Raw genomic sequence first — 57,671 nt, 5'->3', positions numbered from 1 at the left:
CCGCTTCCGTCATTGGCTGGTTCAGCACTTCACTCGCCAGTTCTTCGTTGACACCCCAGTATTCGCCTAAATTTTCTGCGATTCCCCGTTTTTCCTGAGGGCTGAATTCACCAAACGAACGCCGCAGAAACACAAGCGCACGGCTGAACTGTTCCTCATCCAGAGATTGCACATAGTCAGCCAGCTGTTCCCATAAAGTCTGTCGCGCCAAAAGGGCATAGCGATTCCGTTTAGAAAGCCCTTCAAACCAGCCAGCGCCCAGATCGGCAGGAATACCGGGCGAAAGTCGGCGGGAGACCTCTCGTGCCAGTTTTTCATTATCGAGCGCATCGAGCTCCAGCAGAATCGCACAGGCATATCCGCTCAATAAAGGATTGCGATCATCACTGTCGCTGAGTCTCTGCAATTCAGCCACCCATAACTCCACATCGACCAGTTCATGAAACTCCAAAGAAACACGATTCAACTGATCCATGGCAACCACATATTTCCGAGCTGCTTCATTATCACAACTGGCGATCGAGTACAGCGAAAGCGATCCCTGCACAAACAACACTTCGATCAAGGGCAACAGGGGGGCACTGTCAAAACGACGAACATCTCCGAACTTGACGACACTGGAGAGTTCAGAGGACGCTTCCGCCACCGCATCAAAATCAGAAGTCTGTGCGGCCAGTTCCTGCAGTCGTTCGCGCGCCTGATCCATGGCAGTCATCATGCCGCACTGACAGGCAATCTTCACTGCATGCGATGCACCACGCACTGTCGTGCATTCTTCCAGCAGCGTTTTGAATTTAAATGCTGCGGCCAGCTCGATTGTTTCTCCCAATAACACCGATTCCACCAGGGAGATTTCAGATTCCGGCGTCCATTGTACCTCCCACTTCTCAGCCCAGGTTGCCGATTGTTGCCTTGCATCCACCTCGGTTCCGAAACCAATCCCCAGTAACTTTAACCGATGGAAAAAGCTGGAACGGTGCAGATCCAGATAAGCCGCCTCTTCTTTTTTCGCGCGCCGATTCTCACGTAAATCCAGGGCGATTTCCTGCCGTACTCCCGTGTGATACCTGGTCAGTTTTAAGCGGTCTAACTGATGCTGAAAATCTTCCTGGATCGAAGTCTGGCTGACTCCCGCAGGTAAGCTGCCGATTGCGGTCCCCACATCGATGCGGGCTAACGATTCGGCAATCGCTGTGCGTTCTCCCTGGCCAATCACAGTAATCGCGGCATCCCGCAAATCACAGAGCGCTGGTGCGGTCCCTTCTTTTAAAGCAGAAAGTGTTCTTGCGAGCCGAACCGCTTCAATGACTTCAGAGGTCGAACGATGCGTTCCTCCCTCGCGCAGATGCCGCACAACCATCGATAGATAACGGGCAGGCAACTGATCTAGTTCCCCGGCACACAAGGCATCCCAGAGTAATTCAAAATAGGCGGGTGCCTGATTACCGGCGCCATACCCCGATTGACTAGAGAGCCGGAAATACGAATACGGCATTAACGTCAGTTTGCTCTCCAGGCGATCCAGGCTTGCCAGTTCCTCGTCCGTCATCGCCGGGTGATCGGCAGTCAGAACCGGGGCATGATAGGCCCCTACAATGGCCACTATCTTCTGCGGGTCCACGCCTCTCGCAATGGTTTCCTGAATCTGCCTGCGCATGAACGCTTCACGAACCAGATTTTCAGCAGCGCGCTGGGACTCGTCGTGATCCAACTCACGCAACTGCTGACCAAATGCGAATGATGACTGCCGATAAGAATCGAGAGTGGTATTGTGCTCAAAATTCCGCTCCCAGTAATTCTCGTAATGACTTTCACCGGCCACGACCGCGAGCCGTTGATAGAGGGAAGGGCGGGTTGCGACGGGTTGAATGACGTTTTCTGCCGGTTCGTTTTCCTCACTGGAGTCCGGCTGTTCCTCACACTGGTCGGCATCCAACTGATCCAGCTCTGCCTGGACTCGTTTCAGTTCACGATCTTGCAAACCAAGAAAGACATCAGACGGCAGATCAATAAATTCGCAATGCTTTTTGTTTTCCTTTGCCCAGCGAATCGCCTGATACTCCGGACTGTAGCGCGCCAACGGATAAACAAACGTGCGAACTGGAACCGAATTCGAATAGGCCAGAATTCCAATCGGTAGTACGGTTCCTTTCCGAGTGATATCAGCCAGCACGGTTGCTGCATCATGCGGACCTTCAATCAGAACCACTTCCGGCTGAATCTGATCAAGGAATCGACGCAGCTGCCAGGCTCCCATCGGAGACAAATGGCGCACGCCGAATACGGGAACCATCGTTGTATGAGTTGATTCAGGCATTATGTTCCGCACAGGCATTATATAAAGGACGCCATTCAGCGCCCCGTTTTTTCATGACATTCTTCAGGTACTCGGTCCAGACGATATGGTCTTTCTCCTCGTCTTTCACAATAGCCCCCTGAAGTCCGGCTGCGATATCTTCGGCAGACAAGGCCCCAGACCCGAAATGGCCGGAAAGCGCCATGCTGTTCGCCAGTAAAGAAATCGCTTCGGCCGTGGATAGGACTCCCGAGGGGGATTTCAATTTATTTTTGCCGTCCAATGTCTCGCCGGCGCGCAGCTCACGAAAGATCGTACAGACTTTTTCTACGGCATCTTCGCTCGGCAATTCAGATTGCAGATCCAGATTGCTTGCCATTTCATTCACACGCACGCGGACAATATCAATTTCCGTTTCTAAATCAGATGGACTCGGCAGAACCACCAGATTGAAACGACGCTTGAGCGCCGCTGACATATCATTCACGCCTCGATCGCGCGTGTTGGCGGTCGCGATGACAGAAAACCCTTTTTCCGCAGCAATTTCCGTCTCCAGTTCTGGAACAGAAATCCGTTTTTCTGATAACAGGGAAATCATCGCGTCCTGCACTTCAGAAGCACAGCGGGTAATTTCTTCGAAACGCGCGAGGGCGCCTTGTTCCATCGCACGAAACACGGGGCTTTTAATCAGCGCAGTATGGCTCGGTCCATTTGCGATCAACATGGCATAGTTCCACGTATAACGAATCTGTTCTTCCGTCGTACCGGCAGTTCCCTGAACCACTTTCGTGGAATCGCCGTTAATGGCCGCGGTCAGATGCTCACTGAGCCAGCTTTTCGCCGTTCCCGGTTCCCCGATTAATAACAGTGCGCGGTCCGTCACCAGCGTGGAAATGGCGATTTCCACAAGCCTCTGGTTCCCGACATATTTGGGTGTGATCTCTTTTTTCCCCGCTGTACCACCACAAATATAGGTCAATACGCTCCGGGGCGACATCTGCCAGCCTGTTGGCTTACTGTGCTTGTCATTCTTAATCAACTCAGAAATCTCTTCTGCATATAGTACTTCGGCGGGTTGCCTGAGTACTTGCCGCCCATTTTCTTTGGACGTGCTTTTCTTGACTGCTTTCTTTGCCATGAATGCTTCCTAAGTTGATAAATGATGTTGAATTTCAGGTAGAACGTCGCCTTGAGACGGGATTACTTTTTCTTTGTCTTCAACGTGATGAGCCTTTCCAGAATTTGATCGGCCAGCGTTTCGGGTAGTTCGGGAATGATCGCTTCAATTTTCTTCACAGCGGAAGAGGAGAAAAAGGGAATTAAGCTCGAAAGGTAATACACATAATACCAGCCCTCTTTCGAAGCATGTTTCTGCAGGGTTTGAATCCAGTAATCGACGGCCTTGCCGTGTTTGGTCTCGATCATGGCCGCCAGAATCATCAAGAGATCATGATGGTGCGTCTGCCTGGCTTTTAACTCCTGTTCATACTTTTTCTCGAGATAGGCATGGATGGCTTTGTCTTTCCTGGTTGCCAACTCGGTCACACTTTCCAAATCGTCCTGTTCAACGGCGGCAGCAATCCACTTCGGATCCCATTTTACTTTCGAGCCAGATCCTTCTTTAATCGTAGGAAACCGGTAATAACTAATCGTGGATGCATAATAATCCCACGTATCCGCGTTGAAAGAAAACGTATTCTGAATGATCTCCTGTCTTTCTTTTGCAATCCCTTTAGGCTTTCCCTTAACGAGATAGTAAGACGAGAACAGCGAATAAACTTCAGCCGGCTTGCAGATCATGACGGCGGCAACAAAACTGTTTGAGAAATCTCTGCCACGAAATTCATCCCGCGATTCTATCAAACGCTTGCGTAATTTTTTTGATTTGCTGTTCAACATAATCTCTGTGAGATGTTCCAGAACATTGCTTCCAGAAACGGGAGTCCCTTTCAACTTGAGCAACTCAGCTCGCTGGTCAAATAAAGACTCGACGATCGACAGTGTTTTTATATCCGATCGTCCATACAGTGCGGTCAATAGTGTTGAAAGCTGCTGCAGTTCTTTGCCTCGTTTCGTTTTGGCTTTGCCTGTTAAAAATTCAGAACTTTGCGTCTCAATCGAGTCATGTACCAGTTTTAACAGTTGCGGGCTTTCGTTCTGACTGATGGGAGAAACGACCAGTTCGACATCCGCAGAGTTAAGGGCCTTGGTAAAAAGAGCGACTGTCGCTGCATCAGTGAAACGACTTAGCCGTTCAAATGCGACCCGCCGGACATCTTTCGAACGCGATTTAGCCTGCTCGTGCAAGTGCGGCAGATCCTCATCCGTATCCCCCAGGCAGGCCAGGGCCGCAATCTTCATTTCCTTGGAACCATTTTCGAATGCATCCAGCACAATAGGGCGTGCCAGCCCCGGATCCTGCTGATGCAACGCCTTTAAACGCCGAACGTCGCCTCCCCGTCCCTTGATGTTGATACTGTCTTTGATCAAGGGGACGATGGCGGTGCCATACTGGGGCAGTACTTTCTCAGCCACAAAATCAGCCAGTTCGGAATAAACATCGTCCAGTGCTTTGACCGCGAGATTAATAATCCGCAGGTCGTTAAAAGCTCCTTGCTGATACGCGTCGCGCACCGTTTCCAGTCGTCCGGAACCGGTCGTCATCAATGCTTCGATGAGCGGCTTCATCACCCGCGCTGAAACCTGTGTCGACTGATTTCCCAATTCGCAGGATTCGATTTCCTCTAAAGGCCCTTCCAGAACGGTTTGACCTTGCGTGTAAAGAATGGCAGAGACAAGCGATGCCAGATCGAGCAGGGCCTGTGCAGACTCTTTCTGAGTGGCGCCGATCAGTTTCTCAATCGCCTTGGCAACCTGACCGAACACAGGCGCCTTTTCGGCTGACTTTTCCAACGGGGAAATCAGTTTTTTGAGTCGAAAATCCTGAACCGCCAGATTGCTTCCTGCAATCGCCAGACGCCGGGTTTCATCATAAACCTGATTCAGCACAGCAATACTCATTGGTTCTCTCACTTATCAATCGGACAGGCACTGAGTGTAGACGGGATATCAAAACGTCAAACGAAAGATTTGGGTTTCGGTCACAATACTTAAAGGCTTGATTCTCAAGGTACGTGTATCTAAATCCTGGTGAAACCGGGCAATTAATGTCTGTTTCTGAAACATCTCCCGGGGAAGCAGCTTGAGCAAATGGCAACTCGCCGGCTCTTCTGACATTCCCATTTCCGTAAAGACAAGCCTGGTCCTGGCTTTGTCTTCAATCACCAGTTCCTCTCCCACCGTCCCGATTCGCTCGTAATTCAGCGCAACCACAGGCGACTTGTCCGCCAGCGGAGATTTCAGGTGCGATTTGATAGTCTTAATCAAACTGCCATAGTCTTGATGTGCGTGCGAGCGAACGGTCTTCAAGTCGGCTGGTGCAATCGGACGCGAACTTGATGTTTCCCAGCGAATTCGCGGGTTCATGTCGCCCGGATAGATGCAGAGCTCGGGAATTTGTGCGATCTGAAAAAAGCTATCCTCTTCCTTAATGTATTTGGCCGCTTTATAAGGGCGGTAATTCTGCGTCAGTTGAACTGCTCCGCTCCCCAGATTCATCCAGATGCCGGTCTCCACATATTCCCGCCGGGCGACGTCATCGTAAGAATGGAACGCCAGCTGAACCAACTCCGTATTCATTTCCACTAGACCGGCTGTTTTCAACTCACTTAACTGCCAGGCATGTCCCAACCAGGAGGCTATTGACGATTCTGTTTCCGGCGCCAGTTCCGGATCGTCCAACCGGTTCTGCAAATAAGAGCGACCACTCTTTATCAGCGCATTCAGTCGCGTCAGTTGATCGAGTGCTTCACTATAAACCCGCTCTCGCTGCTGCGGTGCAAGTTGAGAATCAAAATGGCCAGACTCATCGACAAACAGCTTTGTATAATTCAACAGTGCTGACTGTGCTCCCGGAAGATACGCATTCCCCAACTGCTTTGCCTGATTCTCGATCTGCCGGGCCGTTTTTGCATTCGTGTTTCCCATACCCGTTCGAATCAGATCGTGCGTGAGACTCTCCAGCAGGTTCAACCCATCCAGTTGAGCCTTGATCTTTTTTTTCAGGGCAGCTTTATTCACCTTCTTGGGTTTATTGGAAACCTCTTTTTTCTTCTCGATCCGCTTTTCCATCTTCTCGCGTTTCGAGGCGAGCTCTTCCGGCACATCCGTCACAGCAAACGTCTTACCATCGGTAAACGCATACATCAGGCCGATGCAGTGTTTACAGGGAAATTGACGGCTCGGACAGGAACACCGATAGGTCACTTTCCCTTCCTGCATAAAATCGCAGGAGCAATGATAATTCGACTTTCCACTCCCCTGGCACTCACCAAAAATGAGCGTGCCATCCTCACTCTGATTAAGGATGGGGAACCTGTTCCTGGCAACCAGCGCCCGTCCATTCTTGATCGCATTACTGTTGGGAGCTTCGGAATCTACAAAGGAGCTGTCGATGTCTACCATTTGGCTCTATTTCTCTTAAAAAGATCAAAATCATCTGCACGCCAGTAAAGTATTCATATTGAAACATATTACATCTCGTATAGTACAACGTAAACAAATCGCGTCTGACAATTTCACACAAATAGTGATCAGATTCCCCCCAGAATTAACACAATCTCAATGAAAGCCATCCCGCATCCCGACTAGGAAGAACCAGAAAAAACGGGAATACAACGACTAAGAAACCGACCGATTAAAGTCTGAACGAACACAGGTTTCATTGATCTGACCTTCCAGCCGGCAACCGAAATCATTACTGAACCCCATTTTCAACTTGCTGTCTGATCCTTTGTCAGTTACACTAAAATTAACAAAGTTACGAAATCCGATACCCTCCCTAAACGTCTTACCTGCGAAACCTGATGCACTCCGAACGTCTGACTCTTTTGTAAGAGGTATCTTGATGAGTTCTGATCAGTCCGTCTTTTGTCCCGGTCCCATGTCCCGACGCAGCTTCCTGGAAGCCGGTTATCTGGCATTAGGAGGGCTCGGATTATCAGAATTGCTCCAGCAACGGGCGCTGGCGAATGCGATCTCCGGCACCAACAACTCAAACGACGATACCGCGGTCATCTTCATCTGGCTCCTGGGCGGCCCCAGTCATATGGAAACGTATGACATGAAACCCAACGCCCCCAGCGATTATCGAGGGCAGCTCAACCCGATCGCCACCAATGCACCGGGGATTGAGATCTGTGAACTGTTGCCGCTGCATGCCCGGGTGGCGGACAAATTCTCCATCATCCGTTCGATTTCGCATGAAGACTCACAACACGCCCGCGGCTCCGTCCGGTTTCTGAGTGGCCGGAAAACCCAGAGCGTGAATCCCATTTCCGAATTTCCCACCGTGGGCCCGATCGTGGCCAAAATGCGCGAGCACCGCAGTGTCGGCGTGCCCAACTACGTCGCCAGTTCACCCCGCGCCTATGGCGGGGGCAGTGCTTACCTGGGCGAATCCGCAATGCCCTTTGTCGTCGGCGGCAACCCCGGGGCCCCCGGTTATAAGGTGCCCAATCTGTCGTTATCCAATGGACTGAAAAACCGCCTCGATGATCGCGTGGGACTTTTAAAAGCATTCGATCAAATGCGAAAAGACACCGATCTCAACGGCTCGATGGAATCTCTGGATGACATCAACCAGCAGGCGCTTAGCCTGTTGACCAGCGAAAAAGCGAGGCAGGCGTTTGATCTCACGCAAGAGAGTGACGCCACCCGCGACCGCTATGGTCGTCACAAATGGGGTCAGCGTGCGTTACTCGCGCGGCGTCTCGTCGAAGCCGGTACCAGCTTTGTCACCATGTATATGAACAACCCCGATGTCCCCGGCACACAGAAAAACCGCATCCATGCCAACTGGGACATCCACGCCATTAACGGCGACCTGTATTACGATCTGGGCGTCCGCATGCCGCCCTTTGATCGCGCCGTCTCGGCTCTGATTGAAGACATCTACGCACGCGGCCTCGATAAGAAAGTGATGCTGGTCGTCTCGGGCGAGTTCGGCCGCACACCGCGGATTACCGTTCAGCCGGGCACCAAGAGTAAAGTCATGCAACCGGGCCGCGACCATTGGCCAGGTGCGATGTCCGTTCTCGTCTCAGGAGGCGGCGCCCCCATGGGACAGGTCATCGGCTCGACCACCGCCAAAGGCGAATACGCGAAAGACAACAAGCTGGACCCCAACGATCTCCTGGCCACCGTCTACCGCTTCCTGGGAATCGACCAGAACCACGAATTCCTCGACCGCAGCGGCCGCCCCATGCCGATTCTGCCGCACGGTGCTCCGATCAGCGAGTTGATCTGACAATTGATTTTGAGCGTTTTATTTTCTTACTTTAGTTGATACGAATGCTTGCGATATAATCTCATTGTCTATCACACATCAGGAGAGTAATTCCAACATGAAGCGATTTCTTCAGCGATTGTGGAATTACCTGAATCCACCGGAGATACGTGAGGCCAAACAACGAGTCATCGAACGCGCTCAGAACACTTACACATCGTATCGTAATTTATCTGCCAGTCTGGTCAGATCCGACTCAGAGAAAATGGTGTTTCGAGTCGATTACCGAGGCCCAGTAAGAACCCGCCCGACGTCATTTCTGGTCTATGAATTTTCTTTGGAACAGGATCGCATCAGGGAACTTTGCTTCGAAGAAGCCTGCCAGTACGTATGTTCATTTTGGAGAATAGACTTCGTGGCAGCTGCTAATCTGTTCGATCCCACCGATCACCTGGCAACCGTCTACCGCTTCCTGGGAATCGAACAGAACAAAGAATCCCTCGACCACGGCGGGCCACTCCATGCCCATTCTACCACACGGGCGCCCCGATTAAAGAGTTGATCTGAGGGTACAATGTTAGCCTAATCACTTTGTATTTTATCGATTGAACACACGGCACACTCCGAACAGGTATTGACAAAAGGCCACTGTACATTAAACTTGAATATCCTACATAGCCTTGGCAATACATTAAGTCAGGTAGAGGTTAACAGTCTGATAAGTTCCGTAGAAAGATACCAATGCATATTCGAATAACTCAATTAGCAATAGTCTTCATCTGTTCTATCTTCGCAGAATCTGCAGTAGCACGACAGTTGTATGCGGTATTGGCAATCGATACTCACTCAGACCTTGGCGCTTCTGTTGCTACCGACCTGAAGAACATCAAGAAAGTATTACGAACTGGTATACCACGCAACTCACTGCAAATTATAGAACTTATTGGAAAAGACGTCAGTGAGAGAATGATCACAAACACTCTCACAAATCTAAAAATCCAGCAAGATGATGCAGTATTATTTTACTATTCTGGACATGGCGGGTTTTCTCCCGAAGAAGGTCACTTTTTGATCCTGAACAACAGCGGACGGGTTCTACGATCATCCATTGTGCAATCCATAAAGAAACCATTAACACCACGCTTTTGGGCAGTCATCACTGATTGCTGTGCATCGGTCTCAGGTGAGCCTGCTCCATCCCCGGCTGGCGCCTTCCCTGCCAATACCACTCTTTTAACACATCTTTTTTTTAATACTGATGGCCGGATTGATATCACATCATGTCGTCCTGAACAGGTTTCTATTGGAATGCCACCACCAATAGGCGGAGCTTTTACATGGTCTTTCTGTCGTGCATTAGAGCAAAATGCAAACAAGCGTCTTGACTGGAATGATGTTTTCAAAATTACTCGCGAGAAAACCGCAAGATTTTCGGAAATTAAGATGCAAAATGATTTCAAACCTCACACCTATCGTGACATTCCACAGAAAACACAAACGCCATATTCTTTTCGTAGGATGTATGGTAGAGATGTCAATGATCTTCGTCTCGGAGTAGAGCACATAAACCGCCGTATTTTAAAAGTGAAAAACGGCTCACCTGCTTCACGCAGTGGCCTTACAGCAGGAATGAAAGTCATTCGTGTTAATGGGCATGCAATAACTGATGATAACCATCTTATTACTGCTGTGAACTTCTCGCAGAAAAAAGCAACAATTGACATCGAATCAAATGGTATCGAGCAAACCTTCAATGTCGAATTGGAGAATTGAACAGCATTAACTGCTGTCAGGGAGATTTTAGTGGATAGGACTTTTAGACATAAAGCCCTGTGCTCTTAAATCGGTACATTTTGTAAATCGCACCTATAATCGATTAACAGACGTGATGCTAAAAATTTCATTTTGATTCTAGGATCCTTACTATGCGTAAATTAGTTATGCTTGATGCAGCAGGCTTATCAGATGAATATGATATCGAGCTATTGGGGACGGAGCCAATTGTTGAAGTCGAAGAGTTTGAGCATGAGATCCGTCTTTCTGTTAAGTTTCCCGCATTCTTTCTAATAGATGATAGCCACGAGGTAAAAGGAAAACGCATCCCTTTTAAACAAGTTGACATTGATGGTGTCGGATATCTGGTTGAAAGTGGTAAACCACTAATGCCATCTTTTGGACGATATGTCCAATTACCAGCTGGCTGTGGTTATGAAGTACATGTAAAGAAGTCCGAGCCGCGCGAGTTCGAAGGAATCGATGTACTGCCAGCGCAGGATGAGATTACTGATGACGCCGACACTGAACATGAATTCGAATATGATGAGTCGTTTTACAAAAAAAGCAGAAGCTATCCCAGCGAATTAGTCGAGGTCACAGGGCCGTTTGAGCTCGACGCCTATCATGCAATTTTGGTCCATATACGTCCGGCGCAGTATAAACCCAAAAAGCAAAAACTACTTTTATATCCGAATATTGTAGTAACAATTCGACTTATCGAAGGCGCTGGGGATGCGGATCTCGATGTTTATGATCGCAATCTCGAATTAGAGTCATTCGGAAACATGTTCGTGAATCCACAGCGCGACATAGAGCAGCGTCTGGAAGGGCGATGGCTGGAGCGACAGCCACCACTATCTCACCTCACCGGTCCTCAATACCTAATTATCGCACATGATGACTTTCTGCAGGCGGCGCGAAAGTTGGCAGATTGGAAGTTGCGCAAAGGGCTTATCACAAAGATTGTTCCCATATCGGATATTGGTAATTCGGTTTCACAAATCAAAGAATACGTTCGAAATCAGCGGTCAAAACCGGGGTCGAAACTGCGATATCTGTTACTACTCGGCGATGTTGACCAAATTACAACTGAGACGATCAGTGGCGGCGCCTTTGGATCTAATGCGTCGGATTATTACTACACCACTAAATTTGACCCTGCCGGGAGCACCGACCTGGTGATGCCATCCATATCAGGTGGGAGAATCCCAGCTCAATCATTGGCAGAGGCGAATGCGGTGGTGGAACAAATAATACGATACGAAAAGGCCCCCCCAGCTGACCCAGAATACTACCGGCGTATGACGTTTGCTGGTTATTTCCAAGACGACCAGCCCCAAGACGGCAGGGCAGACCGGCGGTACATGAAGACCTTGGAGAGCATTCGATCACACCTTGTCAGTCTGGGGTTTGAAATAGAACGGGTATATGTCTCTAACAATCCCAACCCTCAATACTTCCGTGACGGCACCCCCGTTCCTACAGAAGTGAAGGCTGCTCTGCTAAACGGTGCAGTCGCTACCGCAAACTTAGTAGATGCAACCACAGAAGGCCAATTGATCACAGCACATCGTGATCATGGTTTGGAATCGGGGTGGCATATGCCTCATTTCCAAACTGGTGATCTTAGTGGAGTCACAGGCACAATGCCGAGCATCTTTTACAGTGTCAACTGTCTCACAGGACGTTTTGATCTTTCGGCCTCAACAAATTCTTTCGCGGAAGCCATTATGCAGTTGCCCGGCGGTGCACCTTCTCTGATCGCTGCCACTCGTGTCTCGCATTCGTTTTTGAATGATGACTTGACTAAGGCAATTTTCGACGGGATGTGGCCTGGTGTGCTTCCCACCTTTCCGAGTTCTACGGCGGCCTATGGTGTGCGGAACAACCGACTCGGTGACCTACTCAACTATGCCAAGAGCTATCTACCCATTTGCGGCAGCGGTTCTCCCCAGTACATCAAAGATCACTTTGAAATCTATCACGTCATAGGTGACCCTACATTGGAAATCTGGAAAGATGTCCCACGATTAATTCGGCTGCGCGCATTTATCCAAGATACACACATGCACATTCAGCTGCCTATCGTCCCCAAAGGCTGTCTGATCACAATCTGGCATGGTAAGAGGCTCTTAAAAAAATTCGAGCCCTCATCCACATTGGTGAGGATTTCGCTACGGGATTTGCAAGGACGAGGGCTGCCTTGGATGGAACGTGTAGTTCAAATATGCGCAGCCGCCCCAGGAAATCGATTTAGTGCTGTAAAAGTACGAATCTGATCTGTTGCCTCGGATTGTCCCTTACGAAAATTCAGATGATCTGCCTGCCACTAATTCCGAAGACCATAGGGAAAAATTAAGGAGTCATCGACTATTGGAATCCCCCCAAAAGTTGATCCAGGGTTATGAGAGTTCGGGTTGGGTAATTAAATCAGCAGCGTGACGCTGGAGTGGAGGGAGAGAAGGAGCCGGAGGCGGATTCTCTCCTGGAACGGAAGCGGCACACTGCGACGCAAATTCGGCGGGTGTCTGACCGCCTAAAGAACTGTGTGGACGACGTTGGTTGTACATACTTCGCCACTCATCGATCACGGTCATCGCTTCAGAAATCGTCGTGAACTCTTCGCACGCTAAACATTCATCTCGAAACCGACTGTGAAAGCTCTCTACGAAACCATTCTCCCACGGACTTCCAGGCTCGATGTACGACGTTCCCACATCGATTCTCTCCAGAAACTTCCGCAAGGACTTTGAAATAAACTCCGGGCCGTTGTCGCAACGTACGAATGTCGGAACACCACGAATGGCGATCAAGTCTACCAATACCGCAATCACATCTTCACTGGTCATTTTGCGGCTCGCATTTAAGGCAATGCACTCACGAGTATGCTCGTCAATGATTGACAAAATCTTGATGGCGCGACCGTTGGTCGTACGATCAAAGATGAAATCCATTGACCAGACCTAATTCATTCGTTCTGACTTTCGACGTAGAATGCCGCCACTGGAATTCCCCAAACGCTTGCGTTTCTGTTTCTTTCTGGGCACCTTCAAGCCTTCCTGTCGCCAAAGTCTGTAAACTCTTTTGAAGTTGACCTGCCAGCCTTCACCTCGAAGCAAACGAGTGATCTGGCGATAACCAAATCGTGGGAACTCTCTAACCAACTCCAGAATTCGAGAGATCAATCGAGATTCATCTTCCTTGACCGTGGGAACGTACCGCTGTGTACTCCGAGGCTGATCAAGAACTTCACAAGCCCGACGTTCTGAGATCGAACACGTTTCTTGAACATGCTCGATGGGAGCTAAAAGGGGTCTGGACTTTTTTCCCTTATCCGACGAGCGGCAGGTGTTGAAAGTTCATCTGAGTTGGTGCTGGTGATATCTGGTAGGATTCATCTGCCAGCGGTTTGTTTCCGCACTCTGGTTGCAAACAGCGGTTGGTGCCGAGCTGCTCACTTTTTTGCAGGCCGCTCTGGTTCCATTTACTCAGTGATTTGAACTTGAATGTCGCCAGGCGGGCGGACACATGGGTCCCGCCCCTACTTTTTGGAGGATGAATTTGTGATCTGGTTTTGTGATTCGATGTGTTGGTTTCCTGCTCGCTGTGGTCGGCTTGGATTTGTCTCCGAATCTGACCGGGTTTTGAAAGTTCGATCTGTCTCTGTTTTATTTCTGATGCCCGCGCTGTTGATGAAAATTTTCTGCAGGGGCGTGAGGTGGTCAAGAGGAAAGGAGATTTTGATGTGGTGTGAACGGTGGCTGGCAGTGTGTCTCAAGAGGCGGAGAGTGGACCGGACGGTGTCGGATATGCGCCGATGTGTGTCGACCCGCATAACTTTTGGAGGATTCGATTTGAAAAATCGGTCTAATACAAGCGGTTTTTTGCAGGTGCGGTTAAAACCGGTTTCACAGATTCACCTGAACCAGCAGTGCTCACGCGCGCGACGCATAACTGCAGATAAACTATGCAACGCCGGGTTGCCGTCAAGTCAGATTTTTTCAGCAGGAGGTGCTGGATCTTCAGGAATGAACATCGAACAGGGAGACTGTGTTCTGACTGCGGAATTAGAACTGATTCAGCAGGTGTGCTCGCGAAAATACCCCCGGCTGGGCTCGAACCAGCAACCTCTGGCTTCGGAAGCCAGCACTCTATCCAATTGAGCTACGGGGGCGCAGATCGGGGTCAGAATCACATGAACAGGTTCATTTTCAGCCCGTTTCAGGCTTATTTCTGCATTCCCAGATAAGTCTATGAACTGATTTACCGTCAACAACACAATCTCACAAGGACCAGCAGCATAATTTTAGTGCCGAGTTCCAAGAGAGTCCGGCTACAGGCTTGTATTATTAACAGATCTTCATAATAAATATGCAAATTCTTAACATTTATCAATCCAAATGAACACCATCTTATGCGGCCCTGTTCGAAATCATCTGGGGCTGAGAAATAACACGGCAGGGTCTAAAAAATACCATGTTTGAAATGACGACCACCCTCATTGGAGGTCTGGGGATCTTCCTCCTGGGAATGAAATATATGTCTCAGGGGTTGCAGTCGATTGCTGGTGCCAGCCTGAGAAGTCTCATTGGAGCGGTGACGAACAATCGCATCCTGGCAATCATTGTTGGCTTTCTGGTGACCGTGCTGGTGCAGTCCAGTTCTGTGACAACAGTGATGACCGTCGGGTTCGTGAACGGCGGCTTGATGTCGCTGACGCAGGCCATCGGCGTGATCATGGGTGCGAACGTCGGCACGACCGTGACCGGTTGGATTCTGGTTCTGAAAATCGGCAAATATGGTCTGCCGATTCTGGGCGTTTCTGCCTTCGTCTACCTGTTTTCCAAAAACGAAAAGTTGCGGTATACGGCTCTGGCGGTCATGGGAGTCGGCATGGTCTTTTTCGGTTTACAGCTGATGAAAGAAGCCTGTAAATTCCTGAAAGATTTGCCGGAGTTCCAGGAATGGTTTCTTCACTTTCAGGCGAACAGCTATCTCGGCCTGTATCAGTGTATGCTCGTGGGATGTATTTTAACGATACTCGTTCAATCTTCGTCAGCGACTTTGGGGATTACGATTTCACTGGCGGTAACCGGGCTGATTCCTTTCGAGACAGCAGCGGCACTGGTACTGGGGGAAAATATCGGGACCACCGTTACCGCGTTGCTTGCCTCGCTGGGCGCGACCACCAACGCCCGCCGCGCAGCTTATTTCCACGTGCTGTTTAACATTTCCGGGGTCATCTGGATCTCAACGATTTTCTTCTGGTATGTCAAATTTATTCCCTGGTTGATCGATGTCGATGTGACCAAAGCAGTCATGGTCAACGGGGAGGCCACTTATCCCAGTTGTGTATTCGCGATTGCAGCCACACACTCCGTGTTCAATATCGTCAACACCATTGTCTTTCTGCCTTTCGCCGGGAAGATCGCGACATTACTGACTCGGATCGTGAAAGACAAACCGCAGGAAATCGCACACCTGAGAAGCCTGGATATCCGTATTCTCGAAACGCCGGTGCTGGCGATTGATCAATCGCGGGGTGAAGTCATCAGGATGGGCGTGATTTGCGATGAAATGGTTCAGATACTGAATCGGATTCTCTCTCAGGAAACACCAGCCACTGAAGATGTGGATAAGCTCTTTGAATATGAAGAAGAGCTGGATCGCATGCAGGACGAGATCACTACTTATATCACGCACCTACTGGCGATGGATCTGCCTCAGGAAGTGATTTCCAAAGGACGCTGTCAGCTGAGAATGGCAGACGAGTATGAATCGATCAGCGACTACCTGCAGCGGATTGCCAAATTCCGACTGAAGCTGAAAAAGCAGGGTAGGGTTTTTGATGAAGCTCATAATAATTCGCTGCTGGATCTGCTCAAGATGGTAGAACAACAGTTAAACCATGTGACCACGGCTTACCAGGAGGAAAACACAGACATCGTTTCGGCGACCGTCCATTCGGGAGAAGAAATCAAAAAGAAAGTCAAAACGTTACAGCGCGAACATCTGGATTACCTGTCAAAAGAGAAAGTCGACCCGTATATCAATGTTTCCTATACGTCAACGTTGAACGCACTCCGACGTGTCAGGGATCATGTCATCAACCTGGCAGAAGCACTGGCGGGCGAGAAGTAAGCGAAAAAAAACGGCTCAGTCGAGCACGCAGGCGAACTCTTTCATATTGGCATGAACCACTGGTTGTGGACAGGACCAGACGAGGAAAAACATCGCCTCGCGAATGGCACGTTCTGCGGGATGACCTTTGACAAAGCCAGCGCCTTTCACGGCCGCCAGCAAAGCCTGTGAGGCACGCAGGACTAGCGAGTTTGAACGTTCGCGAATCTTTTCGGAAATGGAACCGTTCAAAGTTCCCGCGGTGAGAGTTTCAAACATCTCATCAAAGATTCTTTGATAATCGGCCTGCAGCGGGTTGAAGATTTCCTGCAGATCAGGTCGTTTCGTGGCTTCTTCTTCCAGTTTCATAATGGCGCGACGGGCCACTCCGAGCGCGAGCGCGGAGGTGGTTAATGAGCCGGCGCCGCCCTGACCATCGGGGCGTTTCATTACTTTTTCGACGGGGCCAGCGATCAGACATTCCGCGGGAATGGTCACCTGATTCAGTTTGACGGCTCCCGTCTGCGAGCCTGTCATCGAGAGCATTTCAATCGGAGGCTGCGGTTCAACGCCAGCGAGATCGGTACTGACGAGCCCCAGGATTTGCATCGCATCTTCACAGACGCCACCGGTCACAATGTAATCTGCTTTCACGGCGCCTGTCACCCAGGGAACAAAGCCATCCAGAATCCAGCCGTTTGAAGTCTTCTCTGCAGTCACCGTCGGCTTACTGAGATGCTGACGTGAGGTGGTTAAATGTGAGATCCCCACCGTGGCAAATTTTTCCCCCGAAACCAACTCATGGAAGACTCGCGTTTTTAATTCCTGATCTTCAGACCAGTTGATTCGCTGACAGGCTGCATTGAACTGAGTCAGTACAAACGTCGTAGTTAAACAGGCTTCGGCCAGCCTGATATAGCCGTAAGTCATCTCGACTGAATTCAAGTCGGCTCCGCCAAATTCCAACGGCACATTCCAGCCCAGGACTCCTGCCTGCTTGATGGCTTCCCACGATTCCGCGGGCCAGAGATGCTCTGTATCGCCGCCTTCAGCCAGTTGGGAAATGTTCGCTATTAAAGTCTCGAACTCGTCTGTGAAGCGTGCTGGTTTATTGAACTGCGAAGAAAAATCGGACATCAGGTTTCTCATTTGAAAAGCGAAAATTGGTTTCCTCTGATAATCAGTTTATAAAAAAAGCCTCATACCCGAAAGTATGAGGCTTGTCTCGGACAGAGAAGCACTGTGAACTGCTCCTCACTCGTTACTTATTTACACTTGGAACAGCCTGTCTCACAGGCAGAGCAGACGGGGACCTGTACCAGGACTTTTCTGGCAACCTGCCGACAAACCTGGACAGGGACCTCTTTCTCAACGGTGTAAGGAACACAAACCGTATAATTCTGCTTGACAACCTTGGGAACCCGCTTACAAACGGTAATCTTGCGAGTACACGTTTTTTGCTCAGGAACACAAACCGTGTAGGTGACTTCGCGAGTTCTTTCTTCTTTCACATAAGAGCAGACTTTGACATCACAGGTTCGAGTTTCCTGCTTACAAAGTTTAACCCGATAGGTATACTCTTGCGGCACACATTTGACTTCGCAAACTTTGACTGTGCGAGTCCGTTTTTCCGGTTTGCAGAGCTGAACTTCGTATGTGTATTTTTCAGGTACACAAACGGTCTCGCAGACTTTTAGTGTGCGAGTTCGTTTTTCCGGCTTACACAGTTGCACTTCATACGTATAAGGCACCTGCTCGCACTGCTGCTGATATGAAGTATATTCCACTTTCTTCTGGACAATTTTCGGAACCCAGACCCGCTGCGTACAAACAGGAACACACGCCGTCTGACAGCAGTCGCCGCAGTTTCCACAATTATCACAGGCCGGGGCAGGGCACGCCGCTTTGATCGGACGATCTTCCCAGTGTCCTTGATCTTCACAAACCGTATGATAGCGTTTAACAGGAACACATTTCATCACAGTCCGAGTGCCCTGACGCTTTTCCGTGTAAGGAACATTCACACAATATTCCTGAACAACATCTTTCATAACCACTTTCTGGACCTGACGCGTTCCGGTTCGCTTCTCCGTGTAGGGGACGTTGACCGTGTATTCCTGCGTGACGTCTTTCCAGAATGTTTTCTTAACCTGCCGAACTCCGGTGCGTGCTTCATAGTAAGGCACATTGACAGTATAAGTCTTCTGCGATGTTTTCCAGACGGGCTTACAGGCAATATATTTTTCCATACGTGTGCGTGTTTCAGGACGCATTACCGTGAAGGTCTGAGTGACTTCCCGCGTTTCCGGAACGCGTTCATAAATTGTGATATCCCGCTGTCGAGTCTCAGTTCGGTAGGCAGTACATTTGACCTTACGAACTTCTGTTACCATTTCCGGGACCATCACAGTCCGCTCGACTGTCTGGCAAGCGGGCTTGCAGGCCATCGTCGCACACGGATTACAACCGCTCAAACAAGGTGCTGCACTCACACAACACTGCTGAGACTTGCATTTCCCAGCTTCGACTGTGGAGCCTGCCATTACGATGGCCGTCACAGCACACAGTACTCTAATCATTTGTTTCACTTTCTTCCCCCTCATCGCTGTTTTGAACTTCCTGATACGAATAAATTGAAATTTTCCGTTTTCAAATTCCCTTTAGTTTGGGAAAGTGTTGTACGAGCCTATAGGATACCATGTTAATATAGGAATTCTACGAAATATACTACTTATATCGAAAAACTAACAAATCAACGAATTTTGATCGTTAGTTAACTTGGGATCTTGTCCAATGCCAACGCCGTTCAAAACAAATCCACTGCTGTTTTTACTCATTTGCGAAATGGTCTTTTGTCCAGTTTCTACTTTTGGTGCCGATGCCCCCAAGATACAGCCCCGTATAAAAATCGTGACAGCAAAGGATGCAGAAATCAAAACGAGTGGTGGCACACTTCGGAAAGTCAATCCGGGTGAAGTCGTTCTGATTACACAAACCAATAAGGAGTGGCTCTGGATTCCTTTACTGGGTGGCTGGATCAAACAAACCGATGTCCGATCCCCCGAAGAACTGATCCAGTTTTTAAATGAGGCTTTGAAAACAGAACCGACGGCCGAACGCTATCACCTGAGAGGCATCGCCTGGCAGGCACTTAAAAACTATGACCAGGCACTCTCTGATTTTGATGCAGCGCTCCAACTAAAGACAGATAACCCACATATTTATGTGAATCGGGGAAACATCCGTCGTTTAAAAGGGGAGTATGCGAAAGCACTGACAGACTTGAACCAGGCAATTCAGCTCAATTCCTCAAGCGCCAACGCCTTTCATATTCGGGGCTTGATTTACTTTGAAAATGAACAGCCTCAAAAAGCGATCGCCGATTATAACGAAGCAATTCGACTGCAGCCCCAAATGGTCTCGGCTCTTAACGCGCGGGGTATTGTGTATCGCGACCTGAATCAATCTGATCTGGCTCTGGAGGATTTTAATCAGGCAATCAAAGCAAATAAATTCGTATCCGAAGTATTCAGCAACCGGGCTTCACTGTGGGAGCAGAAGCGAGAGTTCGAATCTGCCATCAAGGACTATCAGAGAGCCCTGGAGCTCAATCCTGTCTCAGCGACGGCACATAATGACTTAGCCTGGCTTTACACAACGTGTCCTGATACGAAGTATCGTGACTCGAAAGCAGCAGTACTCCATGCGGAACGGGCTTGCGACCTCACTCGGTCGGCTGACTGGAATATGCTCGATACTCTGGCAACGGCCTATCATGAAAACCAGCAAACGGATTTAGCAGTGAAAACCCTCGCGCAGGCAATTCAAAAAGCACCCACAGATCAAAAAAATGAATTGAAAAAGAAACTTGAGAATTTCAGGAAACTGTAAGATTCAACTCAAGTAACCTCTCTCAGGATGAGTTCAGGACACCACTTACGCAGAATTTGCTCTCATCACGGTCTCGCAGGCTCTCCTTAACATTATTTCATGAGCCATTTTCTTTTCCACATTTAAATTGCTGAAATATCCAGCCGCACAATCGATACACTTTACCCATTCTGACGCCCTGTCAACTAGGTAAACTATTCCAGAGAGAACGTTCGTGATTAAGCCAGAAATGAGTTCATTCCGATATGCAGTTCTACGGAGCATTGATGGATCGTCTCCGGTCGGTAGATGGAACTAGGACACGCGAGTAATCGCACCGCCCACCTCGATGAACTGAGCCACCGAATGATTAAGTGCTTTTATAAACTCACACTGTGCACCATGATACTTGTCACAGGATCAGGTGCATTCTGCGAGAACAGTATAGCGTCCGATGTACGCAAAACACCCCTGGTTCGCGCTATTGAACGTGCTAAGACTTCTGTGGTGAATATCCACAGTGAGAAAACGGCACGTACTGAAGATTCACTCTTCGGCTCCGGAAAAAGTCGAAAAGTCAATGGTATGGGCACGGGGATCATTGTTGATCCCAGAGGGTATATTGTCACCAATCATCACGTCATTGATGGAGTCGATTCGCTCCGCGTGACCATGATGGATGGCAGCACATACAACGCGCGGATTATCTCTTCCAACCAGAGCGAAGATCTGGCGATCATCAAAATCAATCCGACGAAGAAGCTCACTGTGATGCCGCCGGGAACCTCATCAGATTTAATGCTGGGAGAAACCGTAATCGCGGTCGGAAACGCATTTGGATACGAGCATAGCGTGACTTCAGGAATTATCAGTTCGCTGTCTCGTGATGTTGAAGTCAACGAAAAGCAATCATACAAAAATCTGATCCAGACCGATGCCAGCATCAATCCCGGTAACAGTGGCGGCCCGTTATTAAATCTGGACGGGGAAGTCGTTGGCATCAACGTGGCGATCCGAGCCGGTGCCCAACGAATCGGTTTTGCGATTCCCATTGATGACGCACGGAAAATCATCGCCGACCTGATCAGCACCGAGTTAATCGATCACACATACCACGGTATTCTGGCCAATGACATCAAACAGGGTGACAAGCAGATGCTGGTGCTCGGTAACCCCGAGAAAAACAGCCCTGCAGAAAAATCCGGACTCAAAAAAGACGACATCGTCATGAAAGCCGGTTCTGTGAATGTCGTAGACCGTGCCGACCTGGAACGTGCCTTCATGGGACACAAGCCAGGAGACACGATTGATCTTCTGATTCGCCGCGATGAGAAAACTCAGTCAGTTCAAATCACACTGGCCGACTCCACTACCGTTGCCCGCACAACACCTGTGAGTGCTCCGATTGTTCGAGCACAGAACAACGAAATCTCGAACGATCCAACGCTTGAGAAGACCTGGGAAGTACTCGGAATTCGAATTACAAAAATTACTGAGTCACAAAAGCACATGCTCAACCCACGCTATGAGGGTGGCATGCTGATTGAAGAAGTTCGACCACAAAGTCCAGCCGCCATGAACGGAATGCGAAGAGGCGATATCCTGGTGGGACTTCATATCTGGGAAACGGTAAATCTCAGTAACATTTCCTATGTGCTGAGCAACTCAAAGCTTCCCAGTTTCAACCCGCTCAAGTTTTACATTCTCCGTAAAAATGAGACTCTTTACGGACACTTGCCGTTGAACCTGACCGGTACACCTTAGATCCATCATTCAGTTTATCAAACTGATCCATCAGCCCGACACAGATCATTTTGGTATGTGTCGGGTTCTTTTAATGTATACGAAAGACTATGATATCCGGCGTCCTCTGAGACTCGCCAAAAACAAGAGTTGCCTGCTATGATATCCATCCATTATCTTATACTCCGATTCTCACATTAATCCCTGTTTTCCGTCGATACAGAGACTAACAGCATGGCATCCTCATTTCATGAATTTGACCTCATTCAATGGATTCGTGAGCAATGCCCTAGCGCAAAAGCGAATCTCATCGGCATTGGCGATGATACTGCTATTCTGCAACCACCCCTGAACAGTGAACTGTTATTTGCAACAGACATGCTGATGGAAGGCACCCATTTCACCTTCCCACCAGCGACGCCTGAACGTGCTGGCCGTAAAGCATTGGCAGTGAATATAAGCGACCTCGCCGCGATGGCCGGACAACCTCACTCAGCGCTCATCAGCCTTGCGCTACCCAAGTCCAGAGGCCCTGAATTTGCCAAAGCCATAATGCAAGGCATCATCGATCTCGCAAAAGAATTTTCAATCCAGCTGATCGGCGGCGACACAAACAGCTGGGACGGCCCACTGGTGATTAACGTTGCCATTATCGGAATCGCCCCGGCATCCAAGTCTATTAAACGTTCCGGTGCCATACCAGGCGACTGGATCTTCGTGACGGGCGAACTAGGCGGCAGCCTGACTGGCCATCATCTGAATTTTACTCCTCTCGTCTCTGAAGCCTTAATCCTGAATCAAGCGGTCGCTATCCATTCCATGGTTGATCTCAGCGATGGTCTTGCTTCTGACCTGCAACATATTCTTCGCGAATCCAACGTTGGCGCGCTTCTGGATGCGACTTCAATCCCGATCAGCAGCAGAGTCTCAGAGAACGAATCAAAACAAACGCGCCTGCAGCATGCTCTCTCTGATGGCGAAGATTTCGAACTGCTGTTTACCGTGTCTCCCGAAGATGGAAAACAGCTGCTCAGCCAAAATCCGCTCCCAACCAAAATCACACAGATCGGCGAAATCACCAGCAGACAGACCGCCTTTATTCAGCACCCCGATGGTTCGCAGACTTCACTGGAAGACTCAGGGTGGAAACACGAGCTCTAAAAAGAGCAGGGGAGAACCGGCTTAATATTCCCGACGCTGCCGTGAGGAAGGGATATTCATCGCCTTGCGATACTTTGTGACAGTTCTCCGTGCCAGATTGTATCCTTCTTTGGATAGTGCTTCGACAAGAGAATCATCGCTGAGAGGCTTATTCTTGTCTTCCGCATCGATGATCTCTTTGAGCTTCAATCGAATGATGCCCCAGGCCACGTCTTCCCCTTCAGAGGTTTTGGTCCCCCCCCCAAAGAAGCGTTTCAACGGATACAAACCACGCGGCGTCTGAATCCATTTATCATCGACAGCGCGAGACACTGTCGTCACATGTACGCCCACGACGTCAGCAATCTGCTGCATCTTCAAAGGCACAATATGCTCAGGACCGTTGTTCAGAAAATCAGTCTGAAAATCGACAATTGCCTGTGCCACCCGCTTTAAGGTACTGTGACGCTGTTCGATCGCTTCAATCAACCATTTCGCAGCATCAATTTTTTTCTTGATGTATTCCTTGGTCTGGTCGTCGGTTTTGTTTCGTAACAACTGGGCATACCGCCGGCTGATCCGCAAGGGGGGCGTGTATTCATTTTCCAGCTCAACCACATACTTTCCGTTTTCATCAAGTTTGACAAAAACATCAGGCGTCACTTTTAAAACCGGTTCCGACTCGAATCCACGTCCCGGAAACGGATCCAGATAACGTAAATAGGACATGGCGTTCTTGATCATATCGATCGAATAACCGGTTTTTCGTTGAATCACCGGCAGTCGATTCTGCCCCAGGTCTTCCAGGTGCGACGTAATCAACGTCACCAGCACGTCACGAAAGGGGGCATCGGGCTTCAACTGAAGCAGGAGGCATTCCTTCAAATCACGGGCCCCCACACCGGGGGGATCGCATTTTTGAATCAGTTGTAGAGCGGCTTCTGCCTGCTCTTGCGTAATGTGTTTGCCGTAAACCTGCACGATCTCAGGCAGGGAACTTTGCAACCGGCCATTATGATCCAGGTTCTGAATCAGATACTCGCCAAACTCTTTGATTTCGGCTGGGCAATTAAAGTAATGGAACTGTTCCAGCAAATATTCATTCAGGGTCTGCTGACGTTCCGAGATATTGGCAATCGCATCGTTACTGCGTTCCATATCGTCACTGACTCGATTAGACGATGGCTTTGTAGCAGAAGTGACATTGTCTTCCGGCCACTGCTCTGCCATCTCCAGCAAACGCTCGAAATCAGACTCGTTATTCTGCTCACTGCCAGCCACCATCTCTTTTTCATCAAGGTCAGAGCTGTTGGATTCTGCATTTGCCTGATCCCGCATTAACTCTGATTCGGTATCGGGCGTATTCTCATTATCGCTGATACGCTCCAGGCAGACGTTCTCTGCCAGCTCCTGGTCGATTCGTTCTTCCAGCGCCTGTAAGGGGAGCTGCAGAATCTCCATCGACTGGATCATTCGCGGAGCCAGCTTCATCTGCTGGCCCAGTTTCATTTGTTGTGAAATATTCAGATGCATGTATTATCCGAATCCATACTCATCTTGGTCATGTATAAAAGTGAAAACAAATGAAAATTGAGGTGTCTTAAAAACGCTGCCGTCCCTGTAGCGCATCGGACAGCATCTCTTTATTAGCAAACTCTAGCACACTTCCAGAGGCGATTCCCCGGGCTAGTCTGGTTATTTCGACATTTTCGTTTTCCAGCAGATTGGAAATATAGAGGGCAGTTCCATCCCCTTCGAGCGTCGGATTCGTAGCCATAATAATTTCGGTGACTCCCTCCTGTCTGACTCGACGCACCAGCGCGTCAATCGTAAGATTTTCAGGGCCAACCCCTTCCAGCGGAGAAATGCGACCTTGTAAAACGTGATACACGCCTTGAAAGGAACTTGTGGCTTCCAGTGAAACCACGTCGCGGGGCTGCTCTACCACACACACCAGCTTTTTATCGCGCCGGGGGTCAGAGCAAATACTACAGACTTCATTTTCCGTAAGATTGTAACAAACCGAACAGGGACGCACTGACTGCTTGACCGCCAGGATCGCATCGGCCAGGAGGCGTGCCTTAGGCTCCGGGATCGACAGAATATAATGCGCAAGCCGCTCAGCCGATTTACGACCGATACCGGGAAGCGTGGCAAACTGATCAATCAGCTGCCCCACACTGGAACCATAAGGATGAGACTGACTCTCTCTTCCACGTGACGACATAACAGTGACTCTTTAAAAACGGAAGAATGCCAGCCCTTTAGCAGCAGTCAGGTCTGGAATCTTGATACAGGGAAGTGATCCATTAAGCATTCGGATTGAATTTTGACAATGCATCTTCCAGTCCCGGAATATTCATTCCTCCCGTGATTTGCGCCATTTCTTCAGCAGCACCTTCACGGGCTTTATCCAAAGCCTGATTTGTCGCAGCGATTAGAAGATCCTCAATCATCTCCTTGTCTCCACTATCGAAAAGAGTTTGATCGATCTTGCAGTTCAAGATTTTTTGCTGGCCATTCGCTTCCACGTTGACCATCCCGCCACCGGCAGAACCTTCAAAACGAAGCTGCCCCAGTTTTTCCTGCATCTCCTGCATTTTGCCCTGCATTTCTGAAAACTGCTTCATCATGCCGGCGATATTTCCCAGTCCTTTGAACATGTCACGAATCCTCTTTTTTCTCTTCTGTTTGCATTTTCAAAACCTCGACTCGCACGCTTTGCGCATTAAACACAGAAAGTGCTTCCTGCAGAAACTCGTCTGAGTCGGGCGCTAAATCCCGTTGCTCAGCTCGTTTTTGTGCCATCGAGGGCTTGCTCGGTTTCTCTTCTGAATTGTCGGATGAAGCCGCGGGTTCCTTCACGGTGAGACGAATTTTAATTCGCTCCCCCGTCACCTTCTCCAGCGAGCGTTCCAGTTGGGATAACATTTCGGGACGTTCGCAGTACTGTTTCGCAAAATTATAGCTCTTGGAGAATTGTAAATCCAGCTGTTTCGGCCCAGAAATTGCTATTGACTCAACACCCTTCAAAGAGCTTTTTAGCGAATCTTCTGTATTTTCAACAAGTTGCGACAACAATAAACTTTCCATCCCGGCACGAAATGGAACGAGTTCTTGGGAAGGAGCAGGGCTTTCAATTGAATTTGACGCTACAACCGACTGATTTTCATTTTTTTTTTCAATTTTTTTTTGATCAGGAGTCCCGGAATCAGTGATGGGACTCGACTCAACAGCGGGGGTGAGAGCAGGGGACGCTGAAATCGCCGCCGGTTTTGCTTGAGGGGCCTGTTGCTGAGGAGGAGACGAGGCAGGAGCGACAGCAGGTAGTTTTCCGGCTGAGGAAATAAAGGCACACAACTGATCCAGATCTTCCAATAGAGAAATCCGAATTAACGCCAGTTCCACCAGTGCACGACCATGACTGGCGCGAAACATCTTATTGCGGGCTTCATTCAGAATCTGGAACGCGGCCAGGCAGGTTTGAATTCCCCACGCCTGAGCCTGCCTCTGTAAACTATCACGGTTGATTTCGGAAATGGCCAGCAGGGTGACTTCATTCGCGCCCGTGGCGACCACTGATAAATCGCGTAAATAATTCAGTAACTGATCGACGAATTCGTTGAGCTGCACTCCCGAATTCAACGCCGCATCAAACAACGACAACGCGACATCGCGTTTGCGATCGATCAAGGCATCAATTAGCTCAATCAACCGCTCATCACTGGCAGTTCCCAGAATCCGATGCACACTTTCTGCCGTCAGATGCGACTCACCAAACGAGAGCAGTTGATCAAAAATCGACTGGCTGTCCCGCATTGAACCGCCGGCGCGGCGGGCGACAAGCTGGATGGCATCGTCTGCTACACTGACTTGCTCGGCTTCGGCAATCTGCTTGAGACGATCACAGATACTGTTCTCTTCAATATAGCCAAAATCAAAGCGCTGGCAGCGGGATAAAATCGTATCCGGCAACTTATTCGGCTCAGTCGTGCAGAAGATAAACTTCACATTGGGAGGCGGCTCTTCCAGCGTCTTCAACAAGGCATTGAACGCCTCCTTGGTCAACATATGCACTTCGTCGATAATATAAATTTTATACTTCGACCGCATTGACCTCACATTCACATTCGCCCTCAGCGAACGAATATCATCAATCCCGCGGTTCGACGCACCATCGATTTCCAGCACATCGACATCACTACCTACGGAGATATTCTGGCAGACTTCACACTCGCCACAGGGAATTCCATCCTGGGAATTCGGACAGTTTAAGGCTTTCGCCAGAATGCGGGCCATCGACGTTTTGCCTACGCCTCGCGCCCCGGTAAATAAATAGGCATGCGCCACGCGATCTGCGCGAATCGCGTTTTGCAGCGCTTTAGCAACCATTTCCTGTCCCACGACTTCCGAGAAGTTTTGTGGCCGGAAGCGGCGGGCCAACACCGTGTATTGTATCGCTTTTTCAGACATGCTTGTTTTCAGACATCGAACTCAGAATGATGCAAACTATTCTCAAACGACAATCAACCGATTGCACAACCAATAACAATAAGTGACTGAGGTCCGTTTATCCAGTGAGAGAGAGGTTCCGATTTGCATCGAGATGCTCGAACGAGCCGATATAAATAAAAAGGGGCGAAATGCTGCCTCCTCGTACACCTGAGATAAACCATTGTGGGCTGCTTCGGTTAAGATCTGACCCGGTCAACGACTACCCCACCATACTCAGAGACAGCATTTCGCCCCCTGATAAAGTGCGAATCAACGCGTGAACAATGCATTATGGAGCTAATTTTCCGAGCGTCAACCCACTGCCATTTGATTTCCGGCTGTGAATCGCCGAAAATCACAAAATACTGCAATAATCCTAACCCACGCATCAGAAATCGATTATGAATCTATTCCAGACGCCCCCCCAGACCATAGCCCACGTTCAGCAGGCCATTAAAACTCGCGAACTCTCCTGTCGCGAACTCCTGGAAAACTGCTTCCATAACATCGATGAAAAAGAGTCTACTCTACAAGCCTGGGCTCACCTCGACCGTGAAGCCGCTTTCCAGCAGGCAGAGGCCCTCGACCAGGAATTACAACAGGGACGCTGGAGAGGCCCGTTACACGGCATCCCGGTTGGCATCAAAGATATCATCGATGTCAAAGGCATGCCGACCCGAGGTGGCTTGGACACTCGTGGGAAAACACCAGCATCCCGGGACGCGACCATCGTCGAAAATCTGCGTCTGGAAGGGGCCATCTTCCTTGGAAAAACCGAGACCACGCAATTAGCCTGTTTCGATCCTCCCCCCACACTGAATCCCTGGAACCAGAAACACACGCCCGGCGGCTCTTCCAGTGGGTCTGCGGCTGCTGTCGCAGCCGGCATGTGCCTGGCTGCTGTTGGAACGCAAACGGGAGGCTCAATTATCCGTCCTGCCTCGTTCTGTGGCGTCGCTGGCCTGAAACCAACCTTCGGTATGGTCGATCGCCGGGGACTGATCCTGCTTTCCCAACATCTGGATCATATCGGTCCGCTGGCGCAAACCATCGCTGATCTGGTCATCATGCTCGACGGCATGACTGATCAGGCCACCTATCTGCCGCTGTTGATTGAACCGGTCACCGACGCGCCCCGCATTGGCTGGTTGACCGATTTCTTTGAGAGCAGGGCCGATGCCGCGATGGAACAGACATTGAAAGCCGTCCGCACGAAACTGGAAACCGCCGGTGCTCCCATTAGAGACTGCCCATTGCCGACGGAATTTGAATCCATCCTCGACTACCACCTGAATCTGATGCAATATGAAATGGTACAAAATATGGGAGAAGACTACGATCAAAACAAGGAATTCTACGGTCCCGCCATCAGTCAGGTTCTTGACGCAGGCAGGGAAGTTTCCCAGGAACGTTTTGAGGCCTGCCTGGACTACCAAAGTCTGATCTCACAAGTCACACGGCGGTGCTTCGCCCGCGCGGAAATCCTGATTTCCCCCGCGACTCTGGGACCGGCCCCCGATCTCATCACAACCGGCAACCCCAGCATGAACGCCCCCTGGAGCATGACCGGCTTCCCAACGATTTCCATCCCGGTCACAGTCACAGAAACCGGCTTGCCGCTGGCGATTCAAATCACAGGCCACCCCGACAAATTCGACGATCTTTTGCTCGCCGCCCAATGGTGCGAAGACGTCTTACGGCCGGGTTATCTGGAACAGATTTCGTAATCGCATCTACGGTAATACAAACAACTAAAACCCCCGCATAAGACACTCAATAGTTCAAGGAAAGACTTCAGAATGAGTCGATCAACAGCTGCATATTCAGTCGATCTGGAAACAATCAGGAATCTTGATGTCAAAGAAGCGAAAGGATATGCACAACTTTATATCGAAGATCTTAAACTGGAAAGTGGCTTAAATCCCGATGACGAAATCCCCAGTGAAGAAGTTGAGTATTATCGAGATGACGAAGAAATCATAAAAAAAATATTCAATCTCGGCGACGGCCCTGAAGAATCTAATTGCTGCCTGATAAATCCATTTCGGTGGCTATGTAAGCTTTTTGGAACACAACTAGATGGTTTAGGAGATTCGCTAACAAGTCCGCTCACAATTGACGCACTCTGGCTCAAGTCTAGCCTCTTAGACGACTATTATAATCCTCCATTTGGTTTTCCTCCCCATGATGAAAACATAGGACACTTAACATTAGAAGAAATCAAGAAAGAACGAGAACTCATAGACGGTTGCGTTGAAGAAACTTACGAAGAGTCATGTCCTGTACCTGTAGGACGGCTCCCTCCCGAAATGCTTGAGAGAGATATAAAAGAATGGAACGAAATCGTCTTACCTGCAAGAAAGGACTATCTGGAGTGGCTTGATTTTTGTATCCGCGAAAAAACGGACCTCATCATTATCGAAACATAAAATAACAAACATCATCAGTCCTCTTCGGGATTTTTGCACTTCCTGTTACCCAAGTCCTGTTTTATTGAAGGCAACAAAAAAGCCATCACCAGCTTTCACCGGTCATGGCTTGGAAACTTAATTCAGCAGACTCACTTATTTCGTGACCACAATCCCGTTCTTTCCGGGCTCCGGATCAATTTCCGGTTCTGCATTTTGCTCAGGAATCCGATCGTTGACATCGTAGGCCATGCCGACAGCCCGTAACAGTCTGATCGACCACCAGGTAATATCAAATTCCCATTTACGGTGACCAGCGGGAGCAACCGAAGGATGCGCGTGATGATTGTTGTGCCAGCCTTCGCCGTAAGCGACGATCGCCACCCACCACAGATTCTTGGATTGGTCGGTCGTTTCATAGTTACGATAACCCCACAAATGAGTTGCGGAATTCACGAACCAGGTTGAGTTATAAACGAAGGCCATCCGGGCACACAGGCCCCAGAGCAGCATTGACCAGCCCATGTAATTACCGCCCATGGCATAACCAATTCCGTACATGGCAAAGCCGGAACCAATCAACCATAGAGGATAGGTCTTTTCGAAGAACTGAATCATCGGGCGGTCTTTGAAGTCGGGGATATAGTGCTCTGCAAATTTTTCGTTGATGTCTTTGCTGCGATAAACGAACAACCACAGCAGGTGCGACCACCAGGTTCCCTCAAAAGGGGAGTGGGGGTCTCCATGCTTGTCTGATTTCTGATGGTGCAGACGATGTGTCGCAGCCCAGGTCAAGGGCGAACCTTCTCCGGACAGTACACCACACAGCAAGACAAAGAATTCCGCAGGGGCTCGTAATTTAAATGATTTGTGTGACAGGTAGCGGTGATATCCCAGACAGATGCCAATACTGGCGGTTGCCCAGTGCAAGACCAGACAGGTCACGATGGCCTGCCAGGAAATGAAGAATAAGGCAGCCACGGCGCCGATGTGAATTCCGGCCATCCATAGCAAAACCACCCAGTCCACATTCCCCCAACGCAAATTCTCTTTATGGAACTGAGCCAGGATCTGCTCACGCTCTTCGCGTTTTTTTGACTTCACTGTCTGGGTTGACGAAGCTGTTTTTTTCTCAGCTGGTTGATCAAGAATGACACTCGACATGATGCCCTCATTGTAATAGTTAGTTGTCTGAATTAAGTCACTCGTAGAAATCAGTGTTTCACTGACTCCCACACTTCAGCGGAATTCTATCAATGAGGTCGGAATCGGGTGTCTGGGAAGCGTCATATAATTGTCAAAGTTGTGTCAAAGTCACAAATAATCAAAGAATTAAGGTCTTTCTGGCAAAAAACACGATAGAAACCACCACACTTGTTCACAAACTCCTACTCAGAAGCCTCTTCCGGCATAAAGCGATAGCCGGCACCACGAACAGAAACGATGTGTACAGGCTCAGCAGGATTACTCTCGACCAGCTTACGTAACCGCAGCACAAAATTGTCGATCGTACGCGTGGTCACGAAAGCGGATTGTTCGCCCCAGACATCTTCCAGAATCTGGCTGCGTGTCAGCACCATGCCTTCGTGTTCGATAAAATATTTGAGCAACCGTAATTCGAGATTCGTCAGGCTTTTCCGCTCGCCATCCACCTCAATTTCGAATGCTTCAAAATCCACCGTCACGTTGCCAAAATGATAGAGAGGCGGCAGCGTTTTCACGGGAGCAGGAGTAGACTGTACGAGACTTTTCCGCTTCAACAGATTCTTCACGCGGCTGAGCAACTCCGGCAGTGCAAACGGCTTCGTCATATACTGATCGGTGCCACAATCAAACGCATACGCTTTGTCTTCACTCAACTCCCGGGCACTCAAAACCAAGATCGGAATCACCTCATCGATCCGGCGGATCTCCTTAGCAATCTCATAGCCACTCATCCCCGGCAGCATCAGATCCAGCACGACCAGATCGATGTTATCCTGATCGGTTTCATAGCAGTCCCTAAAGTAATTCAGTGCAGTCGGACCATCTTCTGCTGTCAGGACGGTATAACCTTCCTGCTCGAAGTTGAATTTCAAGCCCTGCGCCAGAGCCTGTTCATCCTCGACAACCAGCAACTTCATGACTCAGCCCTTCCTGGTAAATCAATCGCAAACACGCTTCCAGGCTGATCCAGTCGATCATGAACGGTCACTTTTCCCCCCAGTAAATGTACCAGATTCCGCACGATATACAGTCCCAACCCTGTGCCCGTTTTGCGGCGTTCGAGTTCACTTTCTCCGCGATAGAAGATCTTGAAAATATCCTTGCGTATTTCAGGGTCGACACCTTCCCCATTATCCATCACACGGGTAATCACACGTCCGCCTTTACTTACGCGCACCTGTACCTGAATTTCAGGCTTACTGCCGCCATATTTGATCGCATTATCAATCACATTTCGAAAGATCATTTCCAGCAATATCCGCCGCGTATGGATCACCGCTGGCTCGAAATCAAACTTGAAAATCTGATCGACTTCCAACTGCCGTCGATTACATTCCACACGCGCACAGTGCCTGATTAAAGGCTCAATCAGAATATCTTCCGGATCGGATTCCATTCCCAATGCGTCCAGACGTTTGACTTCCAGCAGTTGAGAAATCAGGTGATCCAATCGCTCCAGCTCAGTTTTCATCGTCGAATAGAATTCACTTCGCTTTTCCTCATCAAGAGACCGCATCTGCAATGTTTCCAGATACAGCTTGAGTGAAGCAATCGGCGTTTTCAATTCGTGAGTGACACTGTCAATAAAATCAGACTGCCGCTGACTGAGACGGACTTCCTTGATCGTCAACACGAGATACAAAGACAGGCCGACCAGAATCAGGACAAAAACCACCGTACCGATCGCCAAGGCAGTCCACCAGTAGATCTGAGCTGCCAGAATGATCCAGAACACCATTAGCGCAACATTCATGACCATCAGGACCACACTCAGGGTGATCGGCAACCGTAAACGGCCACTCCGTACTTTGCGCATTAAATGCAATCTGGTTTTATGATTTCCTGATCGAGACGGCGTTCCCTCGGCGGAACCACCTTCCGGATCGTGATGATCGAGTTGTTGATGCCCCGTGGATGACATCAATTGTTCCTTCCCAAGGAATCGCTGTATGGCGAACGAAATTTTTTTACGTTTGTTAACCATCGTCTTCACACACCATTGCCCCGATTCAAATATCTCCGGGGACTTCTGGAACGCTGGCTGTAGTATATCGAATCACAAACCGGCAGTGTATGAACAAACCATGCAAACATCAGAACTTCACTCATCTTGAGTCACCTGGACTCAATTTTTTTCATAATGTTGTTCAATCTGGGGAATATTTCCTCTTTTTGAAGCCTCTAAAACAACAGGGAAACAATCGAATTTCCCGACAACCATCATTCCGCCTCAATTCTTTTCAATCCAGCGCAACCGGACTATAGAATGAATTTCCACGACACACAATTTCTCTACCGCGTGGGTGCGGACACGACGGTGGTCATTCATTTCGCATTCGTAATGTTTGTCTTGCTAGGCCAGATTCTGATAACCCTTGGTGTATTCTCTGGCTGGAACTGGGTGCGAAATTTCAAGTTCCGCGTGATCCACCTGATCTCGATCCTGTTCGTTGTTGCAGAATCTTTAACGGGAGTCATCTGCCCGTTAACGACACTGGAAAAATGGCTGCGTGAGAAAGCAGGGCAGGCCAGCTATCAAGGCGATTTCATCGCCACCTGGGTCCACGACGCGCTGTTCATGGAGGCCGAACCCTGGGTCTTCACCCTCTGCTACTCCTTATTCGGCCTGCTCGTACTAATCACCTTTTTTTTCGCCCCCCCACGTCGAAAACCTGTACAAACACCGGAAAAAGAAGTCTGATTTTCAGCACCATTTCCGTGAGAACATCATTTCCTTTCTTTTCTCTATTTCGTAAAATCCGGGTAAGCCCTATACTCGCAAGCAAACAATGCGTAACCCACATTACTGACACCAGATAGAGAAACACAATCATGCCGGGATTAGAGAATAAAAACGTGGTCCTCACCGGGGGAGGCACAGGCATCGGAGCAGCCTGTGCCCTGAGTCTCGCACAGGCAGGCGCCAATGTCATTATTGGTGGCAGACGCCTCGAACCGCTCGAAAAAGTCGCTTCACAGGCAGAAGGCAAAATTGCTTTTCACGCACTGGACGTTGCTGACCGCGAAAGTGTCACAACCTTCTTCAACTGGGCACATGCAACAGCAGGGCACATTGATATTCTCGTCCACTGTGCAGGGATCAACTGCCGCGACCGTTCCATGGAACAGGTCTCCCCGGAAGACTGGGATCGCCTGATGAATGTCAACGCCACAGGGGCTTTCAACTGCATGCAAGCGGTTCTGCCTCAAATGCGAGAGCGAAAAGACGGCCTGATTATTAATATCTGCTCGATTTCCGGAATTCGCGCAGCCCTGTTAGGCGGAGTTGCCTATAATGCCTCCAAATTTGCGATGACTGCACTCGGAACAACCGTCGCTCAGGAAGAAAAAGATCGTGGTATTCGTATCTCCACGATCTACCCGGGTGAAGTCGAAACACCGATACTTGATGATCGTCCCGTTCCCGTCAGCAAAGAACACCGTGCCAAAATTCTGCAACCAGAAGATGTTGCCGCTGCCGTTATGATGATTTGTCAGCTACCACCTCGTGCTCATGTTTCTGATTTAACCATTAAGCCGACCACAGCCGCTTTTGTTTAATCAGTTGATATAGAGACGTTCTGCAGGACAGAACTTAATGAAGAGTGATCTTGTTTTTCCGCCGTTCATTCCGCACCGATTTTATCGGAATGCGCACCTCCAGACGATTGTGGGACAGTTTCACTCTCGTATTAAAGCTCCCTATCAGGCAGAGCAGCACAGCTGCCGTCTTCCTGATAATGATCTGTTAATTGTTCACGATGACTGCCCAGGCAATTGGAAACCGGGTGACCGCGTTGTCATTCTGCTGCACGGTCTCTCAGGCTGTCATCGCAGTTCCTACATGGTTCGACTGACACACAAGCTGAACCAGCGCGGTGTTCGCGTATTTCGCATGGACCTGCGTGGCTGCGGAGCAGGGACCGGGCTGGCAAAATCTCCTTATCACGCAGGCAGCTTTCTCGACTTACAAGTCGCCTTGGATCGCGTTGAGTTTTTGTGCCCCGGTTCCCCCATTGGGATCGCCGGCTTCTCACTGGGTGGTACGATTTCACTGAACTACCTTGGTCGACCCAATATTGTCTCCGACATGGTTGACCGGGCGTTCGTACTCAATCCACCGATCAGATTATCCGAAAGCGTCCAGGTATTCGGCAAGCCCCTTTTCGGACATTACCAGCGGCACTTCATCAGCAATCTGACAAAACATATTCGCACCTCACACCACTTGAATGAACACACGCACAAAGTCTCAGGCGAGAATTATCCCCGCAACATGCGCGACTTTGACGATCAGTTTACCGCACCGCTTGTCGGATATGAATCGGCAGAAGACTATTACAGCCAGTGCAGCCCTGCGGAAGTCGTTACGCACATCAATATTCCCACATTGATTATCACCGCGATGGATGATCCACTAGTTCCCGCGAATACCTATTCTGAAATTCGAGATCACCTGTCCGATCACAGCAAGGTGACCTTGCATCTTACGAAGCACGGCGGTCACCTCGGCTTCATCGGTGCTCCTTCATCCGACCCTGATCCACGCTGGTCGGACTGGCGCATCGTCGACTGGATGCTTTCAGATACTCCGGAAGAACTGGCAAGTCATATCCGAGAAGACTCTCGCGAACCCCTCGCACAATCTGCCTGATTGCATGAGGGAAACCGGCATTCATCGGCTTAATGAGCGGCCGGCGATTCATTCTGAAACGCACGCGCACGGAACAGAAATTCAACAATATTTCCTTCGTGCGGCTGCAGCCAATTCAACGCGTTGGTCTTAATAGGCCCGATATTCAGCCGGTCGATCTGCGTTGCATCCAGCAACTGTTGTGACCAGGCTTCGTCTTTCGTGATCGCCGTACAAACCAGCGTCGGACCAATCTTTTTCAGCATGTCTTTCTGCTCGCACTGCACCACCGATGCCATTGGGAACATGTATTCGGTGTTCGCCAGCGTCGCATCTGTGTTCGCACAATGCACAATCGTCGGCCGCAAGTAATCACAGCGTTCAAGCTCAATCAGTCGCTCGCCGTCCCGGTATTTTGCGGTCACTTCCGTCACGCCGGACTCTTTCAGTCCCTCTTCAATCTGACCGTTCATCGCCTTGGCGGCTCCTGTCATCGTGAAGGCTGCCAATGGTGCTTCCGGGTCGGTCATCGAAGTCGGTCCTACGGGACCAATTCGTTTGGCAATCGCATCCGCAATCGCTTCCGTATGACGAGATGCCCAGACACCCGAAGCATTAATACAGCTGCGGCCCCCATTCTGATAGATACTATCCACCAGCAGATCCAAGTGGTCTTCCCATTGATCAACAACATCATCGCCGATCAGAATCTTACTGAAACCGGGCCCGTGTGCCTGCACGTTCGGATTGCCTTTGTATTTGTCAATCGTCTGCTGGCCGCCGAACAACATCACTCGACCACACAGTTCCGTAACCGTCGAACCGACATCGTGGGGCCCCGGATAAACGGAGATACATTCTCGGGGAATTCCCGCCTGGCAGAACGCTTCGGTCATCCGGTAAGGTGTCCACGGTTCCGAAGAACCCGGCTTTAAGACCAGACCAATCTGCATCGGCAGGATCGGCATCCACAGAGTATGCACGCCGGGGGAATTCGAAGGCAGCACCAGACCGAGCACGGGAGAATGGGCCTGATAGCTCATCATCACGCCACGTTCTTCTTTGCCATAACCTTTAGTGAGAATATCCAGAGGCAGCCCGCGGGTTAACGCGTCGAGAATCGACTCCATGTTCTCCAGCACGAACGCCACTTTTTTCATATTGCCCGCACACATCCATTCCGGCATCCCGGTACTGGCGGACTGAATCCGACAAAACTCTTCGGGAGTCTGCGTCCCGTTGCCCAGCGGCAGTTCCGCCGTCATATACAGGTCGGCGGCTTTCTTGCAGATTTCCAGCAGTTTCGAAATCGGAATCTCTCGCAGCAGATCGCGAGCCCGTTGTGCTTTGCGCATATCCATTTTGACCAGGCCGGCATTCGCCTGATGGACTTTGGCCAAAGGCTCGCCCGTTTCAAAATGAACGACTTCCTGTTGATCAAAACTTTCGTAAGGTTTTCCCCAGCGAAGTACAGGTATTTCCAACACGGCAGCGTTCCTTTATCAAGCGAATGCGAATCAAACTCGTCTGGTCGCATCAAGGCAAAATGGATCAAAATTTCATTACATCAGGCAGACAAGCGAGAGCTTACCGGCTCAATTGCTCCGGCAAGCAACTCGCCTGCTTCATGGGTCAATTAATAAACACCCACGGTGGTCGAAGCGGCAATCTCATGGAACGGACGCACGCCACTCACACCATCCCACGGATATTTAATGTGCGGCACTTCGCGTTCGCCTTCGTCGCGTTCGAGGAAGCCGGGGATAAACAACTCTTTGGTCATCGTAAACAGTTTGACGCGGCCTGTCTCACCATAGCCGACCACTTTCGTGTGGTCATCAAAATCAACGACGCGAATCACAGCACGCGGCTGCGGAGCATAATAGGTAATTTTATAATTATCAGCAGGATCAAAGGGGCGACCGCAGGCCAACCCCATCAGGGTGTTCCCATAAGTGGGGGTAATGTAAACATTCTCGCCCAGCAGCTCTTCGCGGGCGAAGCGATACCATTGCTGCGTGAATTCGGTCCCGCCACAGAAAATGCCTTTAATGCCGGCTTCTTCGATACTCGAACCTTCATCCATCAACCGCATGGCGAGCGCCTCGAGCAGTTTTGGCGTCGTAAACATGCACTTGATCTCATGACCGGCTCCTAAAATCGCCATCGCCTGATCAATCACATGCGCACTGTATTCTTTAACTTCGTCGATCTTCCCTTTTTTGATCAACTTGACCACCCAGCGAGGATCCAGGTCGACACAGAATGAAATCCCACCCCGGTATTGTGCCAAGTGCTCCACGGCCAGTCGCAAACGACGCGGACCTGAGGGCCCCAGCATCAGCCAGTTGGCCCCTTTGGGGAATGATTCATCGGGCAGGGTATCGCTGAAATTTTCGTAGTCGATGCGGAAATCGTCGATTACCACTCGCGACTTGGGAATCCCTGTCGTACCGCCCGTTTCAAACACATACGTCGGCTTGCCCCGCAATGCTTTGGGAATCCAGCGATCAACGGGGCCGCCACGCAGTTCGTCATCTTCAAACAACGGGAACTTGTTTAAGTCTTCGAAACAGTTCACATCGGTCAACGGATCGAAGTCGAACGACTTAGCTTTTTCCAGCCAGTAAGGAGACCCTGTTTCAGGATTGAAGTGCCACTGAACGTGCTCGCGGGTATGAGCATCGAGTGCTTCCTGGTTCTGTTTTACCAATTCGTCAAGATTGCTGTTGTCGGTCACGTGAGACTCACTCCAAACAGGGAAGGAATAGTGGCGGGGAAAATTTCATGTTCACCGGGAAACATGTACTCAAACTCTGATTTCATTCTAGAGCTTTTGATTGTTTTTTCAACTAAGCGAATCCACAGCAATTTCAGAAGATCACATTCCTCGGTATATCCGCCAAATCCCCCCCAGCTTGAGCAAAAACAATCAGATTGAAAACCAATTCCGGACTTTTCCCCTCGAACCGGCTTTAACCTGTATTTTAAGCAAATTGAGTGCACTACTTGAATTGGGCACATCACACACGACAGGCCCGCAAATGAAGAAAACAGGCCGATTCCCCAGCAATCCACCTCTCCCAATTGACACTAGTATAGAGTATGGTAAAATTAAGCATTCTGCTTTTTGCCCCGTTTCTGTTCGGCTCCTCGTTTTCTGCGAGACTCTCATGGATTTCACCGACACTTATTTTCGTAGATTTCGAATGGAAATCGAGCTGGCAACGGCGCGTCTCGAAGACGCACCGCTTCCCAGCGGCTATCGCTGGTGTCCCTGGGAACTGACTACGGTCGATCGACACGCGATTGCAAAATATCACAGCTTCCGGTCCGAAATGGATGCCCGCGTCTTTCCCTGTCTGGGTGAAATAGATGGCTGTCGCAAACTGATGCACGACATCTCCAGTCAACGCAACTTCCTCCCCACAGGAACCTGGCTCATCACCTGGGACGGCACCGGCAATGAAGACGCCGTCGATTGTGGCACCATTCAGGCCATCGTTCCCAGTCGCATCATGGGCGCCATTCAGAACGTCGGTATCACACCCAAACACCGCGGCTTAGGGCTGGGCAGGGCACTGGTCACCAAATGCCTCATCGGTTTCCGCGAAGCCGGCGTCAAACGCGCCTACCTCGAAGTCACCGCCGACAATGAACCGGCCATCAACCTCTATCGGTCACTGGGCTTCCGCCTCACCCGCACACTCTACAAACCCAGCCATTACGTGGAAGCATCGTCCTATTAAGGATGGAGCCACGACGAACACCTTCCAGCGAATCTAGTGTTTGGCGATTTCCGATCCAGAATAATCGACTAGCCGCAGGGCGTTAGCCCCGGTTCTACATCTTTGTTATGAATCGTTCGAATTAACAATGCCCCACGTCCCACTCACCCCTGAATCAACAGTGGCGGGTGGCACTGTTGGCTCGTCCAACAGTGTTGAGAGTTGATTACGAAACTATTTCAACCAGACAAAAGAAACAGGAACGCCCCCTATACCTTTCACTGGTGGCAAGCCACCAGTGCCACCCCATCGCTACCCAGGATTTACCCTTTGATCAATAACGGTTGTTGGCTCGCTTTGCTGTAGAGTTCTTTCCATTCTTTAGAACCATCATTGGGAACCAGGCGTGTATCGACGCCTCGTTCGAAGAAGGGCACGTTGCCATCGCGGGCCGGGTTCAGAACGAAATTCACTTCGCCCGTATTGCCGAAATACATCTTCCGTCCGTCTTTCCAGGTCGTTTCGATCAACCGCGGCGGTTCCGGGCGGGATGCCGGTTTTTTGACGCGGAGCTTTTCAATCAGATCACGATCCAGCTCATAACCCAACCCCGGCTTCTCGGGAATTTTGGCGAATCCGTCTTTGACGACAATCGGCTCGGTCAACAGATTGTGTTTGTAAAGCTGGTGGCAATTCACAGCCGGCCATGTCGCATGGCTCAGGACGGCACCGAAATGCAGCGAGAAGGCAGCGGTAATTCCCGTTCCGACTAATTGCAACCAGAACGGTTTGTCCGCCATCGCAGCCACCGCGCCCGCAGCCATCAACTCACTGGCGCCGTGACCAATCACAAAACCATCGCAGATGTTTTCGCGAATCGCAATCAGGGGCTCTGGTGTCCCATAATGCATGGCGATGTTGACGTCCGTGGCCGCCATCAACTTTTTGTTTCCGGCGATGTCATCCTGAAAAATCGGAGACTCAAAAATATCGACCTGCGGGTATTGAGCCAGATCTTTCAGAATCGGCAGGGCTCGCTCTGCATCGAGCAGCGTATCGTTAAAGTCCATGTCGATTTTGAAGTTCTTGGGAACCACCTTGCTCGCCTCTTCAACTTGCGCCCAGACATCGAACCACGGACGGCCTTTGGTTTTGTAGGACATGTAGCCTTGCTTGTACGCCTCGGCACATTCCAACGCCATGTCCTTGACTGAAGTATCGATGTTCCACCACGAGAGAGGTGTCTTCTCATAAATCTGCCTGCCTAAGAGTGCATGCACGGGAACCTCGGCTGCCTTCGCGACCGCATCAAACAGCGCCATTTGCAGCCCCGCGCCGAGACTGTCATCCCACATCAATTCAGCGGCATTCTTGCCTTGCGCCCGTTGGACGGCCTCGTCGGAAGTCGCATTCCAGGTATAATACAGCAGCGTCTCTCCAAAGCCGACATGGCCCGATTTCAAATGCACTTCGACAATTTCGGTATACTGCCAGTGCGGTAATTCGCGTGCCATGTTCCGGGCAGGCACTTCCCGAAAGGGAACTTTCACCGTGGTGCGTTCGATGCGTTCGATTTCCAAATGTTTCTTCGATGCCTTTTTTTCTGCCGCCTTGATCGAACGGGACATCAAAGCCAGCATCCCTGTCCCTGCCACGCCGGCGAGACTGGTGCTTAGGAAACGTCTTCTGGAAATGCGACTGGCTGTTGCTGTTCTCGATTGATTCTCTACGCGCACCGGATCATTCCTTCATTTCAAAGTTTCGTCTTCGCTGAATAAAATGGCACCGGGAGCGTTCTCGGAACCATTGCTCCCATCTTAACATCAACGCCCCCTGATGCGTCTAGTGACAACAGCGTTTTTTTAAACACCCCAATCCCAATTATGAGCTCGACAGAGCAATGTGCCCCTTGTTCCCTGGACACCGAGCGCCCTATAAGCTACTAGCCGCAGGGCGTTAGCTCCGGTTATACGTACATTGGTCAGAACCATTCGATTAAAGAAACAGTACCTGTCCGGGACCATTCTTCTTACCCGATCAAACTTTCAATTCAGAACTTCAATCGCTAAGATCGCCTGCATAGTATTAGAAAAGAGACTCTTTCGCAGGCGGCCTCTCGGCTGGTAGCACACGTCCGTTGAGAGAAATCATTCGGGCATTCCGCCAGCATGACGCAGTCCTTTAAGAAATCAAACAACAAGCAGGAAGGTTGCACCCCGCATGGGTAAACAACTGATTCAAACGCATCGGTTCCCGAACGGTCTGACGCTGGTCACGGAATCGATGCTCGATGTCCAGTCGGCCGCGTTTTCCATTCTGGTCCCCGCCGGCAGTATTTACGACCCCGCCGAACGTCGCGGCACCGCCAGTATCCTCTCCGATCTCATCTCCCGCGGCGCAGGCCCCTATAACAGCGAACAGCTCTCCTGTGCCCTTGATGATCTCGGAGTCCAGCGACACGAAGGGGTCTCCGGCGCCCACATCTCTTTCAGTGGCGCTACACTGGCAGACAACCTCGCGGAAACACTCAAACTTTACGCACTCATTCTCCGTGCCCCGCATTTACCCGAGAATCAGTTCGACGCGTCTCGCGCGGGAGTCGCCCAGGCGTTACTTTCTGTCGAAGACGACGCCCGGCAGAAAGCCCTCGTCGAACTCAAACGCCACGCCTTCCCGGCTCCCTGGGGACTGCCCAGCGACGGCGAACTCGAACACCTCGCACTCATCACCATTGAAGATGTCCAACAGCATTACCAGACCTCGTTCCATCCCGACGATACCATCATCGGCGTCGCCGGCAATATCGACTTCGAACAGGTCAAACAACAGATCGAAGAGATCTTCGGCGACTGGCAGCCGAGTGAGGGCAGGGAAGAGCCGGCTCTCGAATTCGATACCGAAAAACAGTTCTTTACCGAACAGGAAACCACACAAACCCATCTCGGCATCGCTTACGACGCCGTTCCTTATGGGCACCCCGAGTATTACGCCGCCTGGGCCGCCGTCGGCATCTTGAGTGGCGGCATGAGTGCCCGGCTGTTTACCGAAGTCCGCGAAAAGCGGGGCCTGTGTTACACCGTCTCCGCCTCACTGACCGGCATGCCCGGATTGGGTCGCGTCCTGTGTTACGCCGGCACCACTTCCGAACGGGCACAGGAAACACTTGACGTCACCCTTCAGGAATTGAGTCGTCTGGGTGAAGGCATTGAAGAATCCGAACTCGAACGCTGTAAAGCCCGCGCCAAAAGTTCGCTGATCATGTCGCAGGAATCGACGTCCTCGCGTGCCTCTTCGATTGCCCGCGACTGGTTCTATTTGAAACACATTACCACACTCGACCAGATCAACGAGGAAATTCAGCAACTCACCACAGAGCGGGTGCTCGGCTATATCCACGCCCATCCCGCCGCGAATTTCACCGTCTTAACGATCGGCCCCCAACCGCTAGAGGTTCCCAGTGATATTTCATGAAGCTAAATTAGACAACGGACTGCAGATCATCGCCGAGCTCAACCCCAACGCGCACAGCCTGGCGCTCGGCTACTTCGTTCGCACCGGTTCCCGCGATGAAACGCCTGAGGTCTCCGGCGTCAGCCATTTCCTCGAACACATGGCCTTCAAAGGCAACGAAAAATACACGGCCGACGATGTGAACCGCATCTTCGACGAGATCGGCGCCAACTACAACGCCTCCACCAGCGAAGAGATCACCCTGTTTTACGGCTCCTTCCTGCCGGAATACATCGAGACCGCGATGGAACTTCTCTCCACCCTGATCTACCCCACCTTAAGGCAGGAAGATTTCGACATGGAGAAGAAAGTGATCCTCGAAGAGATCGGTATGTACGACGATCTGCACAGCTTCACCGCCTACGAAAAAGTGATGCAGGCCCACTTCCAGGGGCACCCACTGGGGCAGAGCATTCTCGGCTCCGTGCAGTCGATCACCGATCTCACGTCCGAACAGATGCGCGATTATCACGCCAAACATTATCTGGCCGGCAACCTGACGCTGGCCATCGCCGGCAATGCCGACTGGATCAAAGTCCTCGAACTGGCCGACAAATACTGTAAACACTGGCCCGCCGGCCAGAGCGAACGCCCGACCGACGAAGCCCAGCCGAAGACCGGCACGCAGACCATTGTCGAGAAAAAGACCCAGCAGCAGCACATCATGCAACTCGGCCCGGCTCCTGCCGCGCAAGACCTGCTGCGTTTGCCGGCCGAGATCCTGGCGGTCGTGATCGGCGACGATTCCAACAGCCGGATGTACTGGAAGCTGGTCGATCCGGGCCTGGCCGAATCCGCCGAGCTCGGTTTCAACGAATACGACGGCAGCGGCACCTGGCTGACCTACCTCTGTTCCGACCCCGAGCTGACCGAAAGCAACCTGCAACTGATCCAGGAGATCTTCAACGAAGTCAACCAAAACGGCATCACCCAGGAAGAACTGGACCGCGCCAAAAACAAACTCGCCTCCCGATTAGTGCTACGCAGCGAACGCCCGATGGGCCGCCTCTCATCCTTAGGCGGCAACTGGGTCTACCGCCAGAAGTATTATTCCGTCCAAGACGATCTGGAACTCTTAAACAACATCAGCCTCGACGACATCCAGACGTTGTTGAAAAAATACCCGCTGGGGCATAGCACGACAGCCGCCGTCGGGCCGATGACGAGTGTTGTTGATTAGGGGCGTTCAGTAAAACATAAATCTCAGTTTGCTTAACTCCAAATCCCACATTTTTTCAATATTTTATGATAAATTGATGAGAGCTTTTGGAGTGGGCCAAAGTCTTGATTCAATGAAAGCCAACTCACAGGATCTTCTATTGAATCAGGAATTAGTGGAGCAATTTGGATGGCAGCTCCACGTGGAATGCATGCAGAAATTAGAGCTAAAGATTTCGGTTCATTGCTCCCAAGCTCTAACATAACTGGTAGGTTAAGTGTCATAGCAAAATCATCCAGAGATTCTTCCGGGAGGATCTCCTCAAGAATATCTGCTAATACAGAAAAGTACTTCGCAGTAATGAAAGAAATATCTCGCGTTATAAAATTCATTGATTTCGTAATAGCCTTATCTACTTGTTCATTTTCCACTTCTTTGTTTTCCACATTATTTTCTTCTCGAAGAGATCTAGGTAAGGCTCTATTTACAATTTTTTTGAAGGGTTCACCTAGTAGCCACAATTTCGCGAATGTTAATAAATCGTTTCGATAATACTCATGCTTTCCTCTTGGATTTATTTCAGAAATGATATGAAATATTTTATCTAGTTCTTTGAATACCTTTTCAAGATCCGTTGAAAACCCTCTTTCACGTCTAATTTTCCACTTCTCCGAATCTCTTAACACATCCTCATATAATAAGTTCTGAAGAAAAGGATCGATGACTGGGTTTTTAAGTACTAAATCACTTGGTATTGATAACGCCTTCACTGATTCTCTAACTGAGTCGATCAATTGATTTTGCTGATCCTCTGTAATGTCTTTTGATTCGAGATACTTCATCGCCGAATCAGGATTTTTTAAATACCTCGAACGTAAGACTGTAACAGAACTATTTAGTTTGTGCTTATCGTCCTCAGGTAAATTTAAGCTACCATTCTTAAGCATCTGATTAATGACAGCATAATGCTCTACCATTTTTTTATTAGTAGTAGGAATTACTTCTTTTTTGGTTTCATGCCTATAACTGTCAACCCAATCAGTCTCCCCTTCTTTAGTTAGTTGAATACAATAGATCATTCCACATAAATGTTGATCTAATCTTCCTGCTCTACCAATTAGGTTCTTGAATTCAAAATCGGACAATTTCTCATCTGCTTTTTCAGTTGAAAGAATAAATATTTTATCAACCGGCAAATTCACTCCCTCTAGTAGAGTTGTTGTACAAAATAAAACTTCTATCTCTCGTTGAGAAATAAGTTCTTCGATTTCTTCGCGTACAAAATCTGGCAATTTCCCATGATGATAAGCCACACGAGTTTCCAAGCATCCCACTAACGAACAACGAGGATGAATAGAATCTTTTATATACGAAATTAAATCTTTAATTTCATCTGACAACCCAACTGGTTTTTCACGATCTACTATAAACTTTTTTGCCCAATTTTGTGCTGTCCCTGGCCCGGGCGCATACACAATAGAGGGGCTTTCAGTAGAAAAGATTTCTAATGCATCACAAATTGCATTGGTATTACTTTGGCGCCATCTTGAATAGAACGATCTTTTTGTGCTTATTCTAAAAGAATAATCTCCCAATTTTGATGAGGGGGCAACAATTACTACTTCCAATTCTTTTTGCTTTTTCAGAGGCTTTAATTTTGTCAATATTTGAGAAACAGGAGTGTCTTCAGTTTCGATATTTGAAGACTCCTCAAAAAATAGTTTCTGACCTAATTCCCTTCCATTTGAGATGAAAGGGCCTGCAGCAAAAAAACTAGCCCTGTTCTTAACCAAAGATTTTAGTTCTTGAATCACATACTCAAGCAGTGCCCCTCTTTCTCCGTCTTCAAGGGCTTGAATCTCGTCAATAAAAATAAAATCTAATTCTTGCACAACCGGAGAATTAAGGAGTCTAATACACCTTTCTTGAGTTAATGCAAACACAAGTTTACTCTGAGTCTTTTCAAAGTCATCTGGGACAGAGGAATATACCCCTATGTCATGATCTGTTTCTGAACTTAATTTTCGATAAATAGCACATATTTGAGAAATCAATGCTTTTGTCGGAACTATAAATAAAGTAACAAACTTAGCTTCTGTGCAAAGGCAATTTTTAACATATTCGTGAATGATAAATGATTTGCCTGCAGACGTGGGTGCAGAGATCACACAAGGTATTTGCTGAGATAATGAATCAGCAGTAGTTTTTTGAAAGTCTGTTAATACTATCCCCCCCGCTAAGTCAGTAAAGTTTTTTGTGTAAGCTCCAAAATACTCATCCGTCAACAAGCCAAGTGCAGGGCCACGATATTCAAGTTTTGAGCCAACAATTTTTTTTAAGTGCATTGCGGCAGGTAAAGTGCCTGTTCGTGAAAAGATACAATAACACAACGTTTCTACTGACTGACTCTCTGGAAAGTTCATTTTAATTAATGCAGCAAATAAAAGTGCTTTCTGTCGATGTTCGTGTGATTTACTATCAGCTAGTAGCGTAGCAAGCCATCCGGCTTGGGACATTTTCGAAGAGAGTTGCTTCTCATCAATTTTTCTTTTTGACAAAGTTGCTTCTTCAAGTATAAAAAGAACTTCGGCGGGGTGGCACTGGTGGCTTGCCACCAGTGAAGGGCAGGGGGTCGTTTCCCTTTCTTTTGTTTGATTGAAACCATTTCGCGATCAACTGAAGTTTCACTAGACCGATCATTTTCACACTCAAACAGGTCTCTGCTTTCATGCAGTTTTGACAAAGGAATTCAGAAACACAAGAGATATTTCGTGTTTTGCACGTCCCCCTTCAACACTGTTGGGCAAGCCAACAGTGGCACCCCAAACTAACTTCTATGTAAAAGCTGACGCGCTCAAAGCCCCCAGCGATCGATTCGATACCTTAACAGTAATCTTCCTCTACCAGCCAGGGAATGTCGCGGATTCTCATTTGCCACTTTACCAGACTGGCAAATCTGTCATGGTTCTGGAGATGATTGGAGTTGAATTTAAATTCGTAGCCATCCTCCCTTACTATGCAAAAACTTTGACTTCTGATTTTGGGGATCTCGCCATCCAATAGGTTGAGAGGTCCGCGAGGGCGTTCATAGAGTGCCGTTTCTTCAGCGAGCGCAATCTGATCCCAGATAAAGACTTCCACGCGCTGATCGCGAATCATACAAAAACCCTCATCCCCCAGAAATACTCGCAAAGAGGCGATCGACCTGAGCCAGTGAAACAGAAAGAGACTGGCAATGATCATGCCGGCTCCGAAAACACAACCGATGCTTAAGGAATAAAGCGACTCTCCTTTCTCAACAAACAGTGGCATCTGTTCCGCCCGACTCAGCTTGAACGCACACATGAATAAAAGGCAACAACCGACCATTAATAAAAAAGAGACGATGATGTAACCGGCCATCTGATTGTTCCGATTGGGACGAAACATCTGCTGCACTTCACCGATGGGTAAATCTTCCGTTTGCACTATTCAAACTCGTCTAATAGTTCCTGCAGGTCCTGGCGGAGTTGATCACTGTCGAGCACCATTCCCTGATCCTGGGGCAGGGGAAAGAGTGCGATTTTTCTGTTGTCGTTTTTAATTCCGGGCAGCCATTTAGCCATCCAGTCTTCGAGAGAAACCGCCACCGGACTGGCATCGGCCCACTCTTCCTGACAACAGGCCTGCGCATAAGGTTCAGCGGGCCAGACGGGAATACAGAGAACTCCCTGCGGATCACTCATCATCCGAAAGCCGTCTGCACTGCGCACACTCCAGACCTCTTCCCAGTCTGCCACCTTATTCAGGAAATACTGATACCGGTCAAAGGCCGATAACGAAATCACATTTTGAAATTCATGCTCATTGACGGTGTAACTCATGGGAGTCTCTCTTGAAGACCAATAACCGATATGACCATCCTGTTACTGTTTAGAAAACGGAACCGGGCTTTGGGAAAGCAGTTAGAATGGAACTATCTGAGATGCTAAACAAAATACTTGTAGAATGACATTCAAAACTTCAAAATAGGATGTTCTACATACTATCGAATCAACATTGGCCTCTCAAATACAGGTCCCAAATGAAAATCTTTCGTATTCTCATCCTGACTTGTGTCGGTTTAGGTTTTCTGGACCTGGCGGGTGCTGAAGAGCAGGGGGCGGTATCCAGTCGTAAGCCGCGGCCGCAATTCAAAGTGGGCGATGCCGCTCCTGAGTTCTGGGGGTTTCATGCCGGGGGTGAGGCTTATGATTATGGGAAATCGTTTCGGGGCAAAACGATTCTGTTGATCTTCTGGTCGCTCGAAGATCCCGACCATGAGCAACTCAACCAGCGGCTGCGAAAGATCCGCCGGCGGTTTCTGGATCAGCAGGATTTCCTGATGGTCAGTCAATGCGTTGACCAGGACTATGAAAAGTGGATCGCGTATTGCAATCGGCAGAAACGCCTCGATGGGAATGCCTTTTACAGTGACGGGAAGTGGATCCACCAGACGCAGGGGGGATTCAATCTGGACGAGTTGAATTCAGCCAAAGAATTTGGCGTCACCAAAACACCGGCCTTTTTTCTGCTGGGGCCGCAGCGGAAATTCCTGGCGATGAATGTTCCTGAGAAACAGCTGGTGAAACAGATTCAAACGGTTTTGAAATCGCAGACGCGCCCGTAGCTATGGGGTGGCACTGGTGGCTTGCCACCAGTGAAAGGTCGTGGAGATGTTCCATTTCTCTTGTCTGATTGATGAATCATCCCAAGGTTCAATTGATTGGGTATTTGCACGCACAAAAATATCACTGTTTTCACTCCGTTGTGATGAAGAGTGCCCTTACCCCATGTTTTTTCGTAATTTGGACGTCCACCCTCAGCACTGTTGGGCAAGCCAACAGTGGCACCCGACCGATCTAAATAGAAGGCCAACAGTTACTAACCCGACGATCGTGTTTTTAATTGGAATGCGTCTTTGCCAATCGTGAGGAACCGGGGCTAATGGGGAATTCCGGTTGGCGAGTGATTGAAAACCAGATCAGTCGCACGGCGTTGGCCGCGGTTACTACCCTCTCAATTTTTTCGTGCCTTTCGTGTTTTTCGTGGTCGCAAAAAAATCACGTGCCAAGTGTTTCGGTGCGGATTGTTTATCTGAGGCCGTCCGGGGGATATCTGGTAGGATTCTCTTTCGGCGGGCGGACACATGGGTACCGCCCCTACGTTTAGCTGTCAGGTCTTCGGATCCATTGTTTCTATTAATCAGATCGACGTCAGGTTCTTACAGTATTGCTTGTCATTGTTCTGCTGTTAAATGAATTTTCGTGAGGGGCATGAGGGAGTCAAGATAAAATGGAATTTGATGTGTGGCGAAATGGTGGTGAGATGTGTCGGTATGAGGACGAAGTGTGTCTCTTGCGCGGTGGTTGTGTGGCGATGTGTGTCGACCCGCATAACTTTTTGAGGCTGATTTTTTCAAATCTGGCTGAAACCAGCGGGTTTTATAGTGCTCATTTCGCACGCGGTTTGCAACCTTCACCTGAACCAGTACTGTTCTCGCGCGCGACGCATAACAGAGCATATTTTGAAATGGCGTCAGGGAGTCAAGAGCGATTTTCTTCAGCAGGGGAAGATTCATGCACTGGTGTCGAACAAGCAGCGAAAAAGGAATTAACCTGGGGATTCAGGGGTCGGCGTGATTGATCAGGAATTTTCGATTGTGCGTTACTCAAACTGGTGTCGTTTCAGTAGAATACTGGGAACGACTGACAACGATGCAGGAGAAACATCACCATGCAAGACATCCAATTTAGTTTTGAACGTGTCTGGAGTATCGACGTGCCGGGCAAACATCTGCTGGAAGGCCCCGTCCTTTCACCCGACGGCACGCGGGTTTATTTCACCGACTGCTTCCAGGGAACAATCTACGAGTTCGATCCCAGTCAGCCGACGGTTGCACCGACGGAAATTTATTCTTACGCCCCTTACTGTTGTAACGGGCTGCAGTTTCTCCCGAACGGCAAGCTGGCGGCCTGTCTCTGGAAGGGAACGATCTGGCCGAAAGGGATGCTGCATGAACTGGACCTGCAACATAAACCGAAGCCCAAAACAGAACCGCGGATTTCGCATTCCACGACCGGCAAACAGTTCCGGCATCCCAACGATCTGGCTGTGGATGATGAGGGGGGCGTCTATTTCACCGACCTCCGCGGCGGTCATGTCTATTACTATGCCTGTGGGGACACACAGGCGAAATCCTGCCTGGAGCTGGATAAGCCGAATGGCATTGAGCTGCAGATGGTGTCAGGGAAAGCACAATCTCTGTATGTCGCCGACTCAGGAACGTCGACGGTGCTGCATTACGAGATCGTCAGCCCGGGCGTGATTGGCAAGCAGATCGCCAATCAGCATTTCAAGATTAAACATGCCGTCGATGGCCTGGCACTGAGCTCTGATGGTCTGCTGTTTGTCGCTGAAAAGGGAGCCGTCTACGCGCTGGACGCTCAACTGGATCCGATCGGCCGTGCGCCGCTCATGAAGGATGATCCGCCGATTCCCTCCAATATTTGCTTCATTGACGAAAAACGATTTGTCGTAACCAGCTACCGTTCCTTTTTATGTCCCAATAAAGCGGAACTCTTCCTCGGTACGATCGAAGATTAGAAAAACAGGAGACTCCCCTCATTACTTCAAAATCGTCAACTGTCACTAGAATGTTCTGGAAAGCCAGAAGTCACCTTGGTACGCTCGCACTTGAGCAGGCTTCCAAGTTCCCACAGTAGAAATGCTGCGAAGCGTTTCGGGTTCAGGTTCTTCGAAAAAGGGAGGCGTATCATGTTTCGTTACGGTACTTTACTTACCGGTTTCATGCTTGTCGTAGCCACTTGCGTAATGAACGACGTGGCACGGGCGCAATCGATTCAGGTCCGTTTCTCGCCGCTTTCAAAAACGTCGAAGATCAAACCGGCTGACTTCAAATACAACATTCGTACCGACGCCATCTCCCCTGACGCCAGACGCAAACAGCTGGCCACGGAAGAAAAGACATACGGCCCCATCCTCAAGTCAGAGAAATGTGTCCGCAAGCAGGGGCCATCCACCGAACAGGATTGCGTGGGCCTGGTCACCGAATGGTTATACTGGGGCGGCGACCTCTCGGCACGGAACCGCATTGCCGAACTGCGCGGCGGCGGAGCAGATCAGTTTTACCAAAACTTCCTGAAGCAGTTCTGCACAAAGCAGAGTGGCGAATCTGCAAGCCGAAAAGGTGATATCGTCGCCTTCCTGAAAGATTATCCCAACGGCACAAGTAAATGTCTGCATGTAGCGCTGGTCACCGACGGCGGCAAGATCCTCTCGAAGGACGCGGACGGCAGCGTGTTCTTAATTTCAGGCGGCGATGAATCCCTCAAAGTACCATTCAAAGACTTCCGTTTCGAATACTGGCGACCGAAGGAGAAGCTCCGCGCGGAGATGCTGTATGATTTCGCTTTCATCAACAAAGAGACAAAAAAGGCGGAGCCGGAGTCGGTGTTGATCGGCTGGCAGCCACTCGATGCGAAACGTGTCAGGGGACGCTATTATCTACCGGAAAAATATATTAAGAAACTGGGAAATCATTTAGACCTGAAATTTTTAGAATTCATCGCAACAAAAAACGGCGACGCCTTCGTCATGAACAACAAGAATTTCGCTGAACAGGTACAACGCGTCTTCGATGCCCTCAGTAAGGCGGATTCGGAGAATGACAAATCCGATGGTGGCTTAATCGTCAACCAGTTCACATTCTCAATCAGCGGTGCACGGGAAAAGTGGAATGTTACTGGTAAGGTCGACGTAACGATCGTGGTAGTCATCCAAAAGAAGAAACAGGAAATCAATCAAAACAACCCCTTTCGTGGCGTCGCCAAACCACACGAGAAATGAGCTGCTGAAACAACGCAGCACCTTCAGCAATCAGGTCAAAGCATGAATTCGACAAACAACAACAAAGTGTTCCTGCTCATCAGCGGTCTACTTTTCTTTACTGCTGTCTCACCGGCTCCCGCACAGAAACCTGCTGAGAGCAAACAAGCACAACATGAGCAAAAAGAATTACTGCAAACCCTGCTACAGGGAATGCAACAGCAACGGTCACTCCTGAGGTCAGGCGAATTCAAAGCGAACGCTGTCGTGACGGATTCCACTACGCCGCTACGTGTAGAGCTGAAAGCGGAGTGTTTCTTTTCCCAGCAGTTCCAACAATTTCGCTTTGATCAGGATGTCAAACAGGTCACACCGCATCCGAAAAAGAAGGGCGAAACGCGAACACTGCGTTCTCGTTCGATCTACGTCAAAACGCCGGAGTACAGTATTCATACAGAAGGGAATAACACCAGCGTCAGGATCAACGAACCGGATTACAAGCCGTATGGCTATTATTCGCCGTTCGATATCCGTGTAATCGGGCTGATTAACGGCGCCGAGCTTTTGCATGGCGTGTCACGTTCCGGCAGTCGATGGTTTCTGCCGGGAGTGCTGCAAACATATCAAACTTACACACTGAAACACATCACCCGGCAAAGTGAGGGTGTGTTTGAAATAACCTGGCTCTTCGGAAAGTCAAACGAATTCAAGCTCATGCTCTGGATTGACGAGCGACACGGTTACACTCCCACAAACTATCTTGTTTATCGAAAAACAGGCACGCCGAAAAAGTTCGAACAAACGCCTTTTATCAAAAGTGAAATCACCTGGAAAGAAATAGAGAATGTCTGGGTTCCCGTCGCATTAAACACAGAAGGTCAGTTCAACCACCGACGTCTTATAATGAAGTTCGATTGGCTGAAGGTCAATCAACCGGTTTCCGCAACGGTTTTTACCGTTGATGGAATGCAACTTCCCCAAGGTCGTCGAATTGAAAATGACGGCGATCCCGGTATCATTAAAACATCGGTTATCGATCACCGCGCCGGAACGAAAAAACTGATCCGCGGCGGCACGTTTATTCCCGACGATCCCTCAAAGAAACCATAAAAAGTCATTGGCGTTACCAAACGAACTCTCTATGCAAAACTCCTTCCTCTATTCCAGACGAACCGTCGTACGATGCCTGGTGTCCTTCCTGCTCCTACTTCTAATTGGATGTGCCGATTCCCCCAAGGAGCCGAACAAATTGACCGAACCGAAAAAAGAAATGACTCAGGAAATTATCCGCTTTCACCAAGTTGTGGAGAGCGGTTCTTTAGAAGAACTGCAGCAGGAACTGGAGAAAGGCGTCGATCTCAATGCGCCAGGTCAGAACGGTGAATCCGCTTTAATGATCGCGATTGCCGCCAAAGATCCGGAGAAAATGAAATTGCTGCTGGAGCAGGGGGCTGACCCGGAGCTGACGGATGATTACAACGCAACGGCTCTCAGGCATGCGGTTCAAGCTGACTTTGTTGACGGCGTTCGCCATCTCCTGACATTGGGAGTTGACCGAGGTTACCACCCCAAATACCCGTTAAAAGTGATTAATTATGACCTTAGCTGGTTTGACTCCGAGCATGTCAAGATGCCAGATGAATTCAAGGGAGTGATGACAGACGAGGAATGGAAGGAATCCCTTGAAGAGACCAACAAATCGGTGATTGAACTGGGACAGAGTCCGACAATTGAACCCATCATCGGTGATGTCTACAGTGCCGAAGTCTTGAACTTGTTCCTGAAAGCGGGCGACGATTTGAGCCAGGCATCACCTGAAATGCAACGACTTTTACTGCAGCTGGATGATGAGGCAACATTCCAGGCTTCAGCAGAAGACTATCGGAAGAATAAAACGCCTCGGTTCGGCAAGACCAATCCCGAACGAATGGACAACCCGTTCTGGAGCGACATGATTCGTATCGGGTGTAATGCGTATCAGGCACGCGTGCATTTTAAAGATGATTCTGCATTTGATAAGCCTGGAGCCGTATGGTGCTTTGACCGATTCGGTTCGACATTAACGCCTATTCCAGACGGTCGCTATGTGCAGATAGGCGGCGAGCACGAGGATTATTATGATCCGGATTTCTACATTTACAATGACGTCGTGATTCATGACGGCCAAGGGAACTTTGAACTCTATGGCTATCCGAAAAAAGTCTTTCCGCCGACCGACTTTCACACCGCGACTCTGGTAAAAGAGGAAATTTATCTTATCGGGTGCCTGGGTTATCCGGAACAGCGGGTCAATAACCAGACACCCGTCTATCATCTGAAAACTGAGACATGGGAAATTGAAGCGGTTAAGACATCAGGCGATTTACCTGGCTGGGTCTATCGACATCGCGCCAGCTACGTCCCACAGCGGAACGTAATCCAGATCACAGGCGGAGAGCGACAAAGCTGGGACAAACCAGGAGAGCCGGAACTGGTAACTAATGAGGACACGTATGAACTCGATCTGTCCACTTTCATCTGGCGGAAGCTGGATTGAATGTTGCTAATCCACAACCGTACCCAGTTCCCGAAGTAACTCGAACGTAAACAGCCCCGTATTGTGACCGTCGTTGAAGGTAATACGGTAGGCATAATTGCCCGCCAGACTCATCTTTTCAACTTTGATTGGCTGCAATTCAACGGGTGAGAGCACAGGCAGCTTCAGGGGCTCCGCTTCGGACGCTTTACGTTCATTGCGACAGGTCACACAAGGGCAAGACTTGCGTAATTCTGCGAACGTGTAGCGACGGTGTTGGCCATCGCTCCAGCCGATCAGCAGGGATTTTTCGTCAATCAGCTTTAATTCCGTAGGCGTCAGGTCCATGTAGTGTTTATTTCTTTTTTGCATCGAGGGGTACGAGATAATACTCGATGCCGTTAATTTGATTTCGCTTCCAGTCATTCGGAATCTGTGGCTTAGCAGGTTGCCCGGGAACAACGGTTATTTTTTTTCCCGGCAACTGAAGCAACACCTGAGGAGTCTGAGGGAAAGCCACTCCCGGTCGCACCTTTTCGAGCTGTGCCAAACGTTTCTCTAGCTGTTTAACTCGCTTCAGCAACTCCTGCACGTTCACCTCTGGTGTATCCTGCTCAGGAGCACTATGCAGGCTACCAGCCATCAAGCATATCATAACAATCATAAGCGTCAGGGGAACAGACCAGCGTTTCATTCTGAAAATTCCTTCTTTCTGGGTAAAGTATGAACCAGCGTTCGGTTACGCTAAAAATACTACTGGCTGAGAAGACGCTGTGAGAGCAAAGAAAGTTCCCACAAAATTTGCCCCATTAGAGGAGAAGATTTGGTTTCACATTTGGCAGTCACGTCTGAGTTGAAACTCTTTCTGCAGACAAATGACTGACATAGATATCCCACTATCAGAGCTGCGAGCAGACCTTAATCTGCATTTACCGTCGCAACAACAGAAAGCAATGCTTTGGGATCTTCAGGTGTTTTACCTAATTGGGCGCTTGAATAAAACCGCTGCTTACGAGGTTTTGCTGCCAGTTGGATTTGATACTCGACTGGTATCAGAAAGACATCCCGGTCAAGATGGGAGTAGAGCGCTACTTGCTGCGTTGTGGCGTTTTGATCATTTCCAATAGATTGTTTTGGTCTCTCAGGAATTGAAAGCGCTTCTGGACTACTCACAACAATCGCTTTCGATGAAGAAGCAAAATTCAGCTGGTCGATGACGATCTTTCTTGAAGCAGGCTTCCAGACGGATAATTGTAACATACACTTTCCGGTTATCAGTTCTCCCGATTTTCCTTTCACCTTTAAGACAGCAGGAACAAATGCGAGCTGGGCGGCTCTCAGCCCCAAAGCGGAGATCCGGAAGACGATTATATCCTGAGCAGGATCGTTTGTGTGAACATAAATTGTCGATTCCCGACGATTCGGAGCAACGGTCAGATCCGCATCGACAAAACCGGCTTCCCCAGGTTTGATACTGGTTGTCGACGATTCCGCAACAGTACACCCACAACTGGAATCAACGCGTGTGATTTCCAGAGGCTGATCCCCCACACTCATGATTTTAAAACGGTGTTTGACGTGCCCTTCTTTTGGCGCAGAAGCGTAGGTACGTCCTTCAGTTTTTAATCTGGCCCCGCCTTCGGGAGTTTTTTCGGAATTGCACCCCACAAATAACAGGGATAAACCACCAAGAAAAATGACAGTCCGGACATTCGAGTTCACGCTTAAGCTAGACATGGTTGCGTTATCTTCTTTCAAAGCAAGCAAGACTGTACCATCTATATTTACTCGCACTCAAACCGATTTATGACGGCGATATCTGACAAATAAGACCGTAAGAATGATCAATACAATGATAGCAAGGTTAACCAGAACCAGAGTCTTCATATTTGAACTCTCGTCTTCCTGTGCTGGTCCCCGCGGCAGATTCTGGGCTGCTATTTTATCATGCTGCTCCATCGAAATGGTCTTGCCTTTATCGCCAATCAGATCTTCCAAATTCACGACTGCAGCCGCATAGGTTGTTTCGCCAGTATCCGTATTCAAGAGAAGCGTTCCTTTCGGATACGTTAACTGAAAATCCTGTTTCTCTGGATTTTGATCGACTTCCATTTTAATCAATGAGTAATCCATCCTTGTCCCGGGGCTGCGATCCTCCGGGTTGACTCCATACCATGACCCTTTCCGAGGAAACCAGAAAGTCCCACGCTTCCCGGTGAACTGTTCATACTCAATATCTTTATATGTTGAGAGTAATCCATGCTGATCTCTCACTTCAATTTCAATGGGACGATAACCATATTTCGCATCCAGAGTGAGTTTCAGACGGATTCCGACAGCTAAAGGATCATCACCTTCAACAATCACAAGGTTTTCTTTCTCTGAGAGCACCTTGGCATGCGATGCTTCCATTTGCAGAAACTCGGCAACACTGACAGGCTGACCGAGCTCTAGCCCCGTCACAAAGAAACCAAAAATCTTGGGTGAATACGTAATATTTAAAAACGAACTAATTTGGTGCCCGACTCCGGCGCTCCCCTGTTGTTGGGAATCGTACGTCATATAGTATTCGCCGTTGAAAGCAGCTTCTTCTGTCCAGGCACTTTCAGACCGAGAGCGTAAAATCCGTTCCCAGCCGGACTGTGTAACTGCCCAGCGCAGCATGAGTGTCTCGTGCAGTTTCCATTCCCCCTTATCATCAGGGATCCAGTCTTCACAACTGTATTCGACAGTCAGATCATCCCATGCCTGATTCTGGCGTTCTAATTCTGCAGCCGCCTCTGCGAGAATGTCATTTTTTTCATCAGCAGTTGCGATCACCGAAAACAGACTGAGTAGATAAAAGCAGACTACATAAGAGA

Annotated in this window: 48 protein-coding genes and 1 tRNA gene (2 of these 49 running past the window's edge); 22 read left to right on the top strand and 27 right to left on the bottom strand. The window is 49.4% G+C overall.

From position 1 onward, the window contains the following. The 4 genes from Enr17x_RS13490 to Enr17x_RS13475 form a co-directional block, all read right to left on the bottom strand. Positions 1–2,317 carry the 5' portion of a DUF5682 family protein gene (locus Enr17x_RS13490; RefSeq protein ID WP_198001141.1) on the bottom strand. It extends 50 nt beyond the left edge of the window, so only the first 2,317 of its 2,367 coding nucleotides appear in the window; it begins with the start codon at positions 2,315–2,317; its stop codon lies off the left edge, out of view. Further along, entirely contained in the window at positions 2,310–3,434 is a 1,125-nt protein-coding gene (locus tag Enr17x_RS13485) for an ATP-binding protein (RefSeq protein WP_145309516.1), read from the bottom strand. Before Enr17x_RS13485 ends, Enr17x_RS13490 begins: the two co-directional genes overlap by 8 nt. Before the next feature lie 62 nt (positions 3,435–3,496). Next, positions 3,497–5,317 (bottom strand): DUF5691 domain-containing protein, encoded by a 1,821-nt coding sequence (locus tag Enr17x_RS13480; protein WP_145309514.1) that lies wholly within the window; start codon positions 5,315–5,317, stop codon positions 3,497–3,499. 48 nt (positions 5,318–5,365) lie between these two features. Further along, the gene (locus tag Enr17x_RS13475) at positions 5,366–6,820 is read right to left on the bottom strand and encodes an SWIM zinc finger family protein (protein ID WP_145309512.1); all 1,455 of its coding nucleotides are present in this window, start codon (positions 6,818–6,820) and stop codon (positions 5,366–5,368) included. A 442-nt stretch (positions 6,821–7,262) separates the two neighbouring features. Here Enr17x_RS13475 and Enr17x_RS13470 point away from each other — a divergent pair, with 442 nt between their 5' ends. The 4 genes from Enr17x_RS13470 (at position 7,263) to Enr17x_RS13455 (ending at position 12,697) form a co-directional block, all read left to right on the top strand. Then, positions 7,263–8,663, top strand: a complete 1,401-nt coding sequence (locus Enr17x_RS13470; protein ID WP_145309510.1) for a DUF1501 domain-containing protein — start codon at positions 7,263–7,265, stop codon at positions 8,661–8,663. Positions 8,664–8,760: 97 nt separating this feature from the next. Further along, positions 8,761–9,204 carry a hypothetical protein gene (locus Enr17x_RS13465; protein WP_145309508.1) on the top strand — a complete coding sequence of 148 codons (444 nt, stop codon included), beginning with the start codon at positions 8,761–8,763 and terminating at the stop codon, positions 9,202–9,204. Positions 9,205–9,383: 179 nt separating this feature from the next. Continuing rightward, positions 9,384–10,415 carry a caspase family protein gene (locus Enr17x_RS13460; RefSeq protein ID WP_145309506.1) on the top strand — a complete coding sequence of 344 codons (1,032 nt, stop codon included), beginning with the start codon at positions 9,384–9,386 and terminating at the stop codon, positions 10,413–10,415. A 152-nt stretch (positions 10,416–10,567) separates the two neighbouring features. Further along, positions 10,568–12,697, top strand: coding sequence for a C25 family cysteine peptidase (locus tag Enr17x_RS13455; RefSeq protein ID WP_145309504.1), 2,130 nt, complete (start codon positions 10,568–10,570; stop codon positions 12,695–12,697). A gap of 123 nt (positions 12,698–12,820) precedes the next feature. Here Enr17x_RS13455 and Enr17x_RS13450 read toward each other — a convergent pair whose 3' ends face one another. The 4 genes from Enr17x_RS13450 to Enr17x_RS13435 all read right to left on the bottom strand — a co-directional run bounded on the left by Enr17x_RS13450 (position 12,821) and on the right by Enr17x_RS13435 (position 14,592). Further along, on the bottom strand, positions 12,821–13,372 hold the full coding sequence (locus Enr17x_RS13450; RefSeq protein ID WP_145309502.1) for an integrase core domain-containing protein: 552 nt from the start codon (positions 13,370–13,372) through the stop codon (positions 12,821–12,823). Positions 13,373–13,381: 9 nt separating this feature from the next. Further along, positions 13,382–13,603, bottom strand: a complete 222-nt coding sequence (locus tag Enr17x_RS30385; RefSeq protein ID WP_198001140.1) for an IS3 family transposase — start codon at positions 13,601–13,603, stop codon at positions 13,382–13,384. 145 nt (positions 13,604–13,748) lie between these two features. Continuing rightward, on the bottom strand, positions 13,749–13,946 hold the full coding sequence (locus Enr17x_RS13440) for a hypothetical protein (protein WP_145309500.1): 198 nt from the start codon (positions 13,944–13,946) through the stop codon (positions 13,749–13,751). Between the two features lie 572 nt (positions 13,947–14,518). Beyond that, positions 14,519–14,592, bottom strand: a tRNA-Arg gene (locus Enr17x_RS13435). A gap of 311 nt (positions 14,593–14,903) precedes the next feature. On the opposite strand from Enr17x_RS13435, the gene Enr17x_RS13430 reads away from it, so the two are divergent. Then, positions 14,904–16,559 carry a Na/Pi cotransporter family protein gene (locus tag Enr17x_RS13430; RefSeq protein ID WP_232101050.1) on the top strand — a complete coding sequence of 552 codons (1,656 nt, stop codon included), beginning with the start codon at positions 14,904–14,906 and terminating at the stop codon, positions 16,557–16,559. A 15-nt stretch (positions 16,560–16,574) separates the two neighbouring features. Here Enr17x_RS13430 and Enr17x_RS13425 read toward each other — a convergent pair whose 3' ends face one another. Both Enr17x_RS13425 and Enr17x_RS13420 read right to left on the bottom strand, forming a co-directional pair. Beyond that, positions 16,575–17,675, bottom strand: a complete 1,101-nt coding sequence (locus Enr17x_RS13425) for an acyl-CoA dehydrogenase family protein (RefSeq protein WP_198001139.1) — start codon at positions 17,673–17,675, stop codon at positions 16,575–16,577. Between the two features lie 128 nt (positions 17,676–17,803). Continuing rightward, positions 17,804–19,117: a hypothetical protein gene (locus tag Enr17x_RS13420; RefSeq protein ID WP_198001138.1), complete on the bottom strand. Its 1,314-nt coding sequence runs from the start codon at positions 19,115–19,117 to the stop codon at positions 17,804–17,806. Between the two features lie 214 nt (positions 19,118–19,331). On the opposite strand from Enr17x_RS13420, the gene Enr17x_RS13415 reads away from it, so the two are divergent. The 3 genes from Enr17x_RS13415 (at position 19,332) to Enr17x_RS13405 (ending at position 23,312) form a co-directional block, all read left to right on the top strand. Next, on the top strand, positions 19,332–20,429 hold the full coding sequence (locus Enr17x_RS13415; protein WP_145309492.1) for a tetratricopeptide repeat protein: 1,098 nt from the start codon (positions 19,332–19,334) through the stop codon (positions 20,427–20,429). A 486-nt stretch (positions 20,430–20,915) separates the two neighbouring features. Then, complete coding sequence (locus Enr17x_RS13410) at positions 20,916–22,172, top strand: trypsin-like peptidase domain-containing protein (protein ID WP_232101049.1); 1,257 nt, start codon at positions 20,916–20,918, stop codon at positions 22,170–22,172. Positions 22,173–22,385: 213 nt separating this feature from the next. Then, positions 22,386–23,312 (top strand): thiamine-phosphate kinase, encoded by a 927-nt coding sequence (locus tag Enr17x_RS13405; RefSeq protein ID WP_145309490.1) that lies wholly within the window; start codon positions 22,386–22,388, stop codon positions 23,310–23,312. A 21-nt stretch (positions 23,313–23,333) separates the two neighbouring features. On the opposite strand, the gene rpoN is transcribed toward Enr17x_RS13405, so the two are convergent. From rpoN to dnaX, 4 genes are all read right to left on the bottom strand, one after another. Continuing rightward, positions 23,334–24,824, bottom strand: a complete 1,491-nt coding sequence (gene rpoN, locus Enr17x_RS13400) for an RNA polymerase factor sigma-54 (RefSeq protein ID WP_145309488.1) — start codon at positions 24,822–24,824, stop codon at positions 23,334–23,336. A 67-nt stretch (positions 24,825–24,891) separates the two neighbouring features. Beyond that, positions 24,892–25,518, bottom strand: coding sequence for a recombination mediator RecR (recR, locus tag Enr17x_RS13395; RefSeq protein WP_145309486.1), 627 nt, complete (start codon positions 25,516–25,518; stop codon positions 24,892–24,894). A gap of 82 nt (positions 25,519–25,600) precedes the next feature. After that, a complete protein-coding gene (locus Enr17x_RS13390) occupies positions 25,601–25,954 on the bottom strand; it encodes a YbaB/EbfC family nucleoid-associated protein (protein ID WP_145309484.1) in 354 nt (117 codons plus the stop codon). A 1-nt stretch (position 25,955) separates the two neighbouring features. After that, complete coding sequence (gene dnaX / locus Enr17x_RS13385; protein WP_145309482.1) at positions 25,956–27,764, bottom strand: DNA polymerase III subunit gamma/tau; 1,809 nt, start codon at positions 27,762–27,764, stop codon at positions 25,956–25,958. 422 nt (positions 27,765–28,186) lie between these two features. Here dnaX and Enr17x_RS13380 point away from each other — a divergent pair, with 422 nt between their 5' ends. Then, positions 28,187–29,512, top strand: a complete 1,326-nt coding sequence (locus Enr17x_RS13380) for an amidase (RefSeq protein WP_145309480.1) — start codon at positions 28,187–28,189, stop codon at positions 29,510–29,512. Positions 29,513–29,584: 72 nt separating this feature from the next. Continuing rightward, the gene (locus Enr17x_RS13375; RefSeq protein WP_145309478.1) at positions 29,585–30,214 is read left to right on the top strand and encodes a hypothetical protein; all 630 of its coding nucleotides are present in this window, start codon (positions 29,585–29,587) and stop codon (positions 30,212–30,214) included. 135 nt (positions 30,215–30,349) lie between these two features. Here the strand turns inward: Enr17x_RS13375 and Enr17x_RS13370 are convergent, their stop codons facing one another. The 3 genes from Enr17x_RS13370 to Enr17x_RS13360 form a co-directional block, all read right to left on the bottom strand. Beyond that, on the bottom strand, positions 30,350–31,357 hold the full coding sequence (locus Enr17x_RS13370; RefSeq protein WP_145309476.1) for an acyl-CoA desaturase: 1,008 nt from the start codon (positions 31,355–31,357) through the stop codon (positions 30,350–30,352). A 224-nt stretch (positions 31,358–31,581) separates the two neighbouring features. Further along, the gene (locus Enr17x_RS13365) at positions 31,582–32,316 is read right to left on the bottom strand and encodes a response regulator transcription factor (protein WP_145309474.1); all 735 of its coding nucleotides are present in this window, start codon (positions 32,314–32,316) and stop codon (positions 31,582–31,584) included. Further along, positions 32,313–33,320, bottom strand: a complete 1,008-nt coding sequence (locus tag Enr17x_RS13360) for a sensor histidine kinase (protein ID WP_145309472.1) — start codon at positions 33,318–33,320, stop codon at positions 32,313–32,315. The genes Enr17x_RS13365 and Enr17x_RS13360 overlap by 4 nt, the downstream gene beginning before the upstream one ends. Before the next feature lie 345 nt (positions 33,321–33,665). Here Enr17x_RS13360 and Enr17x_RS13355 point away from each other — a divergent pair, with 345 nt between their 5' ends. From Enr17x_RS13355 to Enr17x_RS13345, 3 genes are all read left to right on the top strand, one after another. Further along, a complete protein-coding gene (locus tag Enr17x_RS13355) occupies positions 33,666–34,100 on the top strand; it encodes a DUF2784 domain-containing protein (RefSeq protein WP_145309470.1) in 435 nt (144 codons plus the stop codon). 131 nt (positions 34,101–34,231) lie between these two features. Further along, a complete protein-coding gene (locus Enr17x_RS13350) occupies positions 34,232–34,960 on the top strand; it encodes an SDR family oxidoreductase (protein WP_145309468.1) in 729 nt (242 codons plus the stop codon). A gap of 37 nt (positions 34,961–34,997) precedes the next feature. Continuing rightward, a complete protein-coding gene (locus Enr17x_RS13345) occupies positions 34,998–36,053 on the top strand; it encodes a YheT family hydrolase (RefSeq protein ID WP_145309466.1) in 1,056 nt (351 codons plus the stop codon). A 29-nt stretch (positions 36,054–36,082) separates the two neighbouring features. On the opposite strand, the gene Enr17x_RS13340 is transcribed toward Enr17x_RS13345, so the two are convergent. Together Enr17x_RS13340 and Enr17x_RS13335 are read right to left on the bottom strand one after the other, a co-directional pair. Continuing rightward, on the bottom strand, positions 36,083–37,519 hold the full coding sequence (locus Enr17x_RS13340) for an aldehyde dehydrogenase family protein (protein WP_145309464.1): 1,437 nt from the start codon (positions 37,517–37,519) through the stop codon (positions 36,083–36,085). A 149-nt stretch (positions 37,520–37,668) separates the two neighbouring features. Continuing rightward, complete coding sequence (locus Enr17x_RS13335; RefSeq protein ID WP_145309463.1) at positions 37,669–38,772, bottom strand: phenylacetate--CoA ligase family protein; 1,104 nt, start codon at positions 38,770–38,772, stop codon at positions 37,669–37,671. A gap of 433 nt (positions 38,773–39,205) precedes the next feature. On the opposite strand from Enr17x_RS13335, the gene Enr17x_RS13330 reads away from it, so the two are divergent. After that, positions 39,206–39,781, top strand: coding sequence for a GNAT family N-acetyltransferase (locus Enr17x_RS13330; protein ID WP_232101048.1), 576 nt, complete (start codon positions 39,206–39,208; stop codon positions 39,779–39,781). Positions 39,782–40,083: 302 nt separating this feature from the next. Here the strand turns inward: Enr17x_RS13330 and Enr17x_RS13325 are convergent, their stop codons facing one another. After that, positions 40,084–41,496, bottom strand: a complete 1,413-nt coding sequence (locus tag Enr17x_RS13325; RefSeq protein WP_145309461.1) for a mandelate racemase/muconate lactonizing enzyme family protein — start codon at positions 41,494–41,496, stop codon at positions 40,084–40,086. 484 nt (positions 41,497–41,980) lie between these two features. On the opposite strand from Enr17x_RS13325, the gene Enr17x_RS13320 reads away from it, so the two are divergent. Both Enr17x_RS13320 and Enr17x_RS13315 read left to right on the top strand, forming a co-directional pair. Then, on the top strand, positions 41,981–43,231 hold the full coding sequence (locus Enr17x_RS13320; protein WP_145309460.1) for a M16 family metallopeptidase: 1,251 nt from the start codon (positions 41,981–41,983) through the stop codon (positions 43,229–43,231). Then, the gene (locus tag Enr17x_RS13315; protein WP_145309458.1) at positions 43,218–44,450 is read left to right on the top strand and encodes a M16 family metallopeptidase; all 1,233 of its coding nucleotides are present in this window, start codon (positions 43,218–43,220) and stop codon (positions 44,448–44,450) included. Before Enr17x_RS13320 ends, Enr17x_RS13315 begins: the two co-directional genes overlap by 14 nt. Before the next feature lie 32 nt (positions 44,451–44,482). On the opposite strand, the gene Enr17x_RS13310 is transcribed toward Enr17x_RS13315, so the two are convergent. From Enr17x_RS13310 to Enr17x_RS13300, 3 genes are all read right to left on the bottom strand, one after another. After that, on the bottom strand, positions 44,483–46,987 hold the full coding sequence (locus tag Enr17x_RS13310) for a DEAD/DEAH box helicase (RefSeq protein WP_145309456.1): 2,505 nt from the start codon (positions 46,985–46,987) through the stop codon (positions 44,483–44,485). 325 nt (positions 46,988–47,312) lie between these two features. Continuing rightward, positions 47,313–47,897, bottom strand: coding sequence for a hypothetical protein (locus Enr17x_RS13305; protein WP_145309454.1), 585 nt, complete (start codon positions 47,895–47,897; stop codon positions 47,313–47,315). Then, positions 47,897–48,292: a DUF2750 domain-containing protein gene (locus tag Enr17x_RS13300; protein WP_145309453.1), complete on the bottom strand. Its 396-nt coding sequence runs from the start codon at positions 48,290–48,292 to the stop codon at positions 47,897–47,899. Before Enr17x_RS13300 ends, Enr17x_RS13305 begins: the two co-directional genes overlap by 1 nt. A gap of 200 nt (positions 48,293–48,492) precedes the next feature. Between Enr17x_RS13300 and Enr17x_RS13295 the strand changes: the two genes are divergently transcribed. The 6 genes from Enr17x_RS13295 (at position 48,493) to Enr17x_RS13270 (ending at position 54,831) form a co-directional block, all read left to right on the top strand. Beyond that, positions 48,493–49,077, top strand: a complete 585-nt coding sequence (locus Enr17x_RS13295) for a TlpA family protein disulfide reductase (RefSeq protein ID WP_198001137.1) — start codon at positions 48,493–48,495, stop codon at positions 49,075–49,077. Positions 49,078–49,742: 665 nt separating this feature from the next. Beyond that, positions 49,743–50,093: a hypothetical protein gene (locus tag Enr17x_RS13290; protein WP_145309449.1), complete on the top strand. Its 351-nt coding sequence runs from the start codon at positions 49,743–49,745 to the stop codon at positions 50,091–50,093. A 90-nt stretch (positions 50,094–50,183) separates the two neighbouring features. Next, positions 50,184–51,053, top strand: a complete 870-nt coding sequence (locus Enr17x_RS13285) for an SMP-30/gluconolactonase/LRE family protein (protein WP_145309447.1) — start codon at positions 50,184–50,186, stop codon at positions 51,051–51,053. Positions 51,054–51,224: 171 nt separating this feature from the next. Further along, positions 51,225–52,316, top strand: coding sequence for a hypothetical protein (locus tag Enr17x_RS13280; RefSeq protein WP_145309445.1), 1,092 nt, complete (start codon positions 51,225–51,227; stop codon positions 52,314–52,316). 42 nt (positions 52,317–52,358) lie between these two features. Beyond that, positions 52,359–53,405, top strand: a complete 1,047-nt coding sequence (locus tag Enr17x_RS13275; protein WP_145309443.1) for a hypothetical protein — start codon at positions 52,359–52,361, stop codon at positions 53,403–53,405. 139 nt (positions 53,406–53,544) lie between these two features. Beyond that, positions 53,545–54,831, top strand: a complete 1,287-nt coding sequence (locus tag Enr17x_RS13270; protein WP_198001136.1) for an ankyrin repeat domain-containing protein — start codon at positions 53,545–53,547, stop codon at positions 54,829–54,831. A 6-nt stretch (positions 54,832–54,837) separates the two neighbouring features. Here the strand turns inward: Enr17x_RS13270 and Enr17x_RS13265 are convergent, their stop codons facing one another. The 4 genes from Enr17x_RS13265 to Enr17x_RS13250 all read right to left on the bottom strand — a co-directional run. After that, positions 54,838–55,158, bottom strand: coding sequence for a gamma-butyrobetaine hydroxylase-like domain-containing protein (locus Enr17x_RS13265; RefSeq protein WP_198001135.1), 321 nt, complete (start codon positions 55,156–55,158; stop codon positions 54,838–54,840). A 7-nt stretch (positions 55,159–55,165) separates the two neighbouring features. After that, positions 55,166–55,504 (bottom strand): hypothetical protein, encoded by a 339-nt coding sequence (locus tag Enr17x_RS13260; protein WP_145309438.1) that lies wholly within the window; start codon positions 55,502–55,504, stop codon positions 55,166–55,168. A gap of 224 nt (positions 55,505–55,728) precedes the next feature. Beyond that, on the bottom strand, positions 55,729–56,547 hold the full coding sequence (locus Enr17x_RS13255) for a DUF1573 domain-containing protein (protein ID WP_145309436.1): 819 nt from the start codon (positions 56,545–56,547) through the stop codon (positions 55,729–55,731). Between the two features lie 57 nt (positions 56,548–56,604). Next, positions 56,605–57,671, bottom strand: partial view of a hypothetical protein gene (locus Enr17x_RS13250; RefSeq protein WP_145309434.1) — the 3' portion only. 19 nt of this gene lie beyond the right edge of the window; the window shows 1,067 of its 1,086 coding nt (coding positions 20–1,086); its start codon lies off the right edge, out of view; its stop codon occupies positions 56,605–56,607.

It is taken from the genome of Gimesia fumaroli (genome assembly GCF_007754425.1).
Lineage (GTDB): Bacteria > Planctomycetota > Planctomycetia > Planctomycetales > Planctomycetaceae > Gimesia > Gimesia fumaroli.
The sequence above is the reverse complement of the archived record's forward strand: the minus strand, read 5'-3'. Positions and strand labels throughout refer to the sequence as shown.

Excerpts from the sequence above, each read along its gene's own strand:
- Enr17x_RS13285 (WP_145309447.1), top strand. The coding sequence starts at position 50,184 with ATGCAAGACATCCAATTTAGTTTTGAACGTGTCTGGAGTATCGACGTG.
- Enr17x_RS13255 (WP_145309436.1), bottom strand. The coding sequence starts at position 56,547 with ATGTCTAGCTTAAGCGTGAACTCGAATGTCCGGACTGTCATTTTTCTT.
- Enr17x_RS13450 (WP_145309502.1), bottom strand. The coding sequence starts at position 13,372 with ATGGATTTCATCTTTGATCGTACGACCAACGGTCGCGCCATCAAGATT.
- Enr17x_RS13320 (WP_145309460.1), top strand. The coding sequence starts at position 41,981 with ATGGGTAAACAACTGATTCAAACGCATCGGTTCCCGAACGGTCTGACG.
- Enr17x_RS13420 (WP_198001138.1), bottom strand. The coding sequence starts at position 19,117 with ATGATTAGAGTACTGTGTGCTGTGACGGCCATCGTAATGGCAGGCTCC.
- Enr17x_RS13330 (WP_232101048.1), top strand. The coding sequence starts at position 39,206 with ATGGATTTCACCGACACTTATTTTCGTAGATTTCGAATGGAAATCGAG.
- Enr17x_RS13380 (WP_145309480.1), top strand. The coding sequence starts at position 28,187 with ATGAATCTATTCCAGACGCCCCCCCAGACCATAGCCCACGTTCAGCAG.
- Enr17x_RS13425 (WP_198001139.1), bottom strand. The coding sequence starts at position 17,675 with ATGTCCGATTTTTCTTCGCAGTTCAATAAACCAGCACGCTTCACAGAC.
- Enr17x_RS13430 (WP_232101050.1), top strand. The coding sequence starts at position 14,904 with ATGACGACCACCCTCATTGGAGGTCTGGGGATCTTCCTCCTGGGAATG.
- Enr17x_RS13415 (WP_145309492.1), top strand. The coding sequence starts at position 19,332 with ATGCCAACGCCGTTCAAAACAAATCCACTGCTGTTTTTACTCATTTGC.
- Enr17x_RS13480 (WP_145309514.1), bottom strand. The coding sequence starts at position 5,317 with ATGAGTATTGCTGTGCTGAATCAGGTTTATGATGAAACCCGGCGTCTG.
- Enr17x_RS13290 (WP_145309449.1), top strand. The coding sequence starts at position 49,743 with ATGGAATTTGATGTGTGGCGAAATGGTGGTGAGATGTGTCGGTATGAG.
- Enr17x_RS13470 (WP_145309510.1), top strand. The coding sequence starts at position 7,263 with ATGAGTTCTGATCAGTCCGTCTTTTGTCCCGGTCCCATGTCCCGACGC.
- Enr17x_RS13475 (WP_145309512.1), bottom strand. The coding sequence starts at position 6,820 with ATGGTAGACATCGACAGCTCCTTTGTAGATTCCGAAGCTCCCAACAGT.
- Enr17x_RS13260 (WP_145309438.1), bottom strand. The coding sequence starts at position 55,504 with ATGAAACGCTGGTCTGTTCCCCTGACGCTTATGATTGTTATGATATGC.
- Enr17x_RS13360 (WP_145309472.1), bottom strand. The coding sequence starts at position 33,320 with ATGTCATCCACGGGGCATCAACAACTCGATCATCACGATCCGGAAGGT.
- Enr17x_RS13300 (WP_145309453.1), bottom strand. The coding sequence starts at position 48,292 with ATGAGTTACACCGTCAATGAGCATGAATTTCAAAATGTGATTTCGTTA.
- Enr17x_RS13370 (WP_145309476.1), bottom strand. The coding sequence starts at position 31,357 with ATGTCGAGTGTCATTCTTGATCAACCAGCTGAGAAAAAAACAGCTTCG.
- dnaX (WP_145309482.1), bottom strand. The coding sequence starts at position 27,764 with ATGTCTGAAAAAGCGATACAATACACGGTGTTGGCCCGCCGCTTCCGG.
- Enr17x_RS13485 (WP_145309516.1), bottom strand. The coding sequence starts at position 3,434 with ATGGCAAAGAAAGCAGTCAAGAAAAGCACGTCCAAAGAAAATGGGCGG.
- Enr17x_RS13465 (WP_145309508.1), top strand. The coding sequence starts at position 8,761 with ATGAAGCGATTTCTTCAGCGATTGTGGAATTACCTGAATCCACCGGAG.
- rpoN (WP_145309488.1), bottom strand. The coding sequence starts at position 24,824 with ATGCATCTGAATATTTCACAACAAATGAAACTGGGCCAGCAGATGAAG.
- Enr17x_RS13295 (WP_198001137.1), top strand. The coding sequence starts at position 48,493 with ATGAAAATCTTTCGTATTCTCATCCTGACTTGTGTCGGTTTAGGTTTT.
- Enr17x_RS13275 (WP_145309443.1), top strand. The coding sequence starts at position 52,359 with ATGAATTCGACAAACAACAACAAAGTGTTCCTGCTCATCAGCGGTCTA.
- Enr17x_RS13405 (WP_145309490.1), top strand. The coding sequence starts at position 22,386 with ATGGCATCCTCATTTCATGAATTTGACCTCATTCAATGGATTCGTGAG.
- Enr17x_RS13345 (WP_145309466.1), top strand. The coding sequence starts at position 34,998 with ATGAAGAGTGATCTTGTTTTTCCGCCGTTCATTCCGCACCGATTTTAT.
- Enr17x_RS13280 (WP_145309445.1), top strand. The coding sequence starts at position 51,225 with ATGTTTCGTTACGGTACTTTACTTACCGGTTTCATGCTTGTCGTAGCC.
- Enr17x_RS13455 (WP_145309504.1), top strand. The coding sequence starts at position 10,568 with ATGCGTAAATTAGTTATGCTTGATGCAGCAGGCTTATCAGATGAATAT.
- Enr17x_RS13265 (WP_198001135.1), bottom strand. The coding sequence starts at position 55,158 with ATGGACCTGACGCCTACGGAATTAAAGCTGATTGACGAAAAATCCCTG.
- Enr17x_RS13355 (WP_145309470.1), top strand. The coding sequence starts at position 33,666 with ATGAATTTCCACGACACACAATTTCTCTACCGCGTGGGTGCGGACACG.
- Enr17x_RS13350 (WP_145309468.1), top strand. The coding sequence starts at position 34,232 with ATGCCGGGATTAGAGAATAAAAACGTGGTCCTCACCGGGGGAGGCACA.
- Enr17x_RS13460 (WP_145309506.1), top strand. The coding sequence starts at position 9,384 with ATGCATATTCGAATAACTCAATTAGCAATAGTCTTCATCTGTTCTATC.
- recR (WP_145309486.1), bottom strand. The coding sequence starts at position 25,518 with ATGTCGTCACGTGGAAGAGAGAGTCAGTCTCATCCTTATGGTTCCAGT.
- Enr17x_RS13390 (WP_145309484.1), bottom strand. The coding sequence starts at position 25,954 with ATGTTCAAAGGACTGGGAAATATCGCCGGCATGATGAAGCAGTTTTCA.
- Enr17x_RS13365 (WP_145309474.1), bottom strand. The coding sequence starts at position 32,316 with ATGAAGTTGCTGGTTGTCGAGGATGAACAGGCTCTGGCGCAGGGCTTG.
- Enr17x_RS13375 (WP_145309478.1), top strand. The coding sequence starts at position 29,585 with ATGAGTCGATCAACAGCTGCATATTCAGTCGATCTGGAAACAATCAGG.